General features: G+C 73.3%; 52 protein-coding genes (2 of these 52 cut by a window edge). 23 read left to right on the forward strand and 29 right to left on the reverse strand.

Annotated elements, in window-relative coordinates:
* A protein-coding gene (gene dnaG / locus ABZ801_RS07875; protein WP_360694291.1) for a DNA primase crosses the window boundary here: on the reverse strand, nt 1–1,811 show its 5' portion. The gene continues 88 nt to the left of window position 1, outside the view; the window shows 1,811 of its 1,899 coding nt (coding positions 1–1,811); the start codon lies at nt 1,809–1,811; its stop codon lies beyond the left edge, outside the window.
* Between the two features lie 75 nt (nt 1,812–1,886).
* Between dnaG and ABZ801_RS07880 the strand changes: the two genes are divergently transcribed.
* A complete protein-coding gene (locus tag ABZ801_RS07880) occupies nt 1,887–2,546 on the forward strand; it encodes a putative glycolipid-binding domain-containing protein (protein ID WP_360694294.1) in 660 nt (219 codons plus the stop codon).
* A 20-nt stretch (nt 2,547–2,566) separates the two neighbouring features.
* Here the strand turns inward: ABZ801_RS07880 and ABZ801_RS07885 are convergent, their stop codons facing one another.
* Nucleotides 2,567–4,132: a M20/M25/M40 family metallo-hydrolase gene (locus ABZ801_RS07885; RefSeq protein WP_360694297.1), complete on the reverse strand. Its 1,566-nt coding sequence runs from the start codon at nt 4,130–4,132 to the stop codon at nt 2,567–2,569.
* Between the two features lie 550 nt (nt 4,133–4,682).
* Between ABZ801_RS07885 and ABZ801_RS07890 the strand changes: the two genes are divergently transcribed.
* The 6 genes from ABZ801_RS07890 to ABZ801_RS07915 all read left to right on the forward strand — a co-directional run bounded on the left by ABZ801_RS07890 (nt 4,683) and on the right by ABZ801_RS07915 (nt 9,233).
* The gene (locus tag ABZ801_RS07890) at nt 4,683–4,985 is read left to right on the forward strand and encodes an urease subunit gamma (protein WP_344958578.1); all 303 of its coding nucleotides are present in this window, start codon (nt 4,683–4,685) and stop codon (nt 4,983–4,985) included.
* An 11-nt stretch (nt 4,986–4,996) separates the two neighbouring features.
* On the forward strand, nt 4,997–5,308 hold the full coding sequence (locus ABZ801_RS07895; protein ID WP_360695660.1) for an urease subunit beta: 312 nt from the start codon (nt 4,997–4,999) through the stop codon (nt 5,306–5,308).
* A complete protein-coding gene (locus tag ABZ801_RS07900; protein ID WP_360694301.1) occupies nt 5,301–7,037 on the forward strand; it encodes an urease subunit alpha in 1,737 nt (578 codons plus the stop codon). The genes ABZ801_RS07895 and ABZ801_RS07900 overlap by 8 nt, the downstream gene beginning before the upstream one ends.
* On the forward strand, nt 7,037–7,717 hold the full coding sequence (locus ABZ801_RS07905; protein WP_360694304.1) for an urease accessory UreF family protein: 681 nt from the start codon (nt 7,037–7,039) through the stop codon (nt 7,715–7,717). The genes ABZ801_RS07900 and ABZ801_RS07905 overlap by 1 nt, the downstream gene beginning before the upstream one ends.
* Nucleotides 7,718–7,791: 74 nt before the next feature.
* A complete protein-coding gene (gene ureG, locus ABZ801_RS07910; RefSeq protein WP_360694307.1) occupies nt 7,792–8,466 on the forward strand; it encodes an urease accessory protein UreG in 675 nt (224 codons plus the stop codon).
* A complete protein-coding gene (locus ABZ801_RS07915) occupies nt 8,463–9,233 on the forward strand; it encodes an urease accessory protein UreD (protein ID WP_360694310.1) in 771 nt (256 codons plus the stop codon). The genes ureG and ABZ801_RS07915 overlap by 4 nt, the downstream gene beginning before the upstream one ends.
* Here ABZ801_RS07915 and ABZ801_RS07920 read toward each other — a convergent pair.
* Nucleotides 9,170–9,574 (reverse strand): MerR family transcriptional regulator, encoded by a 405-nt coding sequence (locus ABZ801_RS07920; protein ID WP_360694313.1) that lies wholly within the window; start codon nt 9,572–9,574, stop codon nt 9,170–9,172. The genes ABZ801_RS07915 and ABZ801_RS07920 overlap by 64 nt on opposite strands.
* A 34-nt stretch (nt 9,575–9,608) precedes the next feature.
* Complete coding sequence (locus ABZ801_RS07925; protein ID WP_360694316.1) at nt 9,609–10,421, reverse strand: TetR/AcrR family transcriptional regulator C-terminal domain-containing protein; 813 nt, start codon at nt 10,419–10,421, stop codon at nt 9,609–9,611.
* Nucleotides 10,422–10,484: 63 nt separating this feature from the next.
* Between ABZ801_RS07925 and ABZ801_RS07930 the strand changes: the two genes are divergently transcribed.
* The 4 genes from ABZ801_RS07930 to ABZ801_RS07945 all read left to right on the forward strand — a co-directional run bounded on the left by ABZ801_RS07930 (nt 10,485) and on the right by ABZ801_RS07945 (nt 15,628).
* Entirely contained in the window at nt 10,485–12,749 is a 2,265-nt protein-coding gene (locus tag ABZ801_RS07930; RefSeq protein WP_360694319.1) for an excinuclease ABC subunit UvrA, read from the forward strand.
* A 64-nt stretch (nt 12,750–12,813) separates the two neighbouring features.
* Nucleotides 12,814–13,707 (forward strand): hypothetical protein, encoded by an 894-nt coding sequence (locus ABZ801_RS07935; protein ID WP_360694322.1) that lies wholly within the window; start codon nt 12,814–12,816, stop codon nt 13,705–13,707.
* 66 nt (nt 13,708–13,773) lie between these two features.
* On the forward strand, nt 13,774–14,691 hold the full coding sequence (locus ABZ801_RS07940; RefSeq protein WP_360694325.1) for an aldo/keto reductase: 918 nt from the start codon (nt 13,774–13,776) through the stop codon (nt 14,689–14,691).
* Nucleotides 14,692–14,758: 67 nt separating this feature from the next.
* Nucleotides 14,759–15,628 carry an LLM class F420-dependent oxidoreductase gene (locus ABZ801_RS07945; protein ID WP_344950138.1) on the forward strand — a complete coding sequence of 290 codons (870 nt, stop codon included), beginning with the start codon at nt 14,759–14,761 and terminating at the stop codon, nt 15,626–15,628.
* Between the two features lie 46 nt (nt 15,629–15,674).
* Here the strand turns inward: ABZ801_RS07945 and ABZ801_RS07950 are convergent, their stop codons facing one another.
* Both ABZ801_RS07950 and ABZ801_RS07955 read right to left on the reverse strand, forming a co-directional pair.
* Nucleotides 15,675–16,139, reverse strand: a complete 465-nt coding sequence (locus tag ABZ801_RS07950) for a carboxymuconolactone decarboxylase family protein (protein WP_360694328.1) — start codon at nt 16,137–16,139, stop codon at nt 15,675–15,677.
* A 75-nt stretch (nt 16,140–16,214) separates the two neighbouring features.
* Nucleotides 16,215–16,901 (reverse strand): DUF305 domain-containing protein, encoded by a 687-nt coding sequence (locus ABZ801_RS07955; RefSeq protein ID WP_360694331.1) that lies wholly within the window; start codon nt 16,899–16,901, stop codon nt 16,215–16,217.
* A gap of 227 nt (nt 16,902–17,128) precedes the next feature.
* On the opposite strand from ABZ801_RS07955, the gene ABZ801_RS07960 reads away from it, so the two are divergent.
* Nucleotides 17,129–18,508, forward strand: a complete 1,380-nt coding sequence (locus ABZ801_RS07960; protein WP_360694334.1) for a hypothetical protein — start codon at nt 17,129–17,131, stop codon at nt 18,506–18,508.
* 95 nt (nt 18,509–18,603) lie between these two features.
* Here ABZ801_RS07960 and sigJ read toward each other — a convergent pair whose 3' ends face one another.
* From sigJ to ppdK, 7 genes are all read right to left on the reverse strand, one after another.
* Nucleotides 18,604–19,557 (reverse strand): RNA polymerase sigma factor SigJ, encoded by a 954-nt coding sequence (gene sigJ, locus ABZ801_RS07965; protein ID WP_360694337.1) that lies wholly within the window; start codon nt 19,555–19,557, stop codon nt 18,604–18,606.
* The gene (locus tag ABZ801_RS07970; protein WP_360694340.1) at nt 19,530–19,925 is read right to left on the reverse strand and encodes a GtrA family protein; all 396 of its coding nucleotides are present in this window, start codon (nt 19,923–19,925) and stop codon (nt 19,530–19,532) included. Before ABZ801_RS07970 ends, sigJ begins: the two co-directional genes overlap by 28 nt.
* Nucleotides 19,926–20,076: 151 nt before the next feature.
* A complete protein-coding gene (locus tag ABZ801_RS07975; protein WP_360694343.1) occupies nt 20,077–21,291 on the reverse strand; it encodes an MFS transporter in 1,215 nt (404 codons plus the stop codon).
* Nucleotides 21,292–21,409: 118 nt separating this feature from the next.
* Entirely contained in the window at nt 21,410–22,636 is a 1,227-nt protein-coding gene (locus tag ABZ801_RS07980) for an FAD-dependent oxidoreductase (protein WP_360694346.1), read from the reverse strand.
* 161 nt (nt 22,637–22,797) lie between these two features.
* Entirely contained in the window at nt 22,798–24,054 is a 1,257-nt protein-coding gene (locus ABZ801_RS07985) for a deoxyguanosinetriphosphate triphosphohydrolase (RefSeq protein WP_360694349.1), read from the reverse strand.
* A gap of 33 nt (nt 24,055–24,087) precedes the next feature.
* Nucleotides 24,088–24,825 (reverse strand): YdcF family protein, encoded by a 738-nt coding sequence (locus ABZ801_RS07990; protein WP_360694352.1) that lies wholly within the window; start codon nt 24,823–24,825, stop codon nt 24,088–24,090.
* A gap of 129 nt (nt 24,826–24,954) precedes the next feature.
* Nucleotides 24,955–27,660: a pyruvate, phosphate dikinase gene (ppdK, locus tag ABZ801_RS07995; protein ID WP_360694354.1), complete on the reverse strand. Its 2,706-nt coding sequence runs from the start codon at nt 27,658–27,660 to the stop codon at nt 24,955–24,957.
* Between the two features lie 318 nt (nt 27,661–27,978).
* On the opposite strand from ppdK, the gene ABZ801_RS08000 reads away from it, so the two are divergent.
* A complete protein-coding gene (locus ABZ801_RS08000) occupies nt 27,979–29,856 on the forward strand; it encodes a glycoside hydrolase family 15 protein (RefSeq protein WP_360695663.1) in 1,878 nt (625 codons plus the stop codon).
* Between the two features lie 209 nt (nt 29,857–30,065).
* On the opposite strand, the gene secD is transcribed toward ABZ801_RS08000, so the two are convergent.
* The 4 genes from secD to ABZ801_RS08020 form a co-directional block, all read right to left on the reverse strand.
* A complete protein-coding gene (secD, locus tag ABZ801_RS08005) occupies nt 30,066–32,333 on the reverse strand; it encodes a protein translocase subunit SecD (RefSeq protein WP_360694357.1) in 2,268 nt (755 codons plus the stop codon).
* Nucleotides 32,334–32,408: 75 nt separating this feature from the next.
* Nucleotides 32,409–32,894 (reverse strand): hypothetical protein, encoded by a 486-nt coding sequence (locus tag ABZ801_RS08010; RefSeq protein WP_360694360.1) that lies wholly within the window; start codon nt 32,892–32,894, stop codon nt 32,409–32,411.
* A gap of 138 nt (nt 32,895–33,032) precedes the next feature.
* Nucleotides 33,033–34,181 carry a cation:proton antiporter gene (locus tag ABZ801_RS08015; RefSeq protein ID WP_360694363.1) on the reverse strand — a complete coding sequence of 383 codons (1,149 nt, stop codon included), beginning with the start codon at nt 34,179–34,181 and terminating at the stop codon, nt 33,033–33,035.
* A gap of 151 nt (nt 34,182–34,332) precedes the next feature.
* Nucleotides 34,333–34,758, reverse strand: coding sequence for a hypothetical protein (locus tag ABZ801_RS08020; RefSeq protein WP_360694366.1), 426 nt, complete (start codon nt 34,756–34,758; stop codon nt 34,333–34,335).
* Nucleotides 34,759–34,920: 162 nt separating this feature from the next.
* Here ABZ801_RS08020 and ABZ801_RS08025 point away from each other — a divergent pair, with 162 nt between their 5' ends.
* Nucleotides 34,921–35,598 carry a hypothetical protein gene (locus ABZ801_RS08025; protein WP_344950100.1) on the forward strand — a complete coding sequence of 226 codons (678 nt, stop codon included), beginning with the start codon at nt 34,921–34,923 and terminating at the stop codon, nt 35,596–35,598.
* A gap of 138 nt (nt 35,599–35,736) precedes the next feature.
* On the opposite strand, the gene ABZ801_RS08030 is transcribed toward ABZ801_RS08025, so the two are convergent.
* From ABZ801_RS08030 to ABZ801_RS08040, 3 genes are all read right to left on the reverse strand, one after another.
* Nucleotides 35,737–37,125 carry a glycine--tRNA ligase gene (locus tag ABZ801_RS08030; RefSeq protein WP_360694369.1) on the reverse strand — a complete coding sequence of 463 codons (1,389 nt, stop codon included), beginning with the start codon at nt 37,123–37,125 and terminating at the stop codon, nt 35,737–35,739.
* Between the two features lie 266 nt (nt 37,126–37,391).
* Nucleotides 37,392–38,813, reverse strand: coding sequence for a glycoside hydrolase domain-containing protein (locus tag ABZ801_RS08035; protein WP_360694372.1), 1,422 nt, complete (start codon nt 38,811–38,813; stop codon nt 37,392–37,394).
* A 220-nt stretch (nt 38,814–39,033) separates the two neighbouring features.
* On the reverse strand, nt 39,034–39,318 hold the full coding sequence (locus tag ABZ801_RS08040) for an antibiotic biosynthesis monooxygenase family protein (RefSeq protein ID WP_344950093.1): 285 nt from the start codon (nt 39,316–39,318) through the stop codon (nt 39,034–39,036).
* 55 nt (nt 39,319–39,373) lie between these two features.
* Between ABZ801_RS08040 and ABZ801_RS08045 the strand changes: the two genes are divergently transcribed.
* The 6 genes from ABZ801_RS08045 to ABZ801_RS08070 are packed head-to-tail and all read left to right on the forward strand — an operon-like array spanning nt 39,374 to nt 43,253.
* The gene (locus ABZ801_RS08045; protein WP_360694375.1) at nt 39,374–39,679 is read left to right on the forward strand and encodes a DUF6703 family protein; all 306 of its coding nucleotides are present in this window, start codon (nt 39,374–39,376) and stop codon (nt 39,677–39,679) included.
* 32 nt (nt 39,680–39,711) lie between these two features.
* A complete protein-coding gene (locus ABZ801_RS08050) occupies nt 39,712–40,713 on the forward strand; it encodes a metal ABC transporter substrate-binding protein (protein WP_360694378.1) in 1,002 nt (333 codons plus the stop codon).
* Nucleotides 40,710–41,450, forward strand: coding sequence for a metal ABC transporter ATP-binding protein (locus tag ABZ801_RS08055; RefSeq protein WP_360694381.1), 741 nt, complete (start codon nt 40,710–40,712; stop codon nt 41,448–41,450). Before ABZ801_RS08050 ends, ABZ801_RS08055 begins: the two co-directional genes overlap by 4 nt.
* Nucleotides 41,451–41,452: 2 nt before the next feature.
* Nucleotides 41,453–42,331 (forward strand): metal ABC transporter permease, encoded by an 879-nt coding sequence (locus ABZ801_RS08060; RefSeq protein ID WP_360694384.1) that lies wholly within the window; start codon nt 41,453–41,455, stop codon nt 42,329–42,331.
* Nucleotides 42,328–42,768: a transcriptional repressor gene (locus tag ABZ801_RS08065; RefSeq protein ID WP_360694388.1), complete on the forward strand. Its 441-nt coding sequence runs from the start codon at nt 42,328–42,330 to the stop codon at nt 42,766–42,768. Before ABZ801_RS08060 ends, ABZ801_RS08065 begins: the two co-directional genes overlap by 4 nt.
* Nucleotides 42,769–42,827: 59 nt before the next feature.
* Nucleotides 42,828–43,253, forward strand: coding sequence for an OsmC family protein (locus tag ABZ801_RS08070; protein ID WP_344950077.1), 426 nt, complete (start codon nt 42,828–42,830; stop codon nt 43,251–43,253).
* Between the two features lie 56 nt (nt 43,254–43,309).
* On the opposite strand, the gene ABZ801_RS08075 is transcribed toward ABZ801_RS08070, so the two are convergent.
* The 3 genes from ABZ801_RS08075 to recO form a co-directional block, all read right to left on the reverse strand.
* On the reverse strand, nt 43,310–44,242 hold the full coding sequence (locus tag ABZ801_RS08075) for a TauD/TfdA family dioxygenase (protein WP_360694393.1): 933 nt from the start codon (nt 44,240–44,242) through the stop codon (nt 43,310–43,312).
* A gap of 124 nt (nt 44,243–44,366) precedes the next feature.
* Nucleotides 44,367–45,164 (reverse strand): isoprenyl transferase, encoded by a 798-nt coding sequence (locus tag ABZ801_RS08080; protein ID WP_344950072.1) that lies wholly within the window; start codon nt 45,162–45,164, stop codon nt 44,367–44,369.
* Nucleotides 45,161–45,967, reverse strand: a complete 807-nt coding sequence (recO, locus tag ABZ801_RS08085; RefSeq protein WP_360694396.1) for a DNA repair protein RecO — start codon at nt 45,965–45,967, stop codon at nt 45,161–45,163. The genes ABZ801_RS08080 and recO overlap by 4 nt, the downstream gene beginning before the upstream one ends.
* Nucleotides 45,968–46,145: 178 nt before the next feature.
* Between recO and ABZ801_RS08090 the strand changes: the two genes are divergently transcribed.
* A complete protein-coding gene (locus ABZ801_RS08090; RefSeq protein WP_360694399.1) occupies nt 46,146–47,171 on the forward strand; it encodes a M4 family metallopeptidase in 1,026 nt (341 codons plus the stop codon).
* 99 nt (nt 47,172–47,270) lie between these two features.
* Nucleotides 47,271–47,525, forward strand: a complete 255-nt coding sequence (locus tag ABZ801_RS08095; protein WP_344950064.1) for a protealysin inhibitor emfourin — start codon at nt 47,271–47,273, stop codon at nt 47,523–47,525.
* A gap of 100 nt (nt 47,526–47,625) precedes the next feature.
* On the opposite strand, the gene leuA is transcribed toward ABZ801_RS08095, so the two are convergent.
* The 3 genes from leuA to ABZ801_RS08110 all read right to left on the reverse strand — a co-directional run bounded on the left by leuA (nt 47,626) and on the right by ABZ801_RS08110 (nt 50,979).
* A complete protein-coding gene (leuA, locus tag ABZ801_RS08100; protein ID WP_360694402.1) occupies nt 47,626–49,356 on the reverse strand; it encodes a 2-isopropylmalate synthase in 1,731 nt (576 codons plus the stop codon).
* Between the two features lie 217 nt (nt 49,357–49,573).
* A complete protein-coding gene (gene ddaH / locus ABZ801_RS08105; protein ID WP_360694405.1) occupies nt 49,574–50,371 on the reverse strand; it encodes a dimethylargininase in 798 nt (265 codons plus the stop codon).
* Complete coding sequence (locus ABZ801_RS08110; RefSeq protein WP_344950057.1) at nt 50,368–50,979, reverse strand: zinc-ribbon domain-containing protein; 612 nt, start codon at nt 50,977–50,979, stop codon at nt 50,368–50,370. Before ABZ801_RS08110 ends, ddaH begins: the two co-directional genes overlap by 4 nt.
* A gap of 102 nt (nt 50,980–51,081) precedes the next feature.
* Here ABZ801_RS08110 and ABZ801_RS08115 point away from each other — a divergent pair, with 102 nt between their 5' ends.
* A complete protein-coding gene (locus ABZ801_RS08115; protein ID WP_360694408.1) occupies nt 51,082–52,023 on the forward strand; it encodes a hypothetical protein in 942 nt (313 codons plus the stop codon).
* A 39-nt stretch (nt 52,024–52,062) separates the two neighbouring features.
* On the opposite strand, the gene era is transcribed toward ABZ801_RS08115, so the two are convergent.
* The 3 genes from era to ABZ801_RS08130 all read right to left on the reverse strand — a co-directional run.
* Entirely contained in the window at nt 52,063–53,004 is a 942-nt protein-coding gene (gene era, locus ABZ801_RS08120; RefSeq protein WP_360695666.1) for a GTPase Era, read from the reverse strand.
* A gap of 59 nt (nt 53,005–53,063) precedes the next feature.
* Nucleotides 53,064–56,432 (reverse strand): BTAD domain-containing putative transcriptional regulator, encoded by a 3,369-nt coding sequence (locus ABZ801_RS08125; RefSeq protein ID WP_360694411.1) that lies wholly within the window; start codon nt 56,430–56,432, stop codon nt 53,064–53,066.
* A gap of 79 nt (nt 56,433–56,511) precedes the next feature.
* Nucleotides 56,512–57,671 carry the 3' portion of an MMPL family transporter gene (locus ABZ801_RS08130; protein ID WP_360694414.1) on the reverse strand. The gene runs 979 nt beyond the window's last position, so only the last 1,160 of its 2,139 coding nucleotides appear in the window; its start codon lies beyond the right edge, outside the window; it ends in the stop codon at nt 56,512–56,514.

Raw genomic sequence — 57,671 nt, forward strand, 5'->3', positions numbered from 1 at the left:
ACCTGCTCGGCCGGATTCAGCCGCGCGAGTTTAGATTTGGCATCGGCGATCATGCGCGTGACCTGGCGTTCCTGGATTCGGGCCAGGAGGTCGGCGGCGTATCGGTCGTCCGAATCACCGGCGAAGAGAACAGGTTCCACCGCCAGCCGGGTGACCAGCTCCCTGACCTGCTCGTTCGGCGCGTGCTCGCGCAGCAGACCGACCCATTCGGCGGCGCTCACCGGCGCGGTCACGCCGCCCGCGGCCGCGATGACCTGCCGCACCGCCGCGTGCGGCGGCGCCAGGAAGTCCTCGGCGGGGATCTGGTCGAACTGCGGGCCGAGCACGGCCGGCCGCTGCACCGCCAGCTTCAAAAGCTCGCGCTCGCGCTGCACCTCGGGGTCGTTCGGGTCGTGCGACGGCCGCCGCGGCGCCGCCGGGACGGCCTGCTCCCCGGCGCCGGCGCCGCCGGCGCGCCCGTTCGCCCGCGCGGCCGGCCGCTGCCGCGCCGACAGCTCGCGGACGCGGCGCAGCACGAACTGCTCGTCCATGATGCCCAGCCAGCGGTCCAGGCTGATCGCGTACATCTGCCGCAGCGCCCGGTCCTTGATGGAGGCCACCACCGGCGCGGCCGCGTCCAGCGCCGCCAGCCGCCCCTCGGCGGTGTCGAGGTCGTAGCCCCCGATCCGGCTGCGGATGGCGAACTCGAACAGCGGCAGCCGGGAGGCCACCAGGTCGCGCACCGCCGCGTCGCCGTACCGCACGCGCAGGTCGCACGGGTCGAGGCCGTCGGGCTGGACGGCCACGAACGTCTGGGTGACGAACTTCTGCTCCTCTTCGAAGGCGCGCAGCGCGGCCCGCTGCCCGGCCGAGTCGCCGTCGAAGGTGAAGATCACCTCGCCGCGGAACTCGTCCTGGTCCATCAGCAGCCGGCGCAGGATCTTGATGTGGTCGCCGCCGAACGAGGTGCCGCAGGTGGCGATCGCGGTCGGCACGCCCGCCAGGTGGCAGGCCATCACGTCGGTGTAGCCCTCGACGACCACGGCCTGACGGCGCCGGGCGATCTCCTTCCGGGCCAGGTCGGCGCCGTACAGCACCGAGCCCTTGTGGAACAGCGGCGTCTCGGGGGTGTTGAGGTACTTGGCGGTGCCGTCGTCGTCGTACAGCTTGCGCGCACCGAAACCGATGACGTCGCCGCTCAGGTCGCGGATCGGCCATACCAGGCGGCCGCGGAAGCGGTCGATCGGGCCGCGCCGCCCCTCCTTCGCCAGCCCGGCGGTGATCAGCTCGCGGTCGGCGAAGCCCCGGCCGCGCAGGTGCCGCACCAGGGCCTCCCACTCGCGGGGCGCGTAGCCGACCCCGAAGTGCTCGGCGTCGGCCGCCTCGAAGCCCCGCTCGGACAGGAACTTGCGGCCCGTGATCGCCTCCGGCGTGGCCAGCTGCTCGGCGTAGAACTCGGCGGCCGCCCGGTGCGCCTCGATCAGCCGGGCGCGCTGGCCGGTGTCGCGGCGGGGGGTGTGGCCGCCGTCCTCGTAGCGCAGCTGGATCCCGGCCTTGGCCGCCAGCCGCTCGACCGCCTCGGTGAACGACAGGTGGTCGATCTCCTGGACGAACTTGATGACGTCGCCGCCGTTGGAGCAGCCGAAGCAGAACCACAGCCCGCGCGCGGGCGTGACGTTGAACGAGGGCGACTTCTCGTCATGGAACGGGCACAGGCCCTTGAGATTGCCGCCGCCGGCGTTGCGGAGCTGGAGGTACTCCCCGACCACGTCGGCGATCGGCGAGCGCTCCCGTACGAGCGCGATGTCCTCGTTGCGAATCCGGCCGGCCACGGCGGCGAGTCTAATCCGTCGGCCCGACATCCCGGGCCTGGCGTCCGCAACCGGTGCGGGGGTATCGATCCGCCCATGACCGAATCGATCGTGTGGGTGAAGCCCGGGGGCGCGGAGCTGGCCGAGGTGCGGCTGAGCCGGGGGGAGCTGACGGCCGCGGGAACGGCGATCGGCGGCGATCCGCTGCCGTACCGGCTGGAGTACGAGCTGACGACCGACGACCGCCTGGTGACGACGCGGCTGATGGTGGAGGCGCACGGCACCGACCCGGCGACCGGGCCGTGGCGGCGCGGGCTGGAGCTGCTGAACCGGCCGGAGGGCGAGTGGCACATCGTCGCGCGCGCCGAGGGCCACGTGCCGCTGCCGCCGCCGGGCGGGGACGCGTCGGCGCTCAAGGGCGCGCTGGACTGCGACCTCGGGCTGTCCCCGCTCACCAACACGATGCCGGTGCTGCGGCCGCCGGCGGACGGCGCCCGCCTGCTGGACGGCGGCGGCCCGGCCGAGTTCCTGGTGGCGTGGGTGTCGGTGCCGGACCTGGCGGTGTCCCCGTCCCGGCAGACGTACACGTTCGTCCGCCGGGACGGGGAGCGCTCGGTGGTCCGGTTCGACAGCGACGGGTTCACCGCCGACATCGTGTTCGACCGGACGGGACTGGTGGTGGACTACCCGTTCATCGGCCGCCGGGTCGTCCCCGAGACGGCCGGGGCGGCCGGCGCCCCGCTCGGCGCACCCTGAGGCTCAGGGCGCCCTGAGCGTCAGCGCACCCGGAACCGGTCGAACAGCCGGTACATGAACTCGGTGCCCTGCCTGAGCGCGTCGACGGTGATGCGCTCGTCGTTGCCGTGCATGGTGACGAGCTGGTCGTTGTCCAGGACGTAGGGGTAGACGCCGTACCCGGGGACGCCCCGGGAGGTCCACGGGTACAGGCTCGTCCCGGCCTCGAACAGCGCCGGGGCGAACACCGCGTCCGGGTAGGTCCTGCCGGCCGCGTCCTTGATCGCGGCGAACAGCGGCGAGTCGATGGACGACGGCGGCTTGGCGAAGGTCTCGTCGAGCCGCTTCAGCGCGTCCTCCTCGCTCTCTCCGGGGTTGCCGACGAGCTTGACCGTCACGTCGCGGCCGTCGAGCAGCCTGCGGACCTGCGCGAGGAACTCGCGCGGCCGCTGCCCGCCGGGCACGCCCCGGCAGTTGATCCGCAGCGTGGCGGTGGACGGGATGACGTTCTCCTTGTAGCCCGCGTCCTCGATGACGAAGGCGTGCGTGGTGCGCAGCAGGGCGCGGTGCAGCCACGGGTAGGAGCTGCGCTTGACGACGACGGCCGCGGCGCGTTCGCGGGCGGCCTGCGTGCGGGCGGCCAGCATCAGCTCGATGGCGCGGCGGAACGCGGCGTCGTCGGTGGCGCGGGCCAGGGCGGCGAAGTACTCGCGGGTGACGGGCGTGATCGTGACGGGCGCCAGCCAGCCGTCCAGGTCGGTGACGGCGCGCGACAGCTTGGCGATGGCCGAGTCGGGGTTGGGCTTGGAGGAGTGGGTGGCGGTGCCGTCGGCGACCAGGTCGAGGTTGAAGTAGACCTTGTCCTGCCGGGTCACGGTGATGAGCATGGGGGTGCGCTTGTCGCGCTGGGCCAGGAACCAGCCTCCCTCGGTGAGCACCATCCCGGCGTTGACCTTGTCCCAGTGCCGCTCGGCGAGCCAGCGCGACCCGTACGGGCCGGACTCCTCGTCGCAGTCGGTGAGGACGATGATGTCGCGGTCGAACTTCCCGCCCTCGTCGAGATGGCGCAGCAGGGCGGAGATGAACGCGGCGTTGGCGCCCTTCATGTCGAGCGCGCCGCGTCCGTAGATCTCGCCGTCTTTCACGACGCCCGCGAACGGGTCCACCGACCATTTGGAGCGCTCCACAGGAACGACGTCCGAATGCCCGAGCAGCAGCAGCGGGGGCGCCGCCGTGGTGCCCTTGACCCGGGCGATCAGGTGGACGTTGTCCTGCTTGGGCGTCGGGACGATCTCGGCGGACACCCCGGCCGACTCCCAGACCGACTTGAGCATCCGCGCGTGCGGGAGCGTCACGCCGCCCTCGCCGTGGTTCTGGGTGTCGTAGGCCAGCATCTTCTTCAGCAGGGCCAGCGGGTCCAGGTCGGCGGGGTCGACGCCGGCGGGCGCGGTGCGCGCCGTGGCCGGGACCCCGGCGAGGGTCTCCCCGGCGACCAGGCCGCCGGCCAGCAGCACGGCTCCGGCGCCGGTGCGGCCGAGGAACGTCCGGCGGGTGATCGGGGTCGGCGGGTTGTGGTCGGGCTCCCGGGAGTCGGTCGTCGTCGACATGGATCTCCTTTTCTCCGGTACGGGGGGGATTCCGGAAAGGGTCGGGAGACGCCCGGGCGGCGGGGGCGCGCCCGGTCGTCCGTGCGGGACGGGGGTCTGGCGCCGCGTGAACGCGGCGACCGCTTCCACCTCCACGAGCCGGCCGGTGACCGGCAGGTTCTCGATCTCCAGCGTGACCCGGGCGGGCCGGGCCGGGGTTGACGTACGGGGGCGGCGCCGGGGCGGCGCTGCCGGCGGGACGTTGACGGGCTTGCCGGTGGTCTGGTCGGTGTCGGCGTTGAAATGGCGGTACGCGCGGTTCCGGCCGGGGAAGCCGGCGGCGTCCGCGCCTGGCGGGTCGGCGGGGCAGGCCCGCGTCGAGATCACGTCCCGAGGCGTCAGGCCCTGTGCCCTGAGGTTGTCGGTGATCTGCTTCAGAACGTTGATCGTCTGCGCCCCGGTGATCGTTACTCCGGGCGGCGGGGCGCCCCCGTCCGGTTACGTGAAATGGATGTTAAAAAGGCAATTCCCTCGTTCCGGAATCAGTCAGACCGGCAGTAACGTCCCCAGAGTGCTGATCACTCCACACGAGCAGGAGCGCCTGCTGATCCACGTGGCCGCCTCCGTGGCCCGCGAGCGGCGGGCGCGCGGGCTGCGGCTCAACCATCCCGAGGCGACCGCGATCATCGCGGTGCACATCCTGGAGGGCGCCCGCGACGGGCGCACCGTGGCCGAGCTGATGGAGTCCGGCCGCACCGTGCTCACCCGTGACGACGTCATGGAGGGGGTGCCGGAGATGCTGGAGTCGGTCCAGATCGAGGCGACGTTCCCCGACGGCACCAAGCTCGTCACCGTCCACCGGCCGATCCCGTGAGCGGCGGCGCGATGGTCCCCGGGCAGGTCGTCCCCGCCGGCGAGCCCGTGCCGCTGAACCCGGGCCGGCCGCGGACCGCCCTCACCGTCGTCAACACCGGCGACCGTCCCGTGCAGGTGGGCTCGCACTACCACTTCGCCGTGGCCAACCCCGCCCTGGACTTCGACCGGGACGCGGCGTGGGGACATCGGCTGGACGTGCCCGCCGGGACGTCGGTCCGGTTCGAGCCCGGCGTGACCCGCGAGGTGACGCTCGTCCCGCTCGCCGGCGGCCGCGTCGTCCCCGGGCTGCGCACGGACCAGGCGGGAGCCCTCGATGACTGAGCTGTCCCGCGCCCGCTACGCCGAGCTGTACGGGCCGACGGCGGGCGACCGCGTCCGCCTCGCCGACACCGACCTGTTCATCGAGGTCACCGAGGACCTGGCGCGCGGCCCGAACGGCATGGCGACCGGCGACGAGGCGGTGTTCGGCGGCGGCAAGGTGATCCGCGAGTCGATGGGGCAGTCCCGCGCCACCCGCGCCGAGGGCTCCCTCGACCTGGTCGTCACCGGCGTCGTCGTGCTCGACCACTGGGGCGTGGTCAAGGCCGACGTGGGCGTGCGCGACGGCCGGATCGTCGCGCTCGGCAAGGCGGGCAACCCCGACACGATGGACGGCGTCCACCCGGACCTGGTCATCGGCCCCACCACCGAGGTACTGGCGGGCAACGGCAGGATTCTCACCGCCGGGGCCGTCGACTCCCACGTGCACTTCATCTGCCCGCAGCTGGCCGAGGAGGCGCTCGGCGCCGGGGTGACCACCCTGCTCGGCGGCGGCTCCGGACCGGCCGAGGGCACCAAGGCCACCACCGTCACCGGCGTCTGGTACCTGCACCGCATGCTGGAGGCCATGGACTCCTGGCCGGTGAACGTGGCGCTGCTCGGCAAGGGCAACACCGTGTCCGCCGAGGCCATGTGGGAGCAGCTGCGCGCGGGCGCCGCGGGCTTCAAGCTGCACGAGGACTGGGGCTCCACGCCCGCCGCGATCGACGCCTGCCTGCGCGTCGCCGACGCCTCGGGCGTGCAGGTGGCGCTGCACTCCGACACGCTGAACGAGGCCGGGTACGTCGAGTCGACGCTGGAGGCCGTCGGCGGCCGGTCGATCCACGCCTACCACACCGAGGGCGCGGGCGGCGGGCACGCGCCCGACATCATCACCGTCGCCGCCCACCCGAACGTGCTGCCGTCGTCGACCAACCCGACCCGCCCGCACACCGTCAACACCCTCGACGAGCACCTGGACATGCTCATGGTGTGCCACCACCTCAACCCGTCGGTGCCCGAGGACCTGGCGTTCGCCGAGTCCCGGATCCGCCCGACGACCATGGCGGCCGAGGACGTCCTGCACGACCTGGGCGCCATCGCGATGATCGGGTCGGACTCGCAGGCGATGGGCCGGATCGGCGAGACCGTCATCCGCACCTGGCAGACCGCGCACGCCATGAAGCGCCGCCGCGGCGCCCTGCCGGGCGACGGCGGCTCCGGCAACGGCGCGGACAATCTGCGCGCCCGCCGCTACGTCGCCAAGTACACGATCAACCCGGCGATCGCGCACGGCCTGGACGGCGAGATCGGTTCGGTCGAGCCGGGCAAGCTTGCCGACCTCGTCCTGTGGGACCCGGCGTTCTTCGGGGTGCGCCCGCACGTGGTGCTCAAGGGCGGGATGATCGCGTGGGCGGCGATGGGCGACGCCAACGCCTCGATCCCGACCCCGCAGCCGGTGCTGCCGCGTCCGATGTTCGGCGCCTCCCCGGCCGCCGCGGCCGCCACGTCCCTGCACTTCGTGGCGCAGGCCGCGCTCGACGACGGGCTGCCGGACCGGCTGGCGGTGCGCCGCCGGTTCGTCCCGGTCAAGGACACCCGGCGGCTCGGCAAGGCCGACCTGCCGCTGAACGACGCGCTGCCCCGCATCGAGGTGGACCCCGACACCTTCACCGTCTCGGTCGACGGCGAGGAGATCGAGCCGGCCCCGGTCGCCGAGCTGCCCATGGCCCAGCGCTACTTCCTGTTCTGATGGAGGAGATCCCCGCCGCGCTGCTCCTGCTGGCCGACTCGCGTCTGCCGGCCGGCGGCCACGCGCACTCCGGCGGGCTGGAACCGGCCGTCACCGCGCACGCCGTCACCGGCCTGGACGACCTGCGCGGCTTCCTGCGCGGACGGCTGGCCACCGCCGGTCTCACCACCGCCGCCCTGGCGGCCGCCGCCTGTGCGCACGCCGACGCGGAACCGCACCGGTGGCGGGAGCTGGACGCGGAGGCGGACGCGCGCACGCCGTCGCCCGCGCAGCGGCGGGCGTCGCGGGCGCAGGGGCGGTCGCTGTCGCGGGCGGCGCGGGCGGCCTGGTCGCATCCCGGGCTGGACGCGCTGGCGGCCGAGCTGCGCGAGCCGCACCATCCGCTCGTGCTCGGCGCGGCGGCCGCGGCGGCGGGCGGCGCGCCGCGGCAGGCGGCGGCGGTCGCCGCGTACGGGGCGGTGACCGGACCGGCGTCGGCGGCCGTCCGGCTGCTCGGCCTGGACCCGCTGGGCGTGCACCGGGTCCTGGCCGGCCTGGCGGCCGAGGTGGACGACGTCGCGCGGGAGGCCGCCGCCGCGGCCGGGGACGGGTGGCGGGCGCTGCCCGCGCCGTCCGCGCCGCTGCTCGACCTGCTCGCCGAGGCGCACGTCCATTCCGGGCTGCGCCTGTTCGAGTCATAGGTCTACGAGTCATAGGTCTGTTCGAGTCACGGGAACCGAGTCATGGGAACACCGTGGAGACGGGAGGACGCACCGTGGGCGCCAACCACGATCACGACCCGCACGAGGCCGCGCCGGCGGCGGGCCGGGCGCTGCGCCTGGGCATCGGCGGCCCGGTGGGCAGCGGCAAGACGGCGCTGACGGCGGCGCTGTGCCGCGCGCTGCGCGAGGAGTTCGCCCTGGCGGTGGTGACCAACGACATCTACACCACCGAGGACGCCGACTTCCTGCGCCGCGAGGCCGTGCTGTCGGACGACCGGATCACCGCGGTGCGCACCGGCTGCTGCCCGCACACCGCCATCCGCGACGACATCTCCGCCAACCTGGACGCGGTGGAGGCCCTGGAGGCCCGGCACGGGCACCTGGACCTGGTCATCGTGGAAAGCGGCGGCGACAACCTGACCGCGCTGTTCAGCCGGGGCCTGGCCGACCGGCAGATCTTCGTGCTGGACGTGGCGGGCGGCGACGACGTGCCGCGCAAGGGCGGTCCGGGCGTGGCGAACGCGGACCTGCTGGTCATCAACAAGACCGATCTGGCGCCGCTGGTCGGCAGCGACGTGGCGCTGATGGAGCGCGACGCCGCCCGGGTGCGCGGCGGCAGGCCGGTGGCGCTGACCTCGCTGCGCGAGCGTCCCGACGCGCCGGAGGTGGCGGCGTGGGTGCGCGGGGTGCTGCGCGAGGCGCGCGCGGCCGCCACGGCGGTGACGTGACCCGGCGGTACACGGCGCGCGCGGCCGTCACCGCCGAACGCGACGCGCAGGGACGGACCCGCTGCACGCGGCTGCGCTCGGACGGGCCGCTCGCGCTGCGCGAGACCGCCGACGCCGTCTATCTGGTCGGCGCGGCGGCCGGTCCGCTGGGCGGCGACGTCCTGGAGATCGACCTCGCTGTCGGCCCGGGGGCGCGGCTGGCGGTGCGCTCGGTGGCGGCCACGCTGGTGCTGCCCGGGGACGGCGTGTCACGGCTGACGGTGCGGGCGCGGGCCGGGGCGGGCGCCCACCTGGACCTCGCGCCGGAGCCCACGGTGGCCGCCGCCGGATGCGACCACCGGTCCGTGACGGAGATCGCGCTGGCCGAGGACGCGACGCTGCGCCTGCACGAGGAGCTGGTGCTGGGACGTCACGGTGAACGGCCCGGGCGGCTGCACAGCAGGATCGACGTGACGATCGGCCGGACGCCCCTGCTGCGTCACGAGCTGCGCGTCGCGGACCGGCACGCCGGCCCGGCGGTGCTCGGTGACGCCAGGGCCGCCGGCAACGTGCTGCTGGTCCGGCCCGGACTGACCCGCGAGCCGCACGCCGGGGACGGGCTGGCCGTCCTGCCGCTGGCGCACCCGTCCGCGGTGCTCGTCACGGCCGTCGCGCCGGACGCCGCGCTGCTGCGCCGCCGCCTCGCCCGCGGCGAGGCGATCGCTCAGGTGGCGGCGTCGGCGGTCGGCTCGGCGGCCGCGGCCGCGGCCGCGGCATCGTGCTCGTAGAAGCGGATCTTCCCCTGGATCTTCCGCTGCTGTTCGCGCAGCCGGGCGATCTGCTCCTCCACACGGCGGTCGTGCGCCCTGAGCAGCGCGACCCGTTCCCGGGTGGTCTCGTCACCGCCGCGCACCAGCTCGGCGTAGCGCAGCAGCTCGGCGATCGGCATGCCGGTGTCGCGCAGGCAGCGCAGCATGCCCAGCCACGCCAGGTCGTCGTCGGTGAAGACCCGGCGACCCGCCGTGTCGCGCGCGATCCCCGACAGCAACCCGATCTTCTCGTAGTAACGCAGCGTGTCGATGCTGAAGCCGCTCCGGGTGGCGGTCTCAGCCGGGGAGTAGGAGCTCACGGGCCCCAGACTGCCACCTGGAGCGCACTCCAGGTCAATGGTCCGGGTCCCCGCCCGCGCGGCGGATCCTGACCTCGATGCCGTCCAGCACGATGGCGAGGCCCACCTCGAACACCTCGGTGGCCTCCTGCACCAGGTAGGGGGTCTCCGTGTCGTCCATGTCGAAGGCGCGCTGGGACTCCATCCAGGTCAGCGTGGGGAACCGTGCGCCGAAGTCGGGCACCAGCTCGTCGAGCTGCGGGGCGTGGGCGTACCACCACTCGTCCTCGCCCTTTCCGGTCTCCTGCGTCGCCAGGCGCGTCTCGGCGACGATCCGCGCCGCGTCCCGCACCAGGTGCGTCAGCGTCCCGCCGAGTCCGCGCAGGGTGCGGGCGTCCAGCCCGGTGGTGCGCAGGACGGCCATCATCGTCTCGGACATGGTGAACCAGCCGGGCCCCAGGACGGGACGCGCGTGCGACACCTGCAGCGTCCACGGATGGCGCAGGTGGAAGTCCCACAGGTCGCGCACCCACGCCGTGACGGCCGCCCGCCAGCCCACGCTCAGGTCGTAGCGGGTGGGCAGCTCGGCCAGGGCCCGGTCGTACATGAGGTCGACCAGCTCGGCCTTGCCCGGCACGTAGGTGTAGAGGGCCATGGCGGTGCGGCCGAGCCGCTCCCCCACCGCGCGCATGGACAGGGCCGCCATGCCCTCGGCGTCGGCGACGGCGATGGCCGCGTCGACGATCACGTCCACGCTCAGCCCGGGACGCGGCCCCGGGGCGGAACGGGCCCCGCGTTCGCCCTCGGACGCGCGCCAGAGCAGGGCCATCGAACGGCGCGCGTCCCCCTGTCCGGCGAAGACGACCAACGGACCACTCCTTATGCCGTAAACTGTTTCGAACTCTTTAGGGCATAAAGATACAGGAGCGCCATGAACCCCCGTCATCCGGCCGACGCCCACGACGTCATCGAGGTGCGCGGCGCCCGGGAGAACAACCTGGCCGGCATCGACCTCGACATCCCCAAGCGGCGGCTGACCGTCTTCACCGGCGTGTCCGGGTCGGGCAAGTCGTCGCTGGTGTTCGGCACCGTCGCGGCCGAGTCGCAGCGGCTGATCAACGAGACCTACAGCGCCTTCGTGCAGGGCTTCATGCCGCCGGTGGGCCGTCCGGAGGTGGACGCGCTGCGCAACCTGAGCGCCGCGATCGTCGTCGACCAGGAGCGGATGGGCGCCAACTCCCGGTCCACGGTCGGCACCGCCACCGACGCGCACACCATGCTGCGCATCATCTTCAGCCGCATCGGCGTGCCGCACGTGGGCACCTCCACCGCGTTCAGCTTCAACAGCGCCGAGGGCATGTGCCAGCGCTGCGAGGGGCTCGGCCGCGTCTCCGACATCGACGTCGACCAGCTCGTCGACCGCGACCTGTCGCTGGACGAGGGCGCCATCACCGTGCCGAACTTCACCGTCGGCTCCTGGTACTGGCAGAACATCGTCGAGTCCGGGTTCGTGCCCCGCGACGTGCCGCTGCGCGACCTCACCCCCGAGCAGTGGGAGGACTTCCTGCACAAGCCCGCCACCAAGATCAAGCTCGGCGGGATGAACACCAACTACGAGGGCCTGGTGGTCAAGGTCCGGCGGCTCTACCTGTCCAAGGACGTCGAGTCGCTGCAGCCGCACATCCGGGCGTTCGTCGAGCGCGCCGTCCGCTTCGCCGCCTGCCCGGACTGCGGCGGCACCCGGCTCAACGCCGCCGCCCTCTCGGCCAAGATCAACGGCCGCAACATCGCCGACTGCGCCGCCATGCAGATCAGCGACCTGGCCGAGTTCGTCCGCAAGCTGGACGACCCGTCGGTGGCGCCGCTGGTCGCCACGCTGAGCGCCACCCTCGACTCGATGGTGGAGGTCGGCCTGGGCTACCTCAGCCTGGACCGCGAGTCCGGCACGCTGTCGGGCGGCGAGGCGCAGCGCGTCAAGATGGTGCGCCACCTCGGCTCCAGCCTCACCGACGTCACCTACGTGTTCGACGAGCCCACCGTCGGACTGCACCCGCACGACATCCAGCGGATGAACGGGCTGCTGCTGCGGCTGCGCGACAAGGGCAACACGGTGCTGGTCGTCGAGCACAAGCCCGAGACCATCGAGATCGCCGACCACGTCGTCGACCTCGGCCCCGGCGCCGGCACCGCCGGCGGCCGGATCTGCTACACCGGCGACGTGGCGGGCCTGCGCGCGTCCGACACCCTCACCGGCCGCCACCTGGACCACCGCGCCGCCCTCCGCGAGCGGGTCCGGCGGCCCACCGGGCACCTGCCGATCCGCGGCGCGTCGCAGCACAACCTCAAGAACGTCGACGTGGACATCCCGCTCGGCGTGCTCACCGTCGTCACCGGCGTCGCGGGCTCGGGCAAGAGCTCGCTGATCCACGGGTCGCTGCCCGGCCGGGACGGCGTCGTCGTGGTGGACCAGTCGGCGATCCGCGGATCCCGGCGCAGCAACCCCGCCACCTACACCGGCCTGCTCGACCCGGTCCGCACCGCCTTCGCCAAGGCCAACGGCGTCAAGGCCGCCCTGTTCAGCGCCAACTCCGAGGGCGCCTGCCCCAACTGCAAGGGCATCGGCCTCGTCTACACCGACCTGGCGATGATGGCCGGGGTCGCCACCGTCTGCGAGGAGTGCGAGGGACGGCGCTTCACCGCCGAGGTGCTGAAGTACAAGCTGCGCGGCAAGGACATCAGCCAGGTGCTGGCCATGTCCGTCGCCGAGGCCCGCGACTTCTTCACCACCGGCCAGGCCCGCGCCATCCTCGACCGCATGTGCGACGTGGGCCTCGGCTACCTGAGCCTCGGCCAGCCCCTCACCACCCTGTCGGGCGGCGAACGCCAGCGCCTCAAGCTGGCCATCCGCATGGCCGGCAAGGGCACCGTCTACGTGCTGGACGAGCCCACCACCGGCCTGCACCTGGCCGACGTCGACCAGCTCCTGGCCCTCCTGGACCGCCTGGTCGACGACGGCAACACCGTGATCGTCATCGAGCACCACCAGGCCGTCATGGCCCACGCCGACTGGATCATCGACCTCGGCCCGGGCGCCGGCCACGACGGCGGCCGCGTCGTCTTCACCGGCACCCCAAGGGACCTCGTCACCACCGCCGACACCCTCACCGCACAGCACCTGCGCGACTACCTGAAGTGATCCAGATCACAACAAACGAGACACATACATCACTCTAAGGAATCACAATGTAACGTTCAGCGACATGCCATCACGTCGCCATGACGCCCTCAACGAGCTCTTCCGCGAGAATCCGAGGCTGGCCGCGGACCTCCTCGGCCGCCTCGACGTTCTCGATCTCCCTCCCGACCTCCCGGTCCAGGAGGCGAAGAACACCTTCAACGACCGCCCGTCCGCCGACTACGTCGCCGACAACGTGTTCACGGTGGGACCACCACAGGATCCGGTCCACGGCATCATCCTGGAGATCCAGCAGACGAAGTCCAGGTCGAAGCGCAGGCAGCTGCCACGCTATGCCGCCGGACAGTGGCTGCAGCAGCAGCGCGGCGGTGTCGACGTCCTCGTCGTCTGCCCCGACGCCGACACCGCCGCCTTCTACGCCGAGCCCATCCCCACCGAGCTGCCGGGGTACACCCTCCATCCCGTGGTCGTGGGCCCCGACCAGATCCCGGTCATCACCGACCCGACCGAGGCCGCCGCCCAGCCCGGGGTCGCCGTCCTGTCGGTCCTGGCCCACGGCCAGAAGTACCGCAAGGTCGTCGAGGCCTTCATGGCCGCGGCGAAAGAGTTGCCTGCGGCGGAAGAGCCGGACGAACACGTTCCGCAATACTATGAACACGCTTACAACATGTCCGTCCCAGCGGTGCGAAAGATCATGGAGGAGATCATGAATTCCACCAAGTGGCCCGTCTACAGCCCCTTCGCCCGCGCACACTTCAGCAAGGGCCGCGCAGAGGGCGAAGCCAGGGGCCGCGCGGAGGGCGAAGCAAACGCGGTCCTCAGGATCCTGGCCGCACGCGGCGTCACCGTCCCCGACGACGCACGCCACCGCATCACCACGTGCACCGATATCCGGCAGCTGGAGGAGTGGATCACACGGGCTGCCACCGCCGAGACGGTTGACGATGTGTTCGCCTAGTGGCCTCTCGCGGAAGTCTCCAGGGGGTTGACCTGGAGTGCGCTCCAGGGGTCAGGATCGGGCGGCATGGAGATCGCACTGGGCGCAATGCTGTTCGGTACCAGGGTGGACGAGGAGGCCTCGTTCGCCATTCTCGACCGCTTCGTCGAGGCGGGCGGGACGATGATCGATACGGCCAACAACTACGCGTTCTGGCTCGAGGGCGGACGCGGGGGTGAGAGCGAGACCGTCATCGGGCGGTGGCTGGCCAGCCGCGGGCTGCGGGACCGGGTCTTCATCGGGACCAAGGTCGGGGCGCAGCCGAAGACGCCCGGGACGGGGCTGGAGAACGCCGAGGGCCTGTCGGAGAAGGCGATCCGGACGGCCGCCGAGGGCAGCCTGCGGCGGCTGGGCACCGACCACATCGACCTGTACTGGGCGCACTTCGAGGACCGGTCGGTGGCCCTGGAGGAGACGATGGGCGCCTTCGGCGACCTGGTGCGGGAGGGCGCCGTCGGCCGGGTCGGGGTGAGCAACCACGCGGTGTGGCGGGTGGAGCGGGCCAGGGCGCTCGGCGAGCCTCGGTACGACGACCTGCAGTACCGCTACTCCTACCTGCTGCCCCAGCCGGGGGTGAAGCTGCCCGAGAACGGCCACCACCATGTCGACGGGGAGCTGCTCGACTACGTGCGGGCTGAGGGCATGCGGCTGTGGGTGTACAACGCGCTGCTCGCGGGCTCCTACACGCGCCCCGACAAGCCGCTGCACTGGGCGTACGAGCACCCGTCCAACGAGCGGCGGCTGGCGGCGCTGAGGTCGGTGGCCGACGAGCTGGGCGCCACGCCCAACCAGGTGGTGCTGGCATGGCTGATGGGCGGCGACCCGCCGATGATCCCCATCGTGGGCGTCAGCGCGATGGCGCAGCTGGAGGAGGCGCTCGGCGCCGCCGACCTGGCGTTGGACGCCGAGCTGCGGGAACGACTGGACACGGCCGCTTCGGCTTGACCTGGAGCGCGCTCCAGGTCGCAGAGTGGGAGCACCATCCCGCCTACCGAGGAGAGGGGACTCCCTCATGCGCATTGGACTGCAGGTGCCCAGCTTCACCTTCCCGGGCGGGCCCGAGCGGATCGCCGCCGAGTACGGGCGTATGGCCCGTGAGGCCGACCAGGCGGGGCTGCACTCCTTCTGGGTGATGGACCACTTCTTCCAGATCAGGGTGGTCGGCCCCGCGGAGGAGCCCATGCTGGAGGGCTACACCGCGCTGGCGTACGCGGCGGCGCTCACCGAGAAGATCACGCTGGGCACCATGGTCACCGGTGTCACCTACCGGCACCCGGGGATCCTGGTGAAGACGGTGACGACGCTGGACGTGCTGTCGGGCGGCCGGGCCTGGCTGGGCATCGGCGCCGCCTGGAACGACGAGGAGTCGCGCGGCCTCGGCGTTCCGTTCCCGCCGACCGCCGAGCGGTTCGAACGGCTGGAGGAGACGCTGCGGATCGCCCACCAGATGTGGAAGGGCGACGAGAGCGCCTTCGAGGGCGAGCACTACCGGCTGGAGCGGCCGCTGAACTCGCCGCAGCCGGTGCGGCGCCCGCATCCGCCGATCCTCATCGGCGGCTCCGGGGAGAAGAAGACGCTGCGGTTCGTCGCCAAGTACGCCGACGCCTGCAACATCTTCGACGCCGAGGACCTGCGGCACAAGCTCGACGTGCTGCGCGAGCACTGCGAGCGGGAGGGCCGCGACTACGCCGACATCGAGAAGACCTCGCTGACGTTGCCGCACGGCCGGCCCTCGGCCGACCAGGTCGTGGACACGGTGGGCCGGCTCGCCGAGGCGGGCGTCGACCACGTGATCTTCTCGCAGGCCACCGGGCAGGACCTGGCCGGTGTGCTCGGCGAGGCTGTGGCCCAGACCGAGAAGATCACCCCCGCCGGGCGCTGAACGCGGCGGGCCGCCGGGAGGCCCGGCTCCCGGCGGCCCGGCCGTCCTATGCCCTGGCCTCGGGGACGGGGCGGGCCGGGGGACGCACACGCGTCGGCACGCAGACCCGGTTCCACAGGTTGATCATCGCGACGAGGGCGACCAGGGTGCCCTGGTCGGCCACCGGGAAGTGGGCGGTCATCCGGTCCCAGATCTCGTCGGGCACGCCGTCCTCGCCGAGCCGGGTGGCGGACTCGGCGTAGGCGAGGGCGGCCCGCTCGGCCTCGGTGTACAGGTCCGACTCCCGCCACGCCGGCAGCTGGTACAGCCGGTCCGGGGTCTCGCCGTCGTCCAGGGCCTCGTGCGCGTGCATGTCGACGCAGTACAGGCAGCCGTTGATCTGGGATACACGGAGCTTGACCAGGTGCCGCACCAGCGGGTCCAGCCCCGACTCGCGCAGCACCTTCTCGGCCGCCAGGAACGCCCGGTAGGCGTCCGGGGCGACATCGGGCAGGTTCATGCGCTGTTTCATCGTCGTTCCCTTCGCTCGGTCAAGCGGTCGCCAGGGAGACGACGCGGCCCGGTCCGGTGTGACAGCGGATTCCGCTCAGCCGTCGAGCAGGGCCCGCATCCGGTTGATCTCGGCCTGCTGGCTGGACTGGACGTCCCGTGCGATCTCCTGGGCGGTGACGTCGGTGCCCTTGTCCAGCGCGTCCTTGACCATGGTCAGCGCGCCCTGGTGATGGGTGATCATCAGGTTGACGAACAGCCGGTCGAAGTCCTTGCCGCGCGCCTGGCGCAGCTGTTCCATCTGCTGCGGGGTCGCCATGCCCGGCATGTTCGCGTGGGCGGACGCCGACGGCGAGGCGGCGCCGCCGTGCGCGCCGTGGCCGGCGTGGCCGCCCTGTCCCTGGGACGTGGCCCGGCCGTGCCGCTTCAGCCAGTTCTGCATGGCCGCGATCTCGACGTTCTGCGACGCGTCGATGCGCTCGGCCATCGCCTTGACCTGCGGGTCGGACGCCTGGCCGGGGGCCAGCGAGGCCATCTCGATCGCCTGCCGGTGGTGCGGGATCATCATCTCGATGAAGCGGAACTCCGCGGCCGTGGGCGGTGACGGGGTGGACGGCCCGGCCACCGCGGTCTTGTTGGCCTCCCCCGGCCGTCCCGGCATCAGCACGGTGCCCTTGGGCGTCGCCCCGCCGTCCTCGTCGCCGCTGCATCCGCCCAGGGCGCCCGCGGCGGCCGCCGTCGCCAAGGCCAGCACCGCGATCCGGTACCGCGTCCGGTAGTGCATCCGTCTCCCCACTCCGACCTGCGCTCGAACACCCCGGACGGTAGCCGTAGTCGGCATGTCGAATAAAGAGCCTTAGATCTCAGGAAGCTCACAGATCCATACAGACCTATTCAAACGGCGCGGTTCAGTCCATACTCCGGATGATCAATCTACTGTCGGGGGCCTCTGAACGCGAAGGAGTGAGGGTGGCGCTGTTCCCTGGACGCAGACCCAAGCGACGAACACTGGTGGGTACCCTCGCGGCGCTCGTGCTGGCCGGGTCGGCCGCCGTGGCACCGGCCGCCGCGGCCGCCATCCCCGGTCAGGACGAGGTCGTCAAGACCTCCAACATGCACCACCTGGCCAACATCCCCAAGCCGCCGGTGTTCGCGGGCACCAGCTCCTACGGCACCGACTGGGCCTTCAAGGGCAACTACGCCTTCGCCGGCAACTACGACGGCTTCACGGTCTACGACATCTCCAAGCCGGCCAAGCCGCAGATCGTCACCGTGGTCAAGTGCCCCGGCTCGCAGAACGACGTGTCGATCTCCGGGAACCTGCTGTTCCTGTCGACCGACAGCTCACGCAGTGACGACTCCTGCCAGTCGGTGCCCAAGCCGGCGACGGAGAAGGATGCCTGGGAGGGCATCAAGATCTTCGACATCAGTGACGTGCGCAACCCGCGCTACGTCAAGGCCGTCGAGACCAAGTGCGGCTCGCACACCAACACGCTGGTCCCGGGCAAGAAGGGCACGGCGTACATCTACGTCTCGTCCTACCGCCCGGACTCGACCTTCCCCGACTGCCAGCCGCCGCACGACCTCATCTCGATCGTCGAGGTGCCGCTGAACAACCCGCAGGCGGCCAAGCTGGCGGCCGAGCCGGTGCTGTTCCCCAACGGCGGCAACCCCGGTGACGGGAAGGACTACCCCGAGGGCACCTCGGAGACCTCCGGCTGCCACGACCTGACCGCCTACCCGTCCAAGAACATCATGGCCGGGGCGTGCATGGGCGACGGCGTGCTGTTCGACATCTCCGACCGGCTCAAGCCGCGGATCATCCACAGCGTGCGCGACGACGAGAACTTCGCGTTCTGGCACTCGGCCACGTTCAACAACAAGGCCAACAAGGTCGTCTTCACCGACGAGCTGGGCGGCGGCGGCACCGCCACCTGCAACGCCGCGATCGGGCAGGACAAGGGCGCCGACGCCGTCTACGACATCGTCGGCAAGGGCGACAAGCGCAAGCTGGTCTTCCGCAGCTACTTCAAGATCCCGCGGGCGAACGCCGACACCGAGAACTGCGTGGCCCACAACGGCTCGCTGATCCCGGTCAAGGGCCGCGACATCATGGTGCAGGCCTGGTACCAGGGCGGCATCTCGGTGTGGGACTTCACCGACTCCCGCAAGCCCAAGGAGATCGGCTGGTTCGAGCGCGGTCCGCTGAGCAACGACCAGCTCATCCTGGGCGGCTCGTGGTCGGCGTACTACTACAACGGCTACATCTACTCCAGCGACATCCAGAAGGGCCTGGACGTCATCGACATCCGTGACAAGGCCACCGACAAGGGCAAGCGCGTCAAGCTCGACGTGCTGAACGCCCAGTCGCAGCCCGACTACTTCGACTGATCGGCCGATCAGTCGAAGCGCGGAGTCATCACGAAGGCCCCCGGTACCGCCGGGGGCCTTCCCCTTTTCCGCGCGGGTGCCCGGGAACGAGCGGTTCAGGCGACGTGGCGGAGACCGGCGAGCTTGTCGGGGTTGAGCACGCGGCGGACCGCGGTGACGCGGCCGTCCGCCACCTCGATCATGTCGGCGCCGACGAGCTGCCCGTCGCGGTACACCAGCAGCCCGGGCTCGCCGTTGATCTCGGCGGGCACCAGGCGGAACGCGAACTTGGCGGCCACCCGCACCAGCACCGTCGCCACCCGCCCGGCCCCGGCGATGACCTTGCGGGCGGCGAACGCCCTGCCGCCGCCGTCGGTGACGTAGGTGGCGTCCGGATCCAGCAGCGCCAGCAGTTCGGCGCCGTCGCCGTTCTGCGACGCGGCGCGGAAGGCTGCCAGCACCCGCTCGTGCTCGGCCCGGGAGGCCCGCCGCCTCGCCGTGGCCGACGGCCCGGCGGCGGCGATCTTGCGTCCGGCCCGCGAGGCGAGCTGGCGGCACGCCGCGGGCGTCCTGCCCAGCGCCTCGGCGATCTGCTCGTACGGCACATCGAACGCCCGGCGCAGCACGAACGCGACCCGCTCGGGCGGCGAGAGGCGTTCCAGCACCATCAGCATGGCGACGCCGAGGGTGTCGTCGACCAGCACCGGCTCGGCCGCGTCCGGGCCGGTCAGCAACGGTTCGGGCAGCCACGGCCCGACATAGCTCTCGCGCCGGGCGCGGGCCGAGGTCAGCAGGTCGTACGCCCGCCGGGCGGCCACGGTGACCAGCCAGGCGCGCAGGTCGCGGACCTCGTCCAGGGACCCGGCGGCGGCCGCGCGCAGCCACACGTCCTGGGTGACGTCCTCGGCGTCGGCCACGCTGCCGGTGATGCGGTACGCCGCGCCGAACACCGCCGGGCGGTGCTCGGGCCACTCGGCGTCCAGCCGCGCCCGCGCCGCCGCGTCCGGCGCCTCGTCCCGCGCCGGGGGCCGCGGCGCCGGGGTCAGGCGGCGGCCGGGGTGAACACCCATTTGCGGTACGACCAGTAGCGGAACGCCGACGCCAGCGCCAGCCCCACCAGCAGGCCGGCGTTGTAGGCGACGCCGCCGTGCAGGCCGAGCGTGTAGTAGGTGAAGCCGGTGCAGGCCACCTGGATCAGCAGGCCGACGCCGTTGAGCCCGAAGAAGATCGCCACCTCGCGGCCGGAGCCGGTGCTGTCGCGGTGGCGGAACGTCCAGAACCGGTTGGCCAGGTAGGACACCAGCGTCGACAGCATGGTGGGCAGCACCACGCTGGTGACCGGGCCGCCGCCGTGCAGGTGCCGCAGGACGTTGGCCCCGACGATCATGATCACCGTGCCGATGAACCCGACGAACCCGAAGGTCAGCAGTTCGCGCACGAAGCGATACCGGCGCGAGGCCCTCGACCTCCCGTCCGGGGCGCGGTCCGCCAGCGCCGCTTGGCCCGGCCGCGACCGCCGCATGGTGTTCACTCGCCCAGACCTTACCGGAGGAGGCATCGCCGTCCGACCTCCGGCCCCGGGAAAAAGATCAACGTGCGGCCGTGGCGGTGGCGCGGGCGGACAGCAGGATCGCCGCGACGAGCGCGACCGGGACGCACAGGGCTCCGGTCAGCCCGACCCCCTGCGCCACGAACCCGATGACCGGCGGGCCGCCCAGCAGTCCCAGGTAGCCGACGGCCGTGACGCGGGAGATGCCGTGGGCGGCGGGCACGCCCGGCAGGTTGCCCGCGGCGCTGAAGGTGACGGGTGCCACCGGCGCGACGCCGATCCCGAACAGCGTGAACCCGACGATCGCGGCGACCGGGTGCCCGGCCGCCAACCCCAGGCCCAGCCCGAGCGCCGAGATCAGGGCTCCAGCGCGCAGCACCCGCACCGGCCCGTAGCGCGCCACGATCCTGTCGCCCGCCAGCCGTCCCACCGTCATCGCGACCGCGAACCCGGCGTAGCCCAGGCCCGCGATGCCCGCTCCGGTGTCGAGGGTCTCGCGCAGGTAGACGGCGCTCCAGTCGGCCATCGCGCCCTCACCGACGAACGAGCACAGCCCGATGAACCCCAACAGGGCCAGCATGCGCCGCGCGCCGCGCACCGCGTCCGCTCCGGCCTTCCGCGCGGACGTCCCGGAGGGAGCGTCGTCCCCGGCCGCGCCGGCGGAGTCGGGCAGCTCGTCGGCGGAACGGTCCAGCAGTCCCTGGCAGCCCGCGAGCACCAGCACCGCCAGCACGACCGCCGCCACCGACAGGTGCACCGGCACGGGCACGTCCAGATGCGCCAGCCCTGAGCCGACCAGCGCCGCCACCAGGGTGCCGACGCTGTACGCGCCGTGCAGCCCGGACATGATCGGCCGGCCCAGGCGGCGTTCGATCGCCACGCCCTGGGCGTTCATCGCCACGTCCATCAGGCCCAGCGAACCGCCGAACAGCACCAGCGCGGCGACCAGCGCGCCCAGGTTCCCGGCGAGTCCCATCGGCACCAGCGCGAGCGCGGCCGCCGCCCCGGCCGCCACGGTCGTGGCGCGGCTGCCCCAGCGGGCGACGATCGCGCCGGCGAAGCGCACCGCCACGACCACCCCGGCGGGGGCGCCGAGCAGCGCCACGCCGAGAGCGCCCTCGCTCAACCCGAGGTGTTCCTTGACCTGCGGGATACGCGCCACCCACGCCGAGCCGACCAGGCCGTGCGCGACGAACGCGATCGTCACCGCCAGCCGTGCCCGGCCGAGCGTCCCGGCCGCCGTCCGTGTCACCACAGGCCGACTGTACGTGACTCACCCGATATTTGCGATCTTGCCGGATGGTGAGATCTTCGCCTCGCCGAACGGCCCCGCCACCGCGCCGGAACGGCCCCGCCACCGCGCCGGAACGGCGCTACAGCAGCTCCGCCAGGGGCACCTTGGGGTCGGCCAGCCGGGCCCGGTCGACCGGCTCGCCGGACCGGATCAGCGCCTGGACGTCCCGCGTGACGTCCCACACGTTGACGTTCATCCCGGCGACGACGCGGCCGCCGGCGAGCCAGAACGCCATGAACTCCAGCCCCGCCACGTCGCCCCGGTAGACCACCTCGTCGTACTCTCCGGGCGCGGCCACGCCGGACAGCTCCATGCCCAGCTCGTACTGGTCGGTGAAGAAGTAGGGGACGCGGTCGTAGGACACCTCCTGCCCGAGCATGGCCCGCGCCGCGGCCGGACCGCCGTTGAGCGCGTTGGCCCAGTGCTCCACGCGCAGCCGGCGGCCGAGGAGCGGATGGTAGGCCGCGGCCACGTCCCCGGCGGCGAAGATGTCGGGGTCGGACGTGCGCAGCGACTGGTCGACCAGCACGCCGTCCGACACCTCCAGGCCGGCGCGCTCGGCCAGCGCCGTGTTGGGCCGCACGCCGATGCCGACGATCACCACGTCCGCGGGGATCTCCGCGCCGCCCGAGGTCACCACCGCCGACACCTGCCCGGCGCCCCAGAACCCCGCCACGCCCTCGTCCAGCCGCAGGATGACGCCGTGCCTGCGGTGCAGGTCGGCGAACAGCCCGCCCACCTCGGGGCCGACCGCGGCGTGCAGCGGCGTCGGCTCCGGCTCGATCACGGTGACGTCGTTGCCGTAGGCGCGGGCCGCGGCCGCCGTCTCCAGGCCGATCCACCCCGCGCCCGCCACCACCACGCGGCGCCCGCCCGGGGCGATCGCCTCGCGCAGCGCCGCCGCGTCGGCCAGCGACCGCAGGTAGTACAGGCCCTGCAACCGGGATCCGGGCACCTCCAGCCTGCGCGGGGACGCCCCGGTGGCCAGCAGCAGCCGGTCGTAGCCGATCTCCTCGCCGCTGGCCAGCGTCACCCGGTGCCGGGACGGGTCGACCGCGGTGGCCGCCATGCCCAGCCTGAGCTCCACCCCGTTGTGCTCGTACCACTCGCGCTCGTGGACGTGCGTCTTCTCCCTCGGCTCCTGGCCGAGCAGGAAGCCCTTGGACAGGGGCGGCCGCTCGTAGGGACGCTCGATCTCCTCGCCGATGAGCACCACGCGTCCCCGGTACCCCTCCCCCCGCAGCGTCTCGGCGGCCTTGGCACCGGCCAGGCTCGCGCCGACGATGACGATGGTCTCCTCGGGCATGGCGACCTCCTGCGCGTGGGCGTCTACTTACGTCCTTACTGCTGTGCCCCGAACGAGACAAGGGCCACCCGCCGGTATCCCAAGGAAGAATCCACGCGACGAAGAACCGACCGTTTCGCCCTTTTTGCCGCCGAGTGCCGCTGGACGCCGTCCGTCCTGCGCTACTCGCCGCGTCCGGACAGCGACCTGTGCCGCGCGATCGCGGAGGTGTCGGTCAGGGAGGCGATCTGGTCGACGACGGCGCGCAGCCGGGCCGCGTCGTCGGCCGCCTCGACGAAGGCGGCGCGGAACGCCGGGTCGAGCGTGCCGGGCGCGCCGCGCAGCACCAGCTCGGCCAGCTCGGTGATCAGCTCGCGCTGGCGGGCCCGGACGGCCTCGTGGCTGATCCACACGTAGTGCGCGGTGACGCCCTTGAGCAGCGCGCACTCCAGCCGCTGCGCGCGCGGCACGATCAGGTCGGCCCCGTACCGGGTCAGCGGACGGTCGCCGTGGGCGGCGCGGGTGGCGTCCTCGGCGGCCACGCAGAACCGGCCGATCAGCGTGCTGGTGAGGTTCTTCAGCGCGGCCAGGGTGCGGGGGGTGCCGTCGTAACGGTCCGGCCAGTACGGCTCGGCCAGCAGCCCGGCGAAACGCTCCTCCAGCTCGCTCAGGTCGGCGTCCTCGCAGTACAGCTTGCGGGTGGTGGCGCACACCAGGCGGCGCTCGGCCGGGTCGGCGAGCCGGTCGAAGTCGACGTGCCCGGCGACCAGCGCGTCCTCCAGGTCGTGCACCGAGTACGCGACGTCGTCGCTCCAGTCCATGACCTGCGCCTCGAAGCAGGCGCGTCCGGCGGGGGCGCCGTCGCGCACCCACCGCGCCACGGGGAGGTCGTCCTGGTAGACGCCGAACTTGCCGTTGACCGACTCGTCCTGCGTCCACGGGTACTTCATGGCCGCGTCCAGGGCGGCGCGGGTGAGGTTGAGGCCGACGCTGCGGCCGTACAGGGGCGGGCCCGGGGGCGCGAACGACTTGGGCTCCAGCCGGGTCAGCACGCGCAGGCTCTGCGCGTTGCCCTCGAAGCCGCCGCAGTCGCGGGCGACCACGTCGAGGGCGGCCTCGCCGTTGTGCCCGAAGGGCGGGTGCCCGATGTCGTGGGCCAGGCAGGCGGTCTCCACCAGGTCGGGGTCGCAGCCCAGGGACTTGCCGAGCTCCCGCCCGACCTGGGCGCACTCCAGCGAGTGGGTCAGCCGGGTGCGCAGGCTCTGCACGTGGTCCTCGGCGTGCGCGCCCGGCGAGGCCACCTGGGTCTTGGCCGCCAGCCGCCGCAGCGCGGCGCTGTGCAGCACCCGGGCCCGGTCGCGTTCGAAGGCTGTGCGGTCACGGCGCTTGGGCGGCTCGGGAGCCCATCGCTCCCGGTCGCGATCTGCATAGTTCCTCATCGCCCCATCCAGGGTAGGCCGCGCGCGGCGCCGTCACCCGCTGGGCGTGGTCACGATCGTCTCGCTGGGCACTCCGACGCTCTTGCCGAACAGCACGTACGACAGGTAGCCGCCGGTCTCGCGGACGATGTAGTGGAACTGCGTGTCGCGGGTCTGCACGCTGGGACCGCTGCGGGTCGGGGACGCGGCCGCCTCGATGCCGTTGTCGCTCGCCATCCGCTTGGACCGCAGGCCGTGCCAGGGGTCGGTGACGATCACGCCGGTGTGCCAGCCGCGCCGCTCGTACTCGCGGCCCACCGCCTTCATGCTCTCCAGCGTGTCGCTGCCGAACGGCACGGACACCACCCGGTCGGCGGGCACCCGGCCGCGGTTCACCAGCCACCGCCTGCCCGAGTCGGCCTCGGTGTAGTTGTCGCCGGGCTGCTTGCCGCCCACGGTGACGATCACCGGCGCCACTCCGTGGCGGTACAGGTCCAGGGCGTGCTGCAGCCGCCACTGCAGGGTGGGCGAGGGCACGCCGTTGTACTGCGCCGCGCCGAGCACGATGATCGCGTCGGAGCGCGGCCGCTCGTCCTGGCGGGCCTGGTACCAGACGCGCCAGGCCACGGTCAGCGGCGTCAGCACGGCCACGGCCAGCAGCCCGAGCACCACGCTCACAGTGATCACGAACCCGCGGGAGCGGCGGCGGCGGGCGCGGGGCTCGCGCTCCTCGCTCTCGTCGTCCGGCCCCTCCGGGACGTCGGGGCCGGGCAGCTCCATCTCCAACGTCATCGCACTCGACACGTTAGTTGAGACGGCCGGGCGCGCGCCGCCGTTCCGTGCCGTTTCCGCAGGGCGATCCGGCCGGCGTCCGGGTAGGGCGAGGCCGCCGGCCGCCGGTCCCCCGGCTGCCGGGCCCGGCTAGCGGCTGTCGGAGCCGGCGGAGGAGATCGCGGCGCGTCCCGCCTCCAGCCGCGCCACCGGGACGCGGAACGGCGAGCAGGACACGTAGTCCAGGCCGACCTCGTGGCAGAAGTGCACCGACTCGGGGTCGCCGCCGTGCTCGCCGCAGATGCCCAGCTTCAGGTCGGGCCGGGTGGCGCGGCCCTCCTCGACGGCGATGCGCACCAGCCGTCCGACCCCCTCGCGGTCCAGCGTCTCGAACGGGGAGACGCCGAAGATGCCCAGCTCCAGGTAGCGGCCGAAGAACGCGGCCTCCACGTCGTCGCGGGAGAAGCCCCAGGTGGTCTGGGTGAGGTCGTTGGTGCCGAAGGAGAAGAACTCGGCGGCCTCGGCGATCTGCCCGGCGGTCAGCGCCGCCCGGGGCAGCTCGATCATGGTGCCGACCAGCGCGGGCACGTCCACGCCGGTGTCCTCGCGCACCTCGGCCAGCACCCGGCGGGCCTCGTCGCGCACCGCCTCCAGCTCCTGGACGGCGCCCACCAGCGGGATCATGACCTCCGGCCGCGGGTCGCCGCCCGCGGCGCGCCGCCGCGCGGCCGCGTGGGCGATCGCACGGACCTGCATCGCGAACAGCCCGGGAATCACCAAACCCAGGCGCACGCCCCGCAGTCCCAACATAGGGTTCTCTTCGTGCAGCCGGCGGACGGCCTCCAGCAGCCTGCGGTCCCGGGGGTCGGCGTCGCCGCCGGCCAGGGCGACCTTGACCGCCAGCTCGGTGAGGTCGGGGAGGAACTCGTGCAACGGGGGGTCGATGAGCCGGATCGTGACCGGCAGCCCGTCCATGGCTTCGAGGATGCCCTCGAAGTCGGCGCGCTGGAGCGGTTCCAGCGCCTCCAGGGCGGCGCGCCGCTCGTCCTCGGTCTCGGCCAGGATCAGCTGTTCCACCAGGCGGCGGCGGTCGCCGAGGAACATGTGCTCGGTGCGGCACAGCCCGATGCCGGCCGCGCCGAAGCGGCGGGCCCGCGCGGCGTCCTCGGGCGTGTCGGCGTTGGCGCGCACGCCCATGCGCGCCCGCGCGTCGGCGTGCTTCATGATCCGGTGCACGGCGTGGACGAGCTCGTCGCCGTCCTCGGCGGCGGCCTCGCCGGGGCTGAGGGTGCCCTCGAAGTACCGCACCACCGGGGAGTCCTCGACCGGCACCTCGCCCAGGTAGACCTTGCCGCTGGTGCCGTCGATGGAGATGACCTCGCCCTCCTGGACCGTCACGCCGCCGGGCGCGGTGAAGCGGGCGGCCCGGACGTCGACGTCCAGCTCCTCGGCGCCGCACACGCACGTCTTGCCCATGCCGCGGGCCACGACGGCGGCGTGCGAGGTCTTGCCGCCGCGGGAGGTGAGCACGCCCCTGGCCGCGACCATCCCGGCCAGGTCGTCGGGGTTGGTCTCGCGCCGTACCAGGATGACGTCCTCGCCCTGCTCGGCCAGTTCCACGGCCCGCTCGGAGGAGAAGACGGCCTTGCCGACGGCGGCGCCGGGCGAGGCGTTCATGCCGGTGGTCAGCAGCTTGCTCCCGTCGGCCTGCGCCTCGTCGAAGCGGGGGAACATCAGCTGGGCGAGCTGGTCGCCGGTGACGCGCGCCGCGGCCTCGTCGTCGTCGATGAGCCCCTGGTCGAGCAGCTGGCAGGCGATGCGGAACGCGGCGGCGGCGGTGCGCTTGCCCACCCGGGTCTGGAGCATCCACAGCTTGCCGCGCTCGATCGTGAACTCGATGTCGCACATGTCGCGGTAGTGGTTCTCCAGCGTCTCCATGATCCGCAGGAGCTCGGCGTAGGAGCCGGGGTCGATGCGCTCCAGCTCGGTCAGCGGCACGGTGTTGCGGATCCCGGCGACCACGTCCTCGCCCTGGGCGTTCCGCAGGTAGTCGCCGTAGACGCCCTGGCGGCCGGACGCGGGGTCGCGGGTGAAGGCGACGCCGGTGCCCGAGTCCATGCCCATGTTGCCGAACACCATGGCGACCACGTTGACGGCGGTGCCGAGGTCGGCGGGGATGCGCTCCTGGCGCCGGTACAGGATGGCGCGGGGCGCGTTCCACGACTCGAACACCGCCTTGATCGCCAGGTCCATCTGCTCGCGCGGGTCGGCGGGGAAGTCGCGTCCGGCGTGCTCGCGGACGATCTCCTTGAACGTGCCGACCAGGCCGCGCAGGTCGCCCGCGTCCAGGTCGACGTCCTCGTCGGTGCCCTTGGCCTTCTTGGCGGCCTCGACGGCGTCCTCGAACAGGTCCCCGTCGACGCCCAGCACGGTCTTGCCGAACATCTGGATGAGCCGCCGGTAGGAGTCCCAGGCGAAGCGCTCGTCGCCCGCCTGGGCCGCGAGCCCCGCCACGGACTCGTCGTTGAGGCCGATGTTCAGGACGGTCTCCATCATCCCCGGCATGCTGTACTTGGCCCCGGACCGTACGCTGACCAGCAGCGGGTCGTCGGGCTGGCCGAGCCGCTTGCCCATGGCGTCCTCCAGCGCCGACAGGTGGCGGCCGATCTCCTCGGCCAGCCCGCCGGGCAGGGTCCCGTGCTCCAGGTAGTGCCGGCACGCCTCGGTGGTGATGGTGAACCCCGGCGGCACGGGCAGGCCGAGATTGGTCATCTCGGCGAGGTTGGCGCCCTTGCCTCCCAGCAGATCCCGCAGGTCCTTGTTGCCTTCGGTGAAGTCGTACACCAGCTTCGGCACGGGGCCCTCCTTCGCGGTCCGGTCCTGCCGCGTGGCGCGCGGCCAGGTGGCGGGCGGCGGGCTCACCGTGGCCGGGAACGGACCCGGGCACCACCGATATGAGGCACGCCGCCCTGTTTGCCGGGACTGTACCCGCGATGGACGCGCACGCTCGTCACTCCGTTACGCTGCGTGCGTTTGCGCAGGTGGAGCCGGTCACAATGGTCTATTCCAATAAGGACATTCCAGACACACAACCAAGGAAACACGGCCGTCACATGGTCTACGCACCGCAAGCGAGAGGGAATCATGGAAAGAGGAGGTGAGGTTGTGAGGCCGATGGTCGCCGGTGGCCGGGCGGGAGACCCGTTCGCCCCGATAGCCGACTTCGGGTTCCTGTCCGACTGCGAGACGACCGCCCTGGTCGCGCCGAGCGGCAACATCGAATGGATGTGCCTGCCCCGGATGGACTCGCCGAGCGTGTTCGGCTCGATACTGGACCGCGACGCCGGATACTTCCGGGTCGGCCCCGCGGGCGTGGAGGTGCCCGCCGCGCAGCGCTACATCCCCGGCACCATGGTGCTGGAGACGACCTGGTGGGTCCACGGCGGCTGGCTGGTGGTCACCGACGCGCTGCTCATGGGCCCCTGGCACCACGAGAACGAGCGCTCGCACACCCACCGGCGCGCCCCCACCGACTACGACGCCGACCACGTGCTGCTGCGCATGGTGCGCTGCGTCAACGGGCAGGTGCAGGTGCGGCTGGACTGCATGCCCGTGTTCGACTACGGGCGCGCCCCCGCCCAGTGGTCGCACAACGGCCTCGGCTACCACGAGGCCGTCGCGCGCGGCAACGGCGTGTCGCTGCGCCTGACCAGCGACATGAACATCGGCTTCGAAGGTTCGCTGGCCACCGCCCGCACCCTGCTCAAGCAGGGCGACGCGCGGTTCGTGGCGCTGTCGTGGAGCGAGCACGAGCCCCCGCACAGCTACGAGGAGGCGCAGGAGCGCCTGGTCTGGACGGTGCACCACTGGCAGCACTGGCTGGACCGCGGCCGCTTCCCCGACCACCCCTGGCGCAGCCACCTGCAGCGCAGCGCCCTCACCCTCAAGGGCCTGACGTTCGCGCCCTCGGGGGCGGTGGCGGCCGCGGCGACCACGTCCCTGCCGGAGAGCCCGGGCGGCGACCGCAACTGGGACTACCGCTACACCTGGATCCGCGACTCGACGATGGCGCTGTGGGCCTTCTACACCCTCGGGTACGACTGGGAGGCCAACGACTTCTTCTACTTCATCACCGACGTGGCCGAGGCCGCCGAGGGCAAGCTGCAGATCATGTACGGGCTGGACGGCCGCGAGGAGCTGCCCGAGTCCACGCTCGACCACCTGTCCGGCTACGACAACGCCCGTCCGGTGCGCATCGGCAACGAGGCGTACATGCAGGCCCAGCACGACGTGTGGGGCGCGATCATCGGCTCCATCTACCTGTTCGTGCGCAAGCGGGACCGGCTGGACGACCGGCTGTGGAAGATCGTCGTCAAGCAGGTCGAGGACGCGCTGGCCAACTGGCGGCTGCCGGACTGCGGCATGTGGGAGGTGCGCGGCGAGCCGCAGCACTTCACCTCCTCCAAGGTGTTCTGCTGGGTGGCGGCCGACCGCGGCGCCCGGCTGGCGCGCATCCGCGGCGACTTCGCCATGGCCGAGCGCTGGCAGCGGGCGGCCGACGAGATCCACGCCGACGTGCTGGCCAACGCCCTGGACGAGCGCGGGGTGTTCACCGCCCACTACGGCGCCACCGCCCTGGACGCCTCGTCGCTGCTGATCCCGCTGCTGGGCTTCCTGCCCGCCGACGACAAGCGCGTGCGCGAGACGGTGCTGGCCATCGCCGACGAGCTGTCCGAGGACGACCTGGTGCTGCGCTACCGTCCGGCGGAGACCGACGACGGGTTCTCCTCCGACGAGGGCACGTTCACCATCTGCTCGTTCTGGCTGGTCAGCGCGCTGGTGATGATCGGGGAGCTGGAACGCGCCAAGGCCCTGTGCGAGAAGCTGCTCTCCTACGCCAGCCCGCTGCAGCTGTACGCCGAGGAGATCGATCCGCACACCGGCCGCCACCTGGGCAACTTCCCCCAGGCGTTCACCCACCTGGCGCTGATCAACGCCGTGATGCAGGTGATCCGCGCCGAGGACCACGAGCGCCAGCCACCGCTGGCCTGACACCGACGCCGTGGCCCGGGACTCGAACCCCCGATCCGGGCCACGGTCAAGGGACGATGCCGACGCCGGCAGTCACCGTCCGTTTCAGAGGCGAACAGATCGTCGGCGATCTTCGGCTTGAATGACGTAGAGCGTCAGCAGGTCCAGGTGTCCACCCGGCGGCCCGCGGAGGGGCGCCGGGTGGACGACGAACCTGAACGACGACGGACCTAGACGACGGCGCCCGAGTCGCCGGACTGGCGGGCGGGACGGCGCGGTGCCTTGGACCGGGGCGCCGGAGTGCTGCTCCGCCCTTCGAACACGATCGCCAGCGGCGTGGCGGTGAACACGCTGGAGAACGTGCCGACGATGATGCCGACCAGCAGGGCGATGGCGAAGTCGGTGAGCGAGTCGCCGCCCAGCAGCGCCAGCGCGGCCAGGATGAAGATCGCGCCCATGCCGGTGTTGACGGTGCGGGGCACGGTCTGCAGGGCGCCCCGGGCGGCGAGGCGGGCGAACGGCGCCTTGGGGTCGTTGCGCCACAGCTCCCGGACGCGGTCGAACACCACGACCGAGTCGTTCACCGAGTACCCGATGATCGTCAGCAGGGCGGCCAGGAACACCCCGTCGATCGGCTTGCCGAGCCAGGCGAACACCCCGGTCACCACGATGATGTCGTGGAACATCGCCAGCACCGCGCCCGCCCCGAACGTCCAGCGGAACCGGATCGCCAGGTAGGCCAGCTGCACCACCAGCGCCACGGCCAGCGCGATCAGCGCCTTGCGGCGCAGCTCGTCGCCCAGGGTCGGGCCGATCAGCTCGTCGCGCTGCTTGGTGACGGAGCCGCCCTTGGCGGCCAGCGCGTCCCGGATCCGCTTCTCCTCGGCGTTGCTGAGGTTCTCGGTGCGCACGGAGATGTCGTCGGTCCCGGACGTCTGCACGACCGCGCGCGGGAACCCGGCGGAGGAGACGGCGGCGCGGGCGTCGTCGATGTCGACCGTGCGGCTGGTGGAGTACTCCACCAGCCGGCCGCCGGTGAACTCCACGCCGAAGTTCAGCCCGCGCACGAAGATCCCGGTGAGCGCGACCGCCACCGACAACGCGGAGATGCCCAGCCACAGGCGGCGGTGCCGCATCAGGTCCGGGTCGCGGCGGTCCAGCCAGGCGCGCAGGCGGCCGACGGCGCCGAGGCCGGTCAGCCCCGGGCGGCGGGCGATCATCCGGCGGGCGACGGCCGACTCGGTGAGGAAACGGCTGAGCAGCATCGCCGACACCATCGAGGCCAGCACACCGATGGTGAGGGTGACGCCGAAGCCGCGCACCGGGCCGGACGCCAGGAAGAACAGCAGCCCGGCGGCCAGCAGGGTGGTGACGTTGGAGTCGGCGATCGCCGACCAGGCCTTGTCGAAGCCGGTGGACAGGGCGGCGCGAACGCCGCGCCGGGGCGCCGCCCGGTATTCCTCACGGGCCCGTTCGAAGGCCAGCACGTTGGCGTCGATGGCCATGCCGACCGCGAGCACGAATCCGGCGAGTCCGGGCAGGGTGAGCGTCGCGCCCATCATGACCAGCGCGGCGTAGGAGATCAGGGCGTAGCAGGCCAGCGCGACGGCGGCCAGCGCGCCGACCAGCCGGTAGACGGCGATGATGAACAGGCCGGTGAGCGCGACGCCGATGACGGCGGCCTTCCAGCTCGCCTCGATCGCCGCGTCCCCCAGGGTCGGGCCGACCACCCGCTGCTCGATGATCTTCACGGGGACGGGCAGCGAGCCGCCCTGGATGAGGGCGGCCAGGTCGCGGGCCTCGTCGGCGGTGAAGTCCCCGGTGATCTGGGTGGAGCCGCCGGTGATCCCCACGTTGCACGGCACGTCCGTGGTGACCTGCGGGGACGAGATGACCCGGCCGTCCAGGACGAAGGCGATGCGGCGTTCGTCCCCGGTGGCGCAGGCGGCCCGGGCGGTGATGCGCTCCCAGGTGCCGCCGCCGCTGCCGCGGAACTTGACGGTGACGTACCAGCCGCCGAGGTTCTGGGTGTCGAATCCGGCCTCGGCCGTTCCGATGCCGTCGCCGGTCAGGGCGGCGGGGCCGACGAGGATCTGCCCGCCCTGCTCGTCGGGCAGCAGCCGTTCGTCCTTGCCGGGGCTGCCGTCGTTGACGCGGACGGGGTGGGCGGTGAGCTGCGCGGTCTTGCCGATGACCTCGGCCGCCTGGGTGGGGTCCTGCACGTCGGGCAGCTCGACGATGATGCGCCGGTCCCCCGACCGGGTGAGCGACGACTCGGCCACGCCGAGGGCGTTGACGCGGCGTTCGAGCACCTGGCGGGCCCGGTCGGTGGACTCGGCGTTGGCCTTGGCCTGCGGCGAGTCCTGGGTCTCCAGCACGATCTGGGTGCCGCCGCGAAGGTCCAGGCCGAGGCGGGCGGGTTCAGTAAGAGCGAAGAACAACGACGCGGCGAGCACGGCGACAGACAGCAGTGCCCGCACCGCGTTGGCGCGAGACAAGGGAATACCTCCACGAGGAGTGCGGCGCCCGCCCGTGGTGGGGCCGCGGAGCACCGGCGTGCGCCGGTCGTCAGGTCAGGTCAGCTGGGTCGTCGTGGAGGACGGAGGGGCGCGGCCGCGTGCGGCCGATCCCCAGGCGGACGTCGCGCGCGGCGCCCGCTCGGAGGGACGTGCGCCGGCCCGCGGCCGCGGGCCGGGCGCGAGGGCGTCCGGCAGGACGGCCGCCAGGGGCGCCCCGGAATGCGGTGCGCCGAGGTCACGTGCGGCGGCCGCCGCTTCGCGGGCGCGGGGGCAGCCGTGGACGGCGCACTGCCGGGTGTGCCGGGCGGCCGCGGCCGGAGCGGCCGACGATCTGCCGCGGACCGTACCGCCGGGCCCGGCCCCGCCGGGTGCCCCGGGCGGCCCGGACGGCCCGCTGCGGATGACGGGACTCGCCCCGGCGGCCGCGGGAGCGGCGCCCGCGGCCGCCGGGGTGACGACGAGTCCGAGCAGGCCCAGGGCGACGACCAGGAACCGCGACAGCCGTCCGCGCTCGTCGGACAGGGGAGCATAGCGGCGCACGCGCGTCTCCTCCCGTCGGCGGTGGCTGGGCGAGGCCCCTGGGCATGCTCTCGGACCGGCCTTCGGGCCGGTCCCCGGTCCGGCCACGTTAACCCATCGGGCCGGTCGCGGGAACGACGCCGCACGGGTCCTCCCGGATCATTTCGCGGCCGGTTCGGGGGCGGGCCGGGCGGGGAACCACCGCTCGGGCAGCAGCCGGGCCAGCCGCTCGGAGCGGGTGGCGACCAGCGGACCGGTGATGGCCAGCACCAGAACGTAGGCGGCGATGAACGGCGCCAGGCGGGGGTCCAGCCCGGCCCCGGCCGCCAGCGCGGCCAGCACCAGGGCGAACTCGCCGCGCGACAGGATGGTCAGCGCCACGTTCGTCGAGCGTTCGCGGTCGAAGCCGTGCAGCCGTCCGGCCAGCAGCCCGGCGACGCAGTTGAACAGCACGGTGAGCAGCACCGCGATCGCCACCGGCAGCGCCACCGACGCCACGTCCCCGGGGTCGATGGACAGCCCGAAGGAGAAGAAGAAGATCGCGGCGAAGGCGTCCCGCAGCGGGTGCAGCAGGCCGCGGATGCGCTCGGCGGAGCGGGTGGCGCCCAGCACCAGGCCGATCATGAACGCGCCGATCGCGTCGGAGACGCCGAACTCCTCGGCGATCCCGGCGGTCAGCACCGCGCAGCCGACGAAGGTGACGACGAGCAGTTCGTCGTCCTTGATGTCGACCAGGCGGCCGACCCAGCGGGCGCCCCAGCGGGCCACCGCGAACAGCACCAGCAGGAACGCCAGCGCCTTGCCGAAGGCCAGGGCCGCCGTCGCCAGGTCGCGCGCGCCGGCCAGGATCGGCTGGATCGCCGCCAGGTACAGGGCCAGGAACATGTCGTCGACCACGATGAGGCCGAACACGAGCTTGGTCTCGGGGTTGCCGAGCCGGCCCAGGTCCACCAGCAGCTTGGTGACGATGGCGGACGAGGAGATGCCGATCACGCCGGCCAGCACGAACGCCTCGGCGCCGCCCCAGCCGAGCACGAACCCGAACGCCAGCCCGCCGCCGACGTTGAGCAGCAGGTACAGGGCGCCCGCGGCGACCAGGCGCCCGCCGCCCTGGACCAGGTCGTCCAGGTGGAACTCGAGGCCCAGGTAGAACAGCAGGAACACCAGGCCGAGGGCGGAGACCAGTTTCAGGTCGGCGGGGTTCTCGAACAGTGCCAGGCCCGGGGTGTGCGGGCCGAACAGGATCCCGGCGAGCATGAACAGCGGGATGGTGGGCAGGCCGATCCGCACTCCGACGCGCGCCAGCACGCCTGCCGCCAGGAACGCCCCGCCCAGTGCGATGAGAGCTTGGGCAAGAGAAATGAGAGCCTCCAGGGGTTTTTCACGGCCGCGGCCGCCCCGGATGTGAGGGCATACCGCGGCGATCCGGCGCCCAAGGCGACCGGACGGAAAAGAATCTTTAAAACCCCGTGTCGGAGGGTGGTGCCCGCGCCGGACGGTCGTGCGCGGGCAGCCGATCGGGAGGGGCCCCGGAGTCGGGCGGGAGGACGGGTCGTCCGCGGCGCGTCAGGAGGGCCGGGTCGTCCGCGGGCGGCGTGGTCGCCAGGGGCGCCGTGCTCGGCGGCGCCGGACGGTCCACGGACGCGCTCGCGGCCTGGGTGTGGTTGACGAGGAAGACCGCACCGGTCTCGGCCCGGCTCGACGGGGCGTGCTCGGCGACCGCCGCCGCGGCGACGATGACGGGACGCTGCGCGGCGGCGGCGACGTGGTGCGGGGCCGGTGGGGCGGAGCCGGTGCCGCCCGCCTCGTAGACCAGCCCGAAGAGGGCGGCCAGGAAGATCAGGAACGCCGCCGGCGACACCGGCACACGACGTCGCCCGCGCACGCTCCCCCTTCCGCCGGTTTGTCTGGGTTCCCCCTTACCTTACGTGAACCGGCCGGTGTCCCGTTTCGGCCACTTTGTCCATGAAAGAGGTCATTGCCCGGTTGCAAAAGGCGAATTACTCTCGCGTTCACCCACCCCCCGCAACCGGAAGGAGCAAGTCCGGTGGTGCATCTCAGACGGACCGCGGTCCTCGGTGTCGCGTCCCTGGCCGCCCTCGCCCTCGCCGTCCCCACGGCGTCCGCCGCGACGACCACCATCCGCAAGGGCTCCGCCGCCGCCGCGCCCTACTCCGGCAACGTCCGGGCGTCCCTGCTCGGGACCGCCTCGGTCACCACGTCCCTGGGCACGGGCAGCTGCAACCAGTCGACGATGACCGGGTCGATCCAGTCCAACGGCACCGGCCTGGCCATCAACTCGGCGAGCTTCGCCACTGACGGCGGCCCCTGCAGCGGCTCCATCTCCTCCACCATCACGCCGGAGAACTTCCCGTGGTCCGGCGGCAGCGTGGTCTACGACACCGCGCACACCGGCGGCCGCGACGCCGCGGTCACCATCGCCAACTTCCGCGTCCGCGCGGTGGTGAACATCTTCGGCGGGATCACCTGCATCTACGGCGGCAACCTGACCGCCAACGGCTTCAACCCCGACAACCCCGCCCGTGGCGACACCACCGTGGCCGAGGCGCAGGTCGGCGTGCGGAACGCCACAGTCAACAAGATCAGCAGCGGCAGCAACTTCCTCTGCCCGTCCACCGCGACGGTCACCGCCAACTACAAGCTGCTCGGCGAGACCACCGCCGGGTCGGGCACCTACGACCAGAAGCTGTACGTCACCCAGTGATCCGGACCGGGTGATCCCGGACACGACGCGGGGCCGCGCCCTCCCCCACCGAGGGCGCGGCCCCGCCGCCGTTCCCGGACGCCCGGCGCGTGCGGCGCGTCCGGCGCGTCCGGCGCGTCCGCGTCGCGGCTCCGGCCGTCAGCAGCCGACCAGCTGCGCGGCCAGGAACGACTCGACCTGCGAGATCGCGATGCGCTCCTGGTTCATCGAGTCGCGCTCGCGCACCGTCACCGCGTCGTCGTCGAGGGTGTCGAAGTCGACGGTGATGCAGAACGGCGTGCCGATCTCGTCCTGACGGCGGTAGCGGCGGCCGATCGCGCCGGCGTCGTCGAACTCCACGTTCCAGTGCCGGCGCAGCCGCGCGGCCAGGTCGCGGGCCTTCGGGGACAGGTCGGCGTTGCGCGACAGCGGCAGCACCGCGGCCTTGACCGGGGCCAGCCGCCGGTCCAGCCGCATCACGGTGCGCTTCTCCAGCTTGCCCTTGGCGTTGGGCGCCTCGTCCTCGGCGTAGGCGTCCATCATGAACGTCAGCGTGCAGCGGTCGACGCCCGCCGCGGGCTCGATCACGTACGGGATGAACCGCTCCCCGGCCTCCTGGTCGAAGAACGACAGGTCGGCGCCGGAGGCCTTGGAGTGGGTGCTCAGGTCGTAGTCGGTGCGGTTGGCGATGCCCTCCAGCTCGCCCCACTCGCCGCCGACGAAGTCGAACCGGTACTCGATGTCGACGGTGCGCTTGGAGTAGTGCGACAGCTTCTCCTGCGGGTGCTCGTACAGCCGCAGGTTCTCCTTGCGGATGCCGAGGTCGGTGTACCAGCGCATCCGCTCGTCGATCCAGTACTGGTGCCAGTCCTCGTCGGTGCCGGGACGGACGAAGAACTCCATCTCCATCTGCTCGAACTCGCGGGTCCGGAAGATGAAGTTGCCCGGCGTGATCTCGTTGCGGAACGACTTGCCGATCTGGCCGATGCCGAACGGCACCTTGCGCCGCGCCGACTGCTGGACGTTGAGGTAGTTGATGAAGATGCCCTGGGCGGTCTCGGGCCGCAGGTAGGCCAGGCCGGACTCGTCCTCGACCGGGCCGAGGTAGGTCTTGAGCAGCCCGTTGAACATGCGCGGCGCGGTGAACGAGCCCTTGACCCCGCAGTTGGGGCAGGTCACGTCGGACAGGCCGCCCTCCGGGACCCTGCCGTGCTTGTCCTGGTAGGCCTCCTCCAGGTGGTCGGCCCGGAAGCGCTTGTGGCACGACTGGCACTCGGTGAGCGGGTCGACGAACGCCTGCACGTGGCCGCTGGCCTCCCACACCTCGCGGGCCAGGATCACGCAGGAGTCAAGGCCGACGACGTCCTCGCGGCCCTGCACCATGGCCTTCCACCACTGGCGCTTGACGTTGTTCTTCAGCTCGACGCCGAGCGGGCCGTAGTCCCAGGAGGCGCGCAGCCCGCCGTAGATCTCGCTCGACGGGTAGACCAGGCCCCGCCGCTTGGCGAGGTTGACGATGGTGTCCATCACGTCGGAACGGCGTGCCATATGCGTTTCTCCATCCGGCTGGCGGTCGGCGGGTCTTTGTCGTACGCCCCGGCCCCGTCCGGGCGGCGGGCCGTCGCGGCGGGTCGGGGCGAGTGCGATCCCCGTTGGTGGTGGCGGAACGCGGCGGGCGGCGGCGGACGCGGCGGCCCGGGCGCTCCGAGGTTCTCCAGCTTAGGGCAACCGCGGTGGCCCCCGAGCATCACCCCGGAGACCCCGCAGGTCAGGGCCCTGAGACCAAAGATCGTCGGCATGGCCGCGGGCACCGGTCAGTAGACCCGGCCGTCGACCATGTTGCTGTCGATGTTGATGGTGACGCCGCCGTGCGTCTCCCGGTGGCCGCCCCGGTACTGCTTGATCCGGTTGTGCGGCGGCCACCAGTGGCGGGGCATGTACGGGCAGTCGTAGGGGTCGGTCCTGCCGTCCCAGTGCGCGAACCAGACCGCCTTGGGCTTGCTCATGCCCCGGGCACTGCCCACGTCGCGGATGCCCGACCCGGCGCTGCTGTAGAAGCCCGGTACGTAGCCGAGCCTGCGCATCGTCCTGGTCCAGTTGTGCAGGAAGTTCAGCACGGCGTCGCTGCACCAGGCCCGGCGGTGGTCGTACACCTCCATGTCGAAGTACACGGGGTTGCGGCGCGGGATGCCGAGGGCGCGGGCGCGGCGGACCGCGTCGCGGGCGGCCAGGCGCCCCTCCTCGGCGGCGTCCTCGGGGGCGAAGCGCTGCTGGTAGCGCGTGCACGGCGCCTGCAGGCCCACGTACGTCGGGATGAGGCGGTATCCCATCCGGCGGACGTTGCGCACCCACGACCGGTTCAGGTTGGGCTGCGCGCAGGCGCGCGCGGCGCCGCCGATGTACATGTTGGCGACCTTGTACGACCTGCGCCAGGCGGCCATGGCGGCCAGCGACGGCGCGGTGCAGGTGTCGAAGCCCTTGCCCCGCACCCACCGCTTGCGCGGCTTGTGCCCCCGCGGCTTGTGCCCCCGGGGCTTGTGCGGCCGGGGTTTGTGCGCCCGGGGCTTGCGCGGGCGCGGCTGGTCGGTCCGGGGCACCGTCGGCTCCGGCGTGGACGGCTGCAGCCACGGCAGCAGCTCGTCCAGCAGCGACGGCACGAAGTCGTCCGGCGGCGGGTCGGCCGCCGCCGCGCCCGGACCGCGCGCCCGGTGTGCGCGCGCCCAGGCCGGGGTCAGCAGGGTGCCGCGCAGGACGCGTTCCAGCTCCGCCGGGTCCGCGCCGTAGGTGCCGTGGATCCGCACGCCCGCCTCGGGCAGCCGCAGCAGGGCCTCGTGGTCGGGGTCGCGCGGCACGGTGTAGCGCGCCAGGCGGTCGGGACGCAGGGCCCGGGTCCGGCGCTGCCGCGCGTCCGGACCGGCGTCGACGGGCGCGACGTGCAGGGCCTCGGTGCGGCCGACGGCGCGGGCGGGGCAGTCGGGTTGCGGGCCGGGACGTCCCAGGTAGATCGCGTGCCGGTCGAACCGCACGCAGCGGGTCGGGTCGCGGTCCAGCCAGTGCACCTCCCAGCCCGCGGGGACGGGGACGCGCACCCCCCGGTACTCGACGACGCGCAGGCGGCCGGCCGCCGCCCCGGCCTGCCCGGCCTCGGCCCGCGGGACGGACGGCCCGACGGCCGCGACGAGGGAGGCGACCATCGTCGCTCCCAGCAGTCCCGTGAGCACGGCGGCATGGCGCATCCCAGCTCCCCTCGGTGACCCGGCCGCGCGCCGGGGCCCCGTCCCCGCCCGGGACGGGCTCGGCCCGGACGCCGGTGCGTGCCCCGGCTCCCCCGCCGGCCGGCATGATCGTGACGCGGCAGTGATCGCCCGCCTCGCCGGACGCCAAACGGCGCCCGGAAGATCCTTTCCGAGGGCTTTCCCAACTGCGGGAAACTTCCGGCCCCGGCCGCCGGCGGGCTCAGCGGGAGGTGATGACCTCGTAAGCGCCCGGTTCGTCGACCGCCATCGCCGCCAGCGGGATGAACCGCACGCGCACGTCGTACGCGCCGAGGGCGCGCCGGTAGTGGCCGGCGCCGTCCCACTCGGTGACCAGAGCCCACAGCGTCGGCTCGTCGACGGTCCGCGCCAGCCGTCCCGAGCGGTAGCCGGGGCTGGCGGCCAGGGCGTCCAGGACCTGGCCCATCTGCTCGGCGAACCCGTCGGACTGCTCCTCGGGCACGCGGTACCGGGTGATGGCGATCATGCGGTCATCCTCCCAGCCCGGGCGCGTCCGCTCGCGCTCGGCGTAGGTTGGGGGCGTGCGGACTGGGAGCGACTCCTCGGGAATACGGGCGACGATCGAGCAGTTGAGCGCCACGCCGGTGGTCTTCCTGCACCGGCTGCCCCGCTGGGTGCTGCTGGCGGCGGTGTTCGGGCTGCTGGTGGTCGGCATGGCGGGCACCGGCTGGGTGGGCGCGGCCGGGCTGCTGGTGCTGCTGGCGGTGATGGCGTGGTTCGCCTACCTCAACTGGCCGGTACTGGACGGCTCGGCGCGGGCCCTGCGCGTCGCCGCGATGGTGCTGTTGGCGGCATTCGCCGCGGGTCACCTGTTTGGTCGGTTTTGACAATCGTTTTCATCTTCGTCCACACTTGAGGGGTGTTCGCCTCTCGTACCCCCGTTCGCGCGCTTCGTCGCGCCGTCCCCCTGACCGCCGTGACCGTGGCCGGGCTGCTCGGCCTGACCGCCTGCGGAGGCTCCGACGGCGCCGCCACCACGGGCGGCCGGGGCGGCGGTACCGAGGTGGTCGCGTCCTTCTACCCCATGGCCTGGCTGGCGCAGAAGATCGGCGGCCCGGACGTGTCGGTCGCCACGCTCACCAAGCCCGGCGCCGAGCCGCACGACCTGGAGCTGACCCCGCGGCAGGTGGTCGACATCGGCGAGGCCGACTTCGCCGTCTACGTCAAGGGCGTGCAGCCCGCCGTCGACAAGGCCGTGGACCAGCACGCCAAGGACAAGTCGCTGGACGCCGCGAGCGCCGTCAAGACGCTGCCCGCCCCGTCCGGCGAGGACGGGCACGACCACGAGCACGGCCACGACGAGGGCCACGGCGAGAACGAGCACGGCCACGAGTCGGAGGTCTCCTACGACCCGCACGTGTGGCTGGACCCCAGCCGCATGGCCGCCATCACCACCACGCTGGGCGACCGGCTCGCCGCCGCCGACTCCGCGCACGCGGCCGGGTACAAGTCCCGCGCGCAGGCGCTGGCGACCGAGCTGAACCGCCTCGACCAGGCGTTCCGGGACGGGCTGAAGTCCTGCCGGCGCGACACGATCGTCACCGCGCACGCCGCGTTCGGCTACCTGGCCGACCGGTACGGCCTCAAGCAGGTCTCCATCGCCGGGGTGGACCCGTCCAACGAGCCGTCCCCGGCCCGGCTGGGCGAGCTGAGCCGCGAGATCAAGGCCGCGGGCGCCACCACCGTGTTCACCGAGACGCTGGTCAGCCCGAAGGTGGCGCAGACCCTGGCCCGGGAGGCGGGCGTGCGCACCGCCGTCCTGGACCCGGTGGAGGGCGTCAAGGAGGGCTCCGGCGACGACTACATATCGATCATGCGCCGGAACCTGGACACGCTGCGACCCGCGCTGGAGTGCTCATGACCCCCGCCCCGCCCTTCCAGATGACCGGCGGCCGCGTCCGGTTCGACGGCCGCGAGGCGCTGCGCGGCGTCGACCTGCGGGTCGGCGACGGGGAGTTCGTGGCGGTGCTGGGCGCCAACGGGTCCGGCAAGTCCACCCTGGTGCGGGCGCTGCTCGGGCTCGTCCCGCTGTCGGGCGGGCGCACCGAGATCTACGGCGCCCCGCCCGCCCGGTTCCGCGACTGGAAGCGGATCGGGTACGTGCCGCAGCGGCTGCCGATGGGCGGCGGCGTGCCCGCGACCGTCCGCGAGGTCGTGGCGTCCGGCCGGGTGGCCCGGCGGTCGCGCTGGCGGCCCGCCTCGTCCGCCGACCGGGCCGCCGTGGACGCCGCGCTGCGCGCCGTCGGCCTGGCCGACCGGGCGCGCGACTCGGCGCACCTGCTGTCGGGCGGCCAGCAGCAGCGGGTGCTGATCGCGCGGGCGCTGGCGGGCGAACCCGACGCGCTGGTGCTGGACGAGCCGACCGCGGGCGTCGACGCCGCCAGCCAGGAGAGGCTGGCCGCCGTCCTCGGCGACCTGGCCCGCCAGGGCCGCGCGGTGGTGCTGGTGGCCCACGAGCTCGGGCCGCTGGAGCCGCTGGTCGACCGCGCCGTCGTCCTGGAGCACGGCCGCGTCGTGCACGAGGGCGCGCCGCTGACGCCGACCTGGACGGCGCACGCGCACGCCCCCCATGGTGAGATCGAGATGAGAGCCGGCTGACGATGCTGGACATGCTGCAGTACGACTTCATGAGGATCGCGCTGGTCAGCGCGGTCCTCATCGGCCTGACCGCCCCGGCGGTCGGCACGTTCATCGTCCAGCGCAGGCTGTCGCTGCTGGGCGACGGCGTCGGGCACATCGCGCTGACCGGGATCGGCCTGGCGCTGCTCACCGGGACGTCCCCGCTGCTGGGCGCGCTGGCGGTGTCGGTGCTCGGCGCGGTCGCGATCGAGGTGCTGCGCGCGCGCAGCCGGAGCGGCGGCGACGTGGCGCTGGCGATCCTGTTCTACGGCGGGCTGGCCGGGGGCGTGCTGCTGACCAACCTGGAGGGCGGCGGCACGAGCCTGCAGGCCTACCTGTTCGGGTCGATCAGCAGCGTGACCGCCCGCGACCTGTACGTGGTGGCGGGCCTGGCCGTGGTCGTCCTCGGCATCGTGCTGCTGTTCGGCCGGGAGCTGTTCCTGCTGTGCCAGGACGAGGACGTGGCGCGCGCGTCGGGGCTGCCCGTCCGGTTCCTCAGCGTGCTGATCGCGGCGACCGCCGCGGTCACCGTGGTCATCGCCATGCGCGCCATCGGGCTGCTGCTCGTCAGCGCGCTGATGATCGTCCCCGTGGCGGCGGCCCAGCAGGTGACGCGGGGCTTTCGCGCCACCATGCTGGTGGCGATGGGAGTCGGTGTACTGTCGGCGGTGACGGGGCTGGCGGGGTCGTTCCAGTACGATCTGCCGCCGGGTCCCTCGATCGTGCTGCTGGCCCTGGCGATCTTCCTGGCCGCGGTGGTCGGGGGTTCGGTGGTGCGCCGGCGCCGCGCGGTCCAGGCCCCGCTCCCCGGCGAGGCTCGGGCGGACGCGACAGCCGAGGCGGAGGTAAGAGGGGGATGACGACGACCCGCCGCAACGCGGTACGGCAGGCCCTGGCCAAGTGCGAGGGCTTCCGCAGCGCCCAGGACATCTACGCCGACCTGCGGGCGGGCGGTTCCAAGATCGGGCTGACCACGGTCTACCGGGCCCTGCAGGCGCTCAGCGACTCCGGCGAGGTGGACGTGCTGCGCACCGACGACGGCGAGGCCGTCTACCGCGCCTGCCGCAGCGAGGAGCACCACCACCACCTGGTCTGCCGCGGCTGCGGCCGCACCGTGGAGGTCGCGGGCCCGGCCGTGGAGAAGTGGGCCGACGCCGTGGGGGCCGAGCACGGGTTCGTGGACATCACCCACACCGTCGAGGTGTTCGGCACCTGCGCCGACTGCGCCGCGTCCGACGGCGCGTCCGACGGCGCGTCCGGGAACGCGCCGGGCAGGGCGGCCGCGGGCAGATCCTGACGCGCTCTTGGGCAGCCCGCCGTAACCGGCGGACGGGGGCCATGGTGAAGAATCGAATCATGGCTACGACACGTACCGCGAACGCGCACTGGGAAGGGCCGCTGATGGGCGGCCAGGGCAAGGTCTCGCTGGACTCCTCCAAGGTCGGCACCTTCGAGGTGACCTGGCCGTCGCGGGCCGAGGAGCCCGACGGCCGCACCAGCCCGGAGGAGCTGATCGCCGCCGCGCACTCCACCTGCTACTCGATGGCCCTCTCGCACGGCCTGGCCGGCGCGGGCACGCCGCCGGAGAAGGTCGACACCCGCGCCGAGGTCACCTTCCAGCCGGGCGAGGGCATCACCGGCATCCACCTGACGGTGCGCGCGAGCGTGCCGGGCCTGTCGGCGGCCGACTTCGAGAAGGCCGCGCAGGACGCCAAGGCGGGCTGCCCGGTCAGCAAGGCCCTGGCTGGCACCAAGATCACCCTGGACGCCGCCCTGGTCTGACCCGCGCGAAACGGCGGCCCCGGCGTCAGCGTCCCGGGGCCGCCCTCATCGCGGCGTCACGGCGCCAGCCCGGGCCGGGCGGCGGGGCCGGTGCGCGGGACGCTGCGGCGGCCGTCGACCGAGACGGGGGCCTCCCCGGCGAGGCCGACGCGGTGCAGGCTGCGCGGGCGGTCGCCGAAGTCGTGCACGACACGATGCTGGGTGGTGCGGTTGTCCCAGATCGCCACGTCGCCGGGCGCCCAGTGCCAGCGCACCGTGTTCTCCAGCCGGGTCACGTGCTCCTGGAACAGGCGGATCAGCGCCTGGGAGTCGGCCCGGTCGCTGAGGCCGACGACGGAACGGGCGAAGCCGCCGAGCAGGAGGGCGCGCTCCCCCGTCTCCGGATGCACCCGGACGACCGGGTGCTCGGTTTCGAAGGTGACCGTGGTCAACGGCTCGCGGCGCCGCCGCCCTGCCCTGGTGGCGTGCGGACGGACGTAGTCGTACCTGTTGGTGTGCAGCGCCCACAGCCGGTCGGCGACCTCCCGCAGCTCGACCGGCAGGCCGTCATAGGCGGCCGCGGTGTTGGCCCAGACGGTGTCGCCGCCGTGGGGCGGCACCCGCACCGCGCGCAGCACCGACGCCTTGGGCGGACGGTCGGTGAAGCTGGCGTCGGTGTGCCACTCGTCGGCGCGCCGGCCGGGTGCGTCGCCGACGTCTAGGACGTGCTCGTGGCCGTCGAGCGGGGGCAGGGTCGGATGCGCGGCGGTGGGCTCGCCGAGCCTGCGGGCGAACTCGACCTGCCCGGCGGGGTCCAGATGGTGCTGGTCGCGGAAGAACAGCACCCTGTGGCGCAGCACCGCGTCCCAGATCCGCGCCACCACGCCGTCCGGCAGGTCGCCGCTCAGGCGCACGCCGGAGACGACGGCGCCGATGCGGCCGGCCACCGGCGTGACGCGCGGCGGCCCGGCCGCCGTGGTGCGGGCTGAGTCCAGGACCCGATGCGACATGGGCACGACCGTACGCGGCACGGCACATCTAGTCAACTTAACAGATAGGAATTGTGAATTAGCGCCAACGGCGAGGGTGCGGGGAACACCCTGCCGAGAAACGCGGGCCGCGCGGGCCGGAAGGTCAGGTGGCCGGGGCGGGCGCCACCGGGTTGGGCACCGCGCCGCCGTAGCGCCGGTCACGCGAGGCGTACAGCTCGCACGCGTGCCACAGGTGCCGCCGGTCGAAGTCGGGCCACAGCGTGTCGAGGAAGACCATCTCGGCGTACGCCGACTGCCACAGCAGGAAGTTGGAGATGCGCTGCTCGCCGGACGAGCGCAGGAACAGGTCCACATCGGGGATGTCCGGCTCGTCCAGGTAGCGGGCGAACAGCTTCTCGTCGACCTTGTCCGGCGACAGCCGGCCGTCGCGCACGTCCCGGGCGATGGCGGCGGCCGCGTCGGCGATCTCCGCCCGGCCGCCGTAGTTGACGCAGAACTGCAGGGTCAGCACCTTGTTGTTCCGCGTCATCTCCTCGGCCGTCTCCAGCTCCTTGATGACGCTGCCCCACAGCCGCGGCCGCCGCCCCGCCCAGCGCACCCGCACGCCCATCGCGTGCAGCTGGTCACGGCGGCGCCGGATGACGTCGCGGTTGAAGCCCATGAGGAAGCGCACCTCGTCGGGCGAGCGCTTCCAGTTCTCGGTGGAGAAGGCGTACGCCGACAGGTAGGGGACGCCCAGCTCGATCGCCCCCATGATCACGTCGAAGAGGGACTCCTCCCCCATCTTGTGCCCCTCGGTGCGCGGCAGGCCCCGCTGCTTGGCCCAGCGCCCGTTGCCGTCCATCACGATGGCCACGTGCCGGGGCACCAGGTCCGCCGGGATGGCGGGCGGCCTCGCGCCGCTGCGGTGCGGTACCGGGGGCTGTACGGCCCTTGTCAAACTCGCTCCCTGTGGTCGGTCGTGTCGTCCGCCTCGGCGCCGCCGGCGTCCCCGCCCCGTCCGTCCGGATACGACTCGCGCGCCACGTGCCGCAGCGACCGGATGCCGTGCTCCAGATGCCACTGCAGGTACGCCGCCACGAGGCCGCTGCACTCTACCCGGTGCCGTGGCTCGCTGCCGTCGGCCAGCTCCCAGTCGCCGCGCAGCAGCGCCAGCATCAGCGCGAACGTCGGCGGCGCCGGGGTGGCCGCGCCCGGCTGGCGGCAGCGCGCGCACACCGCGCCGCCCGCCGGGATGGCGAACCCGCGCAGCTGCCCGCGCGTGCCGCACCGGCAGCACTCGTCGATGGCCGGGGCCCACCCGGCGACCGACAGGGAACGCAGCAGGAACGCGTCCAGCACCAGCCGCGGGTCGTGGGCGCCCTCCGCCAGGGTGCGCAGCCCGCCCACCAGCAGCAGGAACTGGCGCAGCGCGGGCTCGCGCTCCTCGGCGGTGAGCTTCTCGGCGGTCTCCAGCATCGCCGTCCCGGCGGTGTAGCGCGGGTAGTCGGCGACCAGCTGCTGCCCGTACGGCCGCAGCGTCTCGGCCTGGGTGATCAGGTCGAGCGAACGCCGCTCGTACAGCTGCAGGTCCACGTGCGTGAACGGCTCCAGCCGCGCCCCGAAGCGGGACTTGGTCTTGCGGACCCCCTTGGCGGCGGCGCGGATGCGCCCGGTGCGCCGGGTCAGCACCGTCACGATGCGGTCGGCCTCGCCCAGCTTCTGGGTGCGCAGGACGATGCCTTCGTCGCGGTAGAGGGTCACCCGCCCATTCTCCCGCACTTCGCCCGCCCGGGAGACGACCCCCGGCGGTGTCGGGCCCGCGGGTATACGTGCCTCCGGCGTCCGGGAGACCCTCTCATTACCGTCCGTGACCGGAATAGGCCGCATCCGTAGCCCGGAACCTGTGGCCCCGCCCACGTGGAACTGGCAGCGTTGTTCCATGAGATGCACAATCGTGCCACCGCACATGCTCGAACGGCTCGCCGGCGGCGATGACCCGGCGCTGCGCGAGATGGCCCGCCGCACCCTCACCTTCAGCTCCGCCGCCCGGACGCAGCGCCGGACGCTGGCCGTGAGCACGCCGTCCCCGGCGGAGGACTTCGTCCCCAAGCGCACCATCTACGACGCCGGGCAGCGCGAGGACCTGCCCGGCCGCGAGGTGCGCGCCGAAGGGCAGGAGGCCACCGGCGACACCGCCACCGACCAGTCCTACGACTGGCTCGGCGTGACGTTCGACTTCTTCGAGTCCGCCTACCGCCGCGACTCCATCGACGGCGCCGGGCTGCCGCTGCTGTCCACCGTCCACTACGGCCGCGACTACGCCAACGCCTTCTGGGACGGCCAGCAGATGGTGTACGGGGACGGCGACGGCACGGTGTTCCTGGGCTTCACGGAGCCGCTGGACGTCACCGGGCACGAGCTGACGCACGGCGTCACCCAGTACACGGCCAACCTGGACTACTACGGGCAGTCCGGCGCGCTCAACGAGTCGGTCTCCGACGTGTTCGGCTCGCTGATCAAGCAGTCGCACCTGGGGCGGACCGCCGACCAGGCCGACTGGCTGATCGGGCAGGGCCTGCTGGGCGACAGCGTGAACGGCGTGGCGCTGCGGTCGATGAAGGAGCCGGGCACCGCCTACGACGACCCGCGCCTGGGCAAGGACCCGCAGCCCGGCCACATGGACGACTACGTGGAGACCTACCGCGACAACGGCGGCGTCCACATCAACTCCGGCATCCCCAACCGGGCGTTCTACCTGGCGGCCACGGCGATCGGCGGGCACGCCTGGGAGAAGGCGGGCCGGATCTGGTACGACACGCTCACCGGCGGCGGCCTGTCCACCGAGGTGGACTTCGCGGGGTTCGCCGCCGAGACCGTCAAGACCGCCACCCGGCTGTACGGCGCGGACGCCGCCGAGACCGCCGCGGTGAAGGAGGCGTGGTCCGGGGTAGGCGTGCGGGCATGACATCGGACGAAGGACAGGCGACGTGGCGCGGCCCCCTCCGCGCCCGCCCGGGGCGTCACGGAGGTGACCGGCGGCACCGATGAGGCAACCGGAGGCAGAGTGAAGGTCACAGTGGTCCGCAGCGGCGGGTTCGCCGGGATCGAGCAGCGGGCCGAGTCCGACAGCGTCAGCGACCCGATGCTGGCACGGCTGGTCGACCGGGTGGACCTCAGCGCCGTGCCTCCACCCGGACGCATACCCGACCAGTTCCTCTACGACATCGACATCGACGGCGACACCGCCACCGTCGGGGAGGCCCAGCTTCAGGGGCCGCTGCGCGAACTGGTCCACCACGTCCTGGGGCGCGCACGCTGATCCGCCGACGCGGTGACGCGGCGAGAGACGGGTCCGCCGGTATGGCGCACCCGGTGGCCTGGCGGGTGCCGCGCCGCCCCGCCAGGCCACCGGGGCCGTCTCAGCGCGGGCCGGCGGCGTCCGTCTCGGCGGCGCGGGCCACGCGGTTGACCGCGGACAGGATGGCCTTGAGCGAGGCGGTGACGATGTTGCCGTCGATGCCGACGCCCCACACCGCCGTGCCCTCCACGTCGCACTCGACGTAGGCGGCGGCGCGGGCGTCGCCGCCGGCGCTCATCGCGTGCTCGGCGTAGTCCAGGACCCGTACCCGCACGCCGACGGTGGCCAGCGCCGCCTCGAACGCCGACACCGGGCCGTTGCCGACGCCCTCGATCTCGCGGATCTCCCCGTCGACACGGACGTCGCAGCTCAGCACGTCCTTCTCGTCCACCCGGGAGACCGCGCGGTGGGCCAGCAGCCCGACCCGCGGCCCGTTGGCCAGGAACTCGGCCTCGAAGATCTCCCACATCCGCTCGGCCGTGACCTCGCCGCCCGTGGCGTCGGTGTGCCGCTGCACCACCCGGGAGAACTCGATCTGCAGGCGCCGCGGCAGGTCCAGCGAGTGCTCGTGCTTCATCACGTACGCCACGCCGCCCTTGCCGGACTGGCTGTTGACGCGGATGACGGCCTCGTAGGTGCGGCCCACGTCCCTGGGGTCGATCGGCAGGTACGGCAGCTCCCAGCGGAACTCGTCCACCGGCACCCCGGCCTCGGCGGCGTCGGCCTCCAGCGCCGCGAACCCCTTCTTGATCGCGTCCTGGTGGGAGCCGGAGAAGGAGGTGTAGACCAGGTCGCCCGCGTAGGGGTGCCGCTCGTGCACCGGCAGCTGGTTGCAGTACTCGACGGTGCGGCGGATCTCGTCGATGTCGGAGAAGTCGATCTGCGGGTCGACGCCCTGGGAGAACAGGTTCATGCCCAGCGTGACCAGGCACACGTTGCCGGTGCGCTCGCCGTTGCCGAACAGGCAGCCCTCCACCCGGTCGGCCCCGGCCATGACCGCCAGCTCGGCCGCCGCCACGCCGGTGCCGCGGTCGTTGTGCGGATGCACCGACAGGCACACGTGCTCGCGCCGCGACAGGTTGCGGCTCATCCACTCGATCTGGTCGGCGTACACGTTGGGCGTGGACCGCTCGATGGTGGACGGCAGGTTCAGGATGATCTCGCGGTCCGGGCCGGGCTCCCAGACGTCCATGACGGCCTCGCAGACCTCCAGGGCGAAGTCCAGCTCGGTGTCGATGAAGATCTCCGGCGAGTACTCGTAGCCGAAGTCGCAGTCGCCCAGGTACTGCCCGGCGTACTTCATGACCTGCCGCGTGCCCTCGACCGCGAGGTCCTTGCACTCGTCGCGGCCGATGCCGAACACCACGCGGCGGAACAGCGGCGCGGTGGCGTTGTACAGGTGGACGGTGGCGCGCTCGGCCCCCACCAGGGACTGCACGGTGCGCTCGATCAGTTCCTCGCGCGCCTGGGTCAGCACCGAGATCCGCACGTCGTCGGGGATCCGGTCCTCCTCGATCAGGCGGCGGACGAAGTCGAAGTCGGTCTGGCTGGCGGAGGGGAACCCGACCTCGATCTCCTTGTAGCCCATCCGCACCAGCAGCTCGAACATCTTCAGCTTGCGGTGCCCGTCCATCGGGTCGATCAGGGCCTGGTTGCCGTCGCGCAGGTCGGTGGACAGCCACCGCGGCGCCTGGGTGATCGTCTTGCCCGGCCAGGTGCGGTCCGGCAGGTCGACCGGGGTGAACGGCCGGTAGCGGTGCACGGGCATGCCGGACGGCTTCTGAGAATTCATGGTGTGGAGGAGCCCTCTGTGCTCGAAAAAAAGTCCTGGCGGCCGACGCTCAGGTCAAAGCCCCGCAGCGAGGGAGCCGACCTGTCTACAGGCCCCCGCTGCGGCCGCTAAGGAGAAGCAGCTCGCGGAGCACGGGTGCAAAGCTAACAGATCTCATCCATGTAACGGAAACCGCGTCCGCCATCTGAGACCCGCGGGTCCGCGCCGCGACGCGCCGTCACGGGCCGGCCGGGCGGTCGCCTGGGACGTCCCCGGGGATCAGCACCGACAGGCAGGTGACGCAGCCCTCCAGCGCCTCGAACTCGCTGATGTCGACGCGGGTGACGCGCCAGCCGTCGGCGGCGAGGCGTTCGGCGGTGCGCGGCGCGGAGGCGGCCAGCAGCACGTGGTCGGGGCCGAGCACCACCACGTGCGCGCCGGCGGGTTCGGGCGCCACCCGCAGGCCCGGCAGCACCGAGGTGTCGACGTGCTGGGGCAGGCCGATGAGCGACCCGTCGGGCAGCGCCGTCATCGCCGACTTCAGGTGCAGGCGGCCGTCGACGGCGACGGGCACCACCCGGCGCGCCCCGAGCAGCCGGGCCAGCTCGCAGATGCCCTCCTCGTTGGTGCGTCCGCTGCGTCCCACGTAGACGGTGCCGCCCGCCTGCAGCACGTCGCCGCCGTCCAGGGTGGCCGGCGCCTCGACGCGGACCACCCGCAGGCCGAGTTCGCGCACGAGCTTCTCGGTCGCGACCGTCTCGCCGCGCCGCCGCGGCGCCCCGGACCGGCACAGCACGGCCAGGTCGCCGCACACCACGACGGTGTCCTCGACGAACACCGCGTCGGGGTGGGCGTCGGACGGTTCGACGGCGCGCACCCGCCAGCCCGCGTCCGCCAGCGCCGCCACGTACTCGGCGTGCTGGCGCGTCGCGAGCCCGACGTCCACGGGGCGGCGCTGGAGATGCGTGACGATCCCCTCGGCCAGCCGCGGCCCCGGCGCGCGCACCAGGGCCGTGCCCGGCTGCGCCGTGGTCACTTGGACGCGCCCTCGGTGGTGACGATCACGCCGAGCGCGTGCGCCCGGGACATGCCCAGCAGGTGGGCGACGTGGTGCAGGGTCTGCCGCTCCCGCTCGGTGAGCGGGCCGTCGGCGAGCCCGATGCGGACGGCCTGCGCCAGGAACCACTCCTTGGCCTCGACGGCGAGCTGCCCGCCGGCGCGGGAGATCTCCTCCTCCAGGAACTCCGGCCGCAGCCGCAGGTCGGCGTCGACCGCCTCGTCGTCGTAGTAGCCGTCCCCGTACCCGGTGACGGCCTCGATCGCCCGCGCGCGGGCCGCGCCGTCGGACGGGTCGCCCGCCCGCAGCACCAGGCCGGCAGCGGCGCGCATGCCCGCCGGGAGCGCGGCGGCCATCTGCTGCGCGGTCGGCGCGCGCAGCACCGACGGGGCGAACCGCGTCCGGCAGGTCCGGCACTCGACGACCTCCCCCACCTGGCCGAGCGGGATCACCGGCAGGAAGAACAGCGTGAACCAGCGCCGTCCCGTCCGCCGCCGGTAGGCCCGGTCGCCGCCGCAGCGCGGGCAGTGGAACGTGCCCTCGCTGACCGTGCGGAAGAACACCGACAGGCCGAAAATTAGCAACACCGGGCCTCTCCTCCCGTATCGGGCTCCACTCCAACGTACCGATGTCCGCCGACCGCCGTGCCCGTCCGGGACGACGCGGTGGCCGCGCCTTACGCTGGGTTTGTGAGCGGTGACCTTGAACGCGAAGGGGACGACGCGCGGCGGCCGGACGGCCGGCCCGCCGTGGAACGGTCCGTTCCGGAGACGGGGCGTCCGGACTTCCTGCCGCCGTCCGGGGGTCACCCGCGGCTCGGGCAGGCGCTCGTGCCCCCGGCCCAGCCTCTGGTCCCGTCCGTCGAGCCGCCCGCGCCCCGTACCCCGTTCTGGGCGGGGACGCTGTGGAACGTCGGGGTGCTGGTCGCGGCGGCCGTGCTGCTGGTGTCGGCGTTCCTGCCGTGGGTGGCGGCGCGGGTGGTGCTGAGCGCCTTCGGCCAGACGATGACGCGCGATCTGGGCTCGGCGACGGGCCTGGACGCCGACGGGATGATCGCGGCGATCCCCGTCCTGGCCCTGGTCGCGCTGGGCATGGCGTTCTGGGGCCTGATCGCCGACGACCCGCGCGTCTCGTCGCTCACCGCCGTCCCCGGCGGGATGGCGCTGGTCACGTCCGGCATCTTCCTGATGCGCCTGGACGAGACGCGGCACCAGCTCGTCGGCCCCGACACGCCCTTCGGCTACGAGATCGTCCCCGCGTACGGCTGGTACCTGGCGGTGGCGGCGTCCCTGCTGGTGCTGGGCTTCGGCCTCGCCCGCCCCGTCGTCGCCCGGGTGAGCTCGTCGCAACCCGCCGCCCGACCGGCTCCGCCCCGGCCCCCGCAGCCCCCGCAGCCCCAGTGGTACGACGCCCGGCCGCCCGCCCCCGAGCAGCCCGTTGCGCGTCCGGACGCGCCCGGCGCCGAACAGAAGCAGGCCGCCGAGCCTCAGGAGACCCAGCGGAAGCAGGCCGCCGAGCCGGAGGAGCCCGGCCCCGAGCCGAAGCCCGGCAAGGCAGACGAGCCCAACAAAACAGACCAGCCCGGCAAGAAAGGCGAGCCCGGCAAGTCCGCGACATGGTCGCCGCCGTGACCGAAGGCCGGCCGGGTCACCTCGGGGGGCGCGTCGGGATCAGTCGTAGAAGCCCAGGCGGCGCAGCTGCTTGGGGTCGCGTTGCCAGTCCTTGGCGACCTTGACCCGCAGATCGAGGTAGACCTTGGTGCCCAGCAGGGCCTCGATCTGGCGGCGGGCCTGGGCGCCGACCACCTTCAGCCGCGCGCCCTTGTGGCCGATGATGATGCCCTTCTGGCTCGGCCGCTCGACGAACAGGTGCGCGTACACGTCGACCAGGTCGTCGCGGCCCTCGCGCGGCGCCATCTCCTCCACCACCACGGCGATGGAGTGCGGCAGCTCGTCGCGCACGCCCTCCAGCGCGGCCTCGCGGATGAGCTCGGCGACCAGCACCTGCTCGGGCTCGTCGGTCAGGTCGCCCTCGGGGTACAGCGCCATGCCCTCGGGCAGATGGGAGATCAGCAGGTCGGCGACCACGTCCACCTGGTAGCCGCTCTCGGCCGAGCACGGGACGATGTCGGCGAACTCGCCGAGCTCCTGGACGGCCAGCAGCTGCGCGGCGACCGTCTCGGGGTCGGCCAGGTCGGTCTTGGTGACGATCGCGACGACGGGCGTGCGCCTGACGTTGGCCAGCTCGCGGGCGATGAACCGGTCGCCGGGCCCGACCGGCTGGTCGGCGGGCACGCAGAACCCGATGACGTCGACCTCGGTCAGCGTGGAGCGCACCAGGCTGTCCAGCCGCTCCCCCAGCAGCGTGCGCGGCTTGTGCAGGCCGGGGGTGTCCACGACCACCAGCTGCGCGTCGGGCCGGTGCACGATGCCGCGGATCGCCCGTCGGGTGGTCTGCGGGCGGTCGCTGGTGATCGCGACCTTGGTGCCGACCAGGGCGTTCATCAGCGTCGACTTCCCCACGTTGGGCCGCCCCACGAAGCAGGCGAACCCGGATCTGAACGTCGCCCCCTCCTCGGGCGCCGTCCCCTCGGGGTCGCCCGGCGATGTCACCCTGTCAGCTCTCACGCCGTCAATTGTCCCTCACGCGGGCGGACGTCCAGGACGCGGTGTCAGGCGGCGGGGGCGCCGAGGGCCCGCAGGGCGTCGCGGGCCACCGCCGCCCAGTGCGCCGAGCCGACCGATTCCGCGACCTCGGCGGCGCGGCGGTAGTGGGCGGCGGCACGGTCGGGAAGCTCCAGGTAGGCGGCCAGGTCGCCGAGGGTGTGCGCGACGGGCCCGATCGTGGCGACGGCGGTGGCGGCGCCGGTGACGTGGCCCTCGTACGGCAGCAGCGCCTCGTACACCTCCGCGGCCAGGTCCCGCTGGTCCAGGGCGATCGCGCGGTGGCCGCGCACGGCCATGACCAGGTCGAAGAAGTAGTCGACGCGGCCCGGGCCCGCTTCGGCGGCGACCCGGCGGGCCTCGGCCACGCGGCCCGCGCCGGCCAGCGCCAGCGCGTAGACGTCGGCGGTGGCGCCGACGTGCGGCCACTGCCGCCACACCCAGCGCGCCTCGTCGACCAGTTCCCCGGCCCGTCCCTGCATCAGCCGCAGCGCGAACACGCCGAGGAACTGCATGCCGCGTTCGCTGCTCCAGATGCCGGTGCGTCCGATGGCCCTGCCCACCTCGGCGTAGACGCGTTCGGCATCCTCGTAGCGGGCGGCGAACGCGTGGCCGAGCGCGCGGAACCAGCCGGCGATCTGCGCCAGCAGCGGCATGTCGTACCGCTCGGCCAGGCGCCGGCCCGCCTCCAGGTGCTCCTGCGCGGCGTCCAGGTCCAGGGCGGCTACGGCGGCCTGGTGGATCTGCAGATGGGCCAGGACGGCGTAGACGGCCAAGTCGTGGTCGGTGGCCAGCCGCAGCAGTTCCATGCCGAGGGCGCGGCGCAGCTCGTGGTCGTCCGGGCCCCGGTAGGCGTTGAGGAAGCGGCCGTTCAGCGCCACGGCCAGCAGTTCGGGACGGCCGAGGCGGCGGGCGGCCGCCAGCGCCTCCTCGGCGGCGCGGACGTTGCGGTCGCTCGGCTCCCCGTCCAGCTCGATCGCCAGCGTGGTGAGCAGCCGCACGCGCAGCTCCTCGGCCGCGGCGGGCAGCCGGGCCAGGGCCTCCTCGGCGGCGTCGATGACGTCCCGGTCCAGCATGCCGTACTCGCGGCTGGTCCACAGGGTCGGCACGTCGAAGGCGACGATGACCCGGGCGAGCAGCTCGGGGTCGCCGGACGCGCGGGCGGCCGCGATGGCGCCGCGCCGCCGTTCCCGCGCCCGCACGACCTGACCGGCCAGCGCGCACGCGCGGATCGCGGCGGCCTCGGCCGTCAGGCGTTCGCGGACGGTCCCGGCCTCGGGCCGGTCGCGCAGCGTGTCGGCGACCTGCCGCCACAGCTCGGCCGCGGCCTGGTGGGCGAAACGCGTCTCGGCCGCGGCGGCGGCGAGCCGGGCGTAGTGGACGGCCTTGCCCGGCTCGGTCCCGGCGGCCAGGTAGTGGTGGGCGATGGCGGCCACCTCGCCGGGACGGTGCCGTTCCAGCGCGGCGGCCAGGCGGCCGTGCATCCGGGTGCGGCGGGCGTGCGACAGCTCCCCGGCGAGGGCGTCGCGGACCAGCGCGTGCGCGAAGCGGATGCGCCCGGCGGCGGGCTCGACCACCAGGCCCGCGGCGAGCGCGGCGTCCACCGCGTCGATCACCGCGTCCTCGCCGGCGCCGGACGCGTCGGCCAGCACGGGCAGGTCGGCGTCGCGGCCCAGCACCGCCGCGTACCGCAGCGCCTGCCGGGCGGGCTCGGGCAGCCGGGCGACGCGGCGGCGCAGCACGTCCCCGACGCCCGCCGGGACGCCCCGCACGGCCGCGGCGACCCCCTCGGCGTCCACCAGGCGGGCGGTCTCGCGGGCGAAGAACGGGTTGCCGCCGGTGCGTTCGGCGATGGCGGCCAGTGCCCCCTCGTCCACCTCGGCGGCGCAGGTGGCGCGCACCAGCGCGGCCACGTCGGCGGCGGCCAGGCCGGACAGCTCGACCCGCACCGGCTCCCGGCGGGCCAGGACGGCCAGGGCGGCGGCGAGCCGCTCGGGCGTCTCGGTCTGCCGGTACGTGCCGACGATCATGACGGGCCGGTCGCGCAGCCGCGGCGCCAGCTGGGCGAGCAGGTCGAGGGTCTCCTGGTCGGCCCAGTGCAGGTCGTCCTGGACGAGCAGGAGCGGCGCGTCCCCGGCGAGCCGGGCGAGGTAGTCGCCGACGGCCAGGTGGAGCCGGAACCGTCCGCTGGTGACGTCGCCGTCCCGCACGGTGGCGGCGCCGCCGTGACCGTCGGCGAGGAGCGGGCCGAGGCGGCGGGCCAGGTCACCGCCGGGCGGCCGCGCCGCGGCCAGATCCTGCAGCAGCTCGGCCCACGGCCAGGCCGCCGGGGCGCCGCCGGTCTCGGGCGCCCGGCCCCAGCCGCACGTCCACCCGTCGCCCGCCAGGGCCTGCGCGAGCCGTTCGACCAGGGAGGTCTTGCCCATGCCCGCGTCCCCGCTGACGAGCGCGACGACGCAGCGTCCGGCGGCGGCGGCGCGGGCGGCGTCGGCGAGACGGGCCAGCTCGGTCTCGCGTCCGAAGAACGGCGTCCCGCCCGGCAGCGGCGGCTCGGCAGGGGCGGCGGGGGCGAGCCGAAGTTTCGGCCGGTCCGGGGCCGGGAGGACGCCGTCGTCGAGGTGCGGGTCCTGGGCGAGGATGTCGGCCTCCAGGCGCCGCAGCGCCGGTCCCGGGTCGACGCCCAGCTCCTCGGTCAGGGCGGCGCGGGCCCGGCGCAGCGCCCCCAGGGCGTCGCCCTGACGGCCCGTCCGGTAGAGGGCCAGCGCCAGCAGCCGCCACGCCTCCTCGCGCAGCGGATGGTCGGCGGCGTGGGCCTCCAGGTCGGGGACGGCCTCGGCCGCCGCGCCCAGGCGCAGCATGGCCTCGGCGCGCCGTTCGACGGCGAGGCGGCGCCGCTCGTCCAGCCGGTTCGCCTCCGCCGCGGCCCACGGCAGGTCGGCGAACTCGGCGTAGGCGGGGCCGCGCCACTGCCCCAGCGCGTCCTCGGCGCTGCGGCGCGCCGCGGCCGCGTCGCCGGCGTCCAGCGCCTCGGCCGCCCGGTCGACCAGCGCATCGAACCGCCAGGCGTCGACGTCGTCCACCGGCAACCGCAGCACGTATCCGGGCGGCGCCGTGACCAGCACGCGGGCGGGGCTACGCGGCGGACGCGCCGGTTCCAGCGCGCGCCGCAGATGGGACACGAACGACTGCAGCCCCGCGAGGGCGCGCGGCGGCGCCCCGCCGGGCCACAGATCCACCACGAGCCGCTCGGCCGGGACCATCAGCCCGTGCGCCGCGACCAGCCTGGCCAGCACGGACCGCTGGCGGGGCCCGCCGAGGTCGGCCGCCGCCCCGCCGACCCGCACCTCGAAGCTGCCGAGCACGCGAATGATCGCCATGTCCCGGCCAGCGTAAACCGCCCCCCGGCGGAGGCCGCGCCGGGCCGCCCCGTACGGCCCGGCGCGGCCCGGCGGCGCGTTAGGCGCGGCTGGGCTCGCGCTCGGCGACGGCCGCGTCCGCCGGCTGGGGGGCCGCGCCGCCGTGCACGTCGATCGCCGGCAGCACCCGCTCCAGCGGACGCGGCAGCCACCAGTTGGCCCGTCCCAGCAACGTCATCGCGGCGGGCACCAGCACAAGCCGCACCACGGTGGCGTCCAGCGCGACCGCCACGGCCAGCCCGACGCCCATCTGCTTGATCACCAGCCCGGGGTCCAGGGCGAACCCGAGGAACACCGCCACCATGATGATCGCGGCGCTGGAGATGACGCGTCCGGTGGCGGCCAGGCCGATGCCGACCGAGCCGCGCGCGTCCCCGGTGCGCAGCCACTCCTCCCGCACCCGCGACAGCAGGAACACCTCGTAGTCCATGGACACGCCGAACAGCACCGCGAACATCAGCAGCACGATGAAGCTGGACACCGGCACGCTGTGCGGCAGGCCCAGCAGCTCGGCGCCCCAGCCCCACTGGAACACCGCCGTCAGCACCCCGTAGGCCGCGCCGATCGACAGCAGGTTCATCGCGGCGGCCTTCAGCGGCGTCACCAGCGACCGGAACACCACCATCAGCATGAGGAACGAGGTGGCGACGACCACGCCGATCACCGGCCACAACCGTTCGTCCAGCACCCGCGCCAGATCCACGTAGATCGCCGTGAATCCGGTGACCTCGGCACCGTCGGGCAGCGCGTCGGCGCGGATCCGCTCGACCAGCCCGGTGACCCGCTCGTCCTGCGGCCCGTAGGCGGGGACGACCGGCACCACGGCGGCGCTGCGATCGGGGGACAGCCGCGCGGGCGCCACGGCCACCACGCCCTCCGTGGCGGTGAGCCGGTCGCGCAGCGCGGGCAGCCCGGCGGGGTCGGCGCGCCGCAGGTCCACCGTCACCAGCAGCGGGCCGTTGGCGCCCGGCCCGTACGCCTCGGCCATCAGGTCGTACGCGCGGCGCACGGTGTTGGACGTCGGTTCGCTGCTGGCGTCGCTCGGCCAGGTGCGCATGTCCAGGGCGGGCGCGGCCAGCGTCAGCATGAGCACCAGCGCGGCCAGCAGCCACGCCCATGGACGGCGCGCCACCCCGTCGGCCCACCGCCGCACGCGCGGCGACTCCACGGCGATCTTCGCCCCGGCGGCGCGGTCGCGCC

The organism is Actinomadura sp. NPDC047616 (assembly GCF_040642915.1).
In the GTDB taxonomy this organism is placed as follows: Bacteria; Actinomycetota; Actinomycetes; order Streptosporangiales; family Streptosporangiaceae; genus Spirillospora; species Spirillospora miaoliensis.

Coding starts and splice junctions, on each gene's coding strand:
- ABZ801_RS08075 (WP_360694393.1), bottom strand. CDS start 44,242: ATGTCGCATCGGGTCCTGGACTCAGCCCGCACCACGGCGGCCGGGCCG.
- ABZ801_RS07990 (WP_360694352.1), bottom strand. CDS start 24,825: ATGACGTTGGAGATGGAGCTGCCCGGCCCCGACGTCCCGGAGGGGCCG.
- ABZ801_RS07885 (WP_360694297.1), bottom strand. CDS start 4,132: ATGTCGACGACGACCGACTCCCGGGAGCCCGACCACAACCCGCCGACC.
- ABZ801_RS07900 (WP_360694301.1), top strand. CDS start 5,301: ATGACTGAGCTGTCCCGCGCCCGCTACGCCGAGCTGTACGGGCCGACG.
- ABZ801_RS07930 (WP_360694319.1), top strand. CDS start 10,485: ATGAACCCCCGTCATCCGGCCGACGCCCACGACGTCATCGAGGTGCGC.
- ABZ801_RS08125 (WP_360694411.1), bottom strand. CDS start 56,432: ATGGCGATCATTCGCGTGCTCGGCAGCTTCGAGGTGCGGGTCGGCGGG.
- ABZ801_RS08035 (WP_360694372.1), bottom strand. CDS start 38,813: ATGCGCCATGCCGCCGTGCTCACGGGACTGCTGGGAGCGACGATGGTC.
- ABZ801_RS08070 (WP_344950077.1), top strand. CDS start 42,828: ATGGCTACGACACGTACCGCGAACGCGCACTGGGAAGGGCCGCTGATG.
- ABZ801_RS08040 (WP_344950093.1), bottom strand. CDS start 39,318: ATGATCGCCATCACCCGGTACCGCGTGCCCGAGGAGCAGTCCGACGGG.
- ABZ801_RS07955 (WP_360694331.1), bottom strand. CDS start 16,901: ATGCACTACCGGACGCGGTACCGGATCGCGGTGCTGGCCTTGGCGACG.
- ABZ801_RS07980 (WP_360694346.1), bottom strand. CDS start 22,636: ATGCCCGAGGAGACCATCGTCATCGTCGGCGCGAGCCTGGCCGGTGCC.
- ABZ801_RS07880 (WP_360694294.1), top strand. CDS start 1,887: ATGACCGAATCGATCGTGTGGGTGAAGCCCGGGGGCGCGGAGCTGGCC.
- ABZ801_RS07940 (WP_360694325.1), top strand. CDS start 13,774: ATGGAGATCGCACTGGGCGCAATGCTGTTCGGTACCAGGGTGGACGAG.
- ABZ801_RS08030 (WP_360694369.1), bottom strand. CDS start 37,125: ATGGCACGCCGTTCCGACGTGATGGACACCATCGTCAACCTCGCCAAG.
- ABZ801_RS07905 (WP_360694304.1), top strand. CDS start 7,037: ATGGAGGAGATCCCCGCCGCGCTGCTCCTGCTGGCCGACTCGCGTCTG.
- ABZ801_RS08055 (WP_360694381.1), top strand. CDS start 40,710: ATGACCCCCGCCCCGCCCTTCCAGATGACCGGCGGCCGCGTCCGGTTC.
- sigJ (WP_360694337.1), bottom strand. CDS start 19,557: ATGGGTGTTCACCCCGGCCGCCGCCTGACCCCGGCGCCGCGGCCCCCG.
- ABZ801_RS07985 (WP_360694349.1), bottom strand. CDS start 24,054: ATGAGGAACTATGCAGATCGCGACCGGGAGCGATGGGCTCCCGAGCCG.
- ABZ801_RS08065 (WP_360694388.1), top strand. CDS start 42,328: ATGACGACGACCCGCCGCAACGCGGTACGGCAGGCCCTGGCCAAGTGC.
- ABZ801_RS07895 (WP_360695660.1), top strand. CDS start 4,997: ATGGTCCCCGGGCAGGTCGTCCCCGCCGGCGAGCCCGTGCCGCTGAAC.
- leuA (WP_360694402.1), bottom strand. CDS start 49,356: ATGAATTCTCAGAAGCCGTCCGGCATGCCCGTGCACCGCTACCGGCCG.
- ABZ801_RS07935 (WP_360694322.1), top strand. CDS start 12,814: ATGCCATCACGTCGCCATGACGCCCTCAACGAGCTCTTCCGCGAGAAT.
- ABZ801_RS08000 (WP_360695663.1), top strand. CDS start 27,979: ATGGTCGCCGGTGGCCGGGCGGGAGACCCGTTCGCCCCGATAGCCGAC.
- ABZ801_RS08060 (WP_360694384.1), top strand. CDS start 41,453: ATGCTGGACATGCTGCAGTACGACTTCATGAGGATCGCGCTGGTCAGC.
- ABZ801_RS07950 (WP_360694328.1), bottom strand. CDS start 16,139: ATGAAACAGCGCATGAACCTGCCCGATGTCGCCCCGGACGCCTACCGG.
- ABZ801_RS07945 (WP_344950138.1), top strand. CDS start 14,759: ATGCGCATTGGACTGCAGGTGCCCAGCTTCACCTTCCCGGGCGGGCCC.
- ABZ801_RS08090 (WP_360694399.1), top strand. CDS start 46,146: ATGAGATGCACAATCGTGCCACCGCACATGCTCGAACGGCTCGCCGGC.